The organism is Rhodococcus sp. 14-2470-1a (assembly GCF_002259425.1).
GTDB classification, from domain to species: Bacteria; Actinomycetota; Actinomycetes; order Mycobacteriales; family Mycobacteriaceae; genus Rhodococcoides; species Rhodococcoides fascians_E.
In genome coordinates this window covers 115344-173014 of sequence record NZ_NPFZ01000031.1, presented here as the reverse complement: position 1 = coordinate 173014, position 57671 = coordinate 115344, and the positions used below count along the sequence as shown (strand labels likewise).

General features: G+C 65.5%; 56 protein-coding genes (1 of these 56 only partly in view). 19 read left to right on the top strand and 37 right to left on the bottom strand.

Annotated elements, in window-relative coordinates; translation table 11 throughout:
- Positions 1–78: 78 nt before the first annotated feature.
- The 7 genes from CH292_RS20600 to CH292_RS20570 form a co-directional block, all read right to left on the bottom strand.
- Positions 79–1014, bottom strand: a complete 936-nt coding sequence (locus CH292_RS20600) for a TM2 domain-containing protein (protein ID WP_037180699.1) — start codon at positions 1012–1014, stop codon at positions 79–81.
- A gap of 3 nt (positions 1015–1017) precedes the next feature.
- Positions 1018–2052 (bottom strand): prolipoprotein diacylglyceryl transferase, encoded by a 1035-nt coding sequence (gene lgt / locus CH292_RS20595; protein ID WP_094655589.1) that lies wholly within the window; start codon positions 2050–2052, stop codon positions 1018–1020.
- Entirely contained in the window at positions 2052–2855 is an 804-nt protein-coding gene (gene trpA / locus CH292_RS20590) for a tryptophan synthase subunit alpha (RefSeq protein ID WP_094655588.1), read from the bottom strand. The genes lgt and trpA overlap by 1 nt, the downstream gene beginning before the upstream one ends.
- Positions 2852–4165 carry a tryptophan synthase subunit beta gene (gene trpB / locus CH292_RS20585; protein WP_037107692.1) on the bottom strand — a complete coding sequence of 438 codons (1314 nt, stop codon included), beginning with the start codon at positions 4163–4165 and terminating at the stop codon, positions 2852–2854. The genes trpA and trpB overlap by 4 nt, the downstream gene beginning before the upstream one ends.
- A gap of 72 nt (positions 4166–4237) precedes the next feature.
- Positions 4238–5047: an indole-3-glycerol phosphate synthase TrpC gene (gene trpC, locus CH292_RS20580; RefSeq protein ID WP_037107691.1), complete on the bottom strand. Its 810-nt coding sequence runs from the start codon at positions 5045–5047 to the stop codon at positions 4238–4240.
- Positions 5048–5125: 78 nt separating this feature from the next.
- Positions 5126–5824 carry a TIGR02234 family membrane protein gene (locus tag CH292_RS20575; RefSeq protein ID WP_094655587.1) on the bottom strand — a complete coding sequence of 233 codons (699 nt, stop codon included), beginning with the start codon at positions 5822–5824 and terminating at the stop codon, positions 5126–5128.
- Entirely contained in the window at positions 5821–7407 is a 1587-nt protein-coding gene (locus CH292_RS20570; protein WP_019665859.1) for an anthranilate synthase component I, read from the bottom strand. Before CH292_RS20570 ends, CH292_RS20575 begins: the two co-directional genes overlap by 4 nt.
- Positions 7408–7486: 79 nt before the next feature.
- On the opposite strand from CH292_RS20570, the gene CH292_RS20565 reads away from it, so the two are divergent.
- Both CH292_RS20565 and CH292_RS20560 read left to right on the top strand, forming a co-directional pair.
- Positions 7487–7951 carry a peroxiredoxin gene (locus CH292_RS20565; RefSeq protein WP_033188589.1) on the top strand — a complete coding sequence of 155 codons (465 nt, stop codon included), beginning with the start codon at positions 7487–7489 and terminating at the stop codon, positions 7949–7951.
- Between the two features lie 93 nt (positions 7952–8044).
- Positions 8045–8542 (top strand): MarR family winged helix-turn-helix transcriptional regulator, encoded by a 498-nt coding sequence (locus CH292_RS20560; protein WP_019665861.1) that lies wholly within the window; start codon positions 8045–8047, stop codon positions 8540–8542.
- A 5-nt stretch (positions 8543–8547) separates the two neighbouring features.
- On the opposite strand, the gene hisI is transcribed toward CH292_RS20560, so the two are convergent.
- The 11 genes from hisI to CH292_RS20505 all read right to left on the bottom strand — a co-directional run bounded on the left by hisI (position 8548) and on the right by CH292_RS20505 (position 17087).
- Positions 8548–8886 carry a phosphoribosyl-AMP cyclohydrolase gene (gene hisI / locus CH292_RS20555; RefSeq protein WP_019665862.1) on the bottom strand — a complete coding sequence of 113 codons (339 nt, stop codon included), beginning with the start codon at positions 8884–8886 and terminating at the stop codon, positions 8548–8550.
- 58 nt (positions 8887–8944) lie between these two features.
- Positions 8945–9718, bottom strand: a complete 774-nt coding sequence (hisF, locus tag CH292_RS20550; RefSeq protein ID WP_019665863.1) for an imidazole glycerol phosphate synthase subunit HisF — start codon at positions 9716–9718, stop codon at positions 8945–8947.
- Entirely contained in the window at positions 9715–10545 is an 831-nt protein-coding gene (locus CH292_RS20545) for an inositol monophosphatase (protein ID WP_094628901.1), read from the bottom strand. The genes hisF and CH292_RS20545 overlap by 4 nt, the downstream gene beginning before the upstream one ends.
- A 27-nt stretch (positions 10546–10572) precedes the next feature.
- The gene (gene priA, locus CH292_RS20540; protein ID WP_026347902.1) at positions 10573–11307 is read right to left on the bottom strand and encodes a bifunctional 1-(5-phosphoribosyl)-5-((5-phosphoribosylamino)methylideneamino)imidazole-4-carboxamide isomerase/phosphoribosylanthranilate isomerase PriA; all 735 of its coding nucleotides are present in this window, start codon (positions 11305–11307) and stop codon (positions 10573–10575) included.
- 32 nt (positions 11308–11339) lie between these two features.
- Positions 11340–11588, bottom strand: a complete 249-nt coding sequence (locus CH292_RS20535) for a hypothetical protein (protein WP_019665866.1) — start codon at positions 11586–11588, stop codon at positions 11340–11342.
- An 11-nt stretch (positions 11589–11599) separates the two neighbouring features.
- Positions 11600–12229 carry an imidazole glycerol phosphate synthase subunit HisH gene (gene hisH, locus CH292_RS20530; protein ID WP_019665867.1) on the bottom strand — a complete coding sequence of 210 codons (630 nt, stop codon included), beginning with the start codon at positions 12227–12229 and terminating at the stop codon, positions 11600–11602.
- A gap of 9 nt (positions 12230–12238) precedes the next feature.
- Complete coding sequence (locus tag CH292_RS20525) at positions 12239–13351, bottom strand: MFS transporter (RefSeq protein ID WP_094655586.1); 1113 nt, start codon at positions 13349–13351, stop codon at positions 12239–12241.
- A gap of 49 nt (positions 13352–13400) precedes the next feature.
- Positions 13401–14030 (bottom strand): imidazoleglycerol-phosphate dehydratase HisB, encoded by a 630-nt coding sequence (gene hisB / locus CH292_RS20520; RefSeq protein ID WP_019665869.1) that lies wholly within the window; start codon positions 14028–14030, stop codon positions 13401–13403.
- Positions 14027–15142 (bottom strand): histidinol-phosphate transaminase, encoded by a 1116-nt coding sequence (locus tag CH292_RS20515; protein WP_371828303.1) that lies wholly within the window; start codon positions 15140–15142, stop codon positions 14027–14029. The genes hisB and CH292_RS20515 overlap by 4 nt, the downstream gene beginning before the upstream one ends.
- 26 nt (positions 15143–15168) lie before the next feature.
- Positions 15169–16509 carry a histidinol dehydrogenase gene (gene hisD, locus CH292_RS20510; RefSeq protein WP_019665871.1) on the bottom strand — a complete coding sequence of 447 codons (1341 nt, stop codon included), beginning with the start codon at positions 16507–16509 and terminating at the stop codon, positions 15169–15171.
- A gap of 110 nt (positions 16510–16619) precedes the next feature.
- Positions 16620–17087, bottom strand: a complete 468-nt coding sequence (locus CH292_RS20505) for an SRPBCC family protein (protein WP_037180714.1) — start codon at positions 17085–17087, stop codon at positions 16620–16622.
- Between the two features lie 52 nt (positions 17088–17139).
- On the opposite strand from CH292_RS20505, the gene CH292_RS20500 reads away from it, so the two are divergent.
- From CH292_RS20500 to CH292_RS20495, 3 genes are read left to right on the top strand one after another with little or no spacing between them, the layout of a single operon-like run.
- Positions 17140–17769, top strand: coding sequence for a LysE family transporter (locus tag CH292_RS20500; protein ID WP_037180716.1), 630 nt, complete (start codon positions 17140–17142; stop codon positions 17767–17769).
- A 17-nt stretch (positions 17770–17786) separates the two neighbouring features.
- Entirely contained in the window at positions 17787–17948 is a 162-nt protein-coding gene (locus CH292_RS28985) for a hypothetical protein (RefSeq protein WP_020112006.1), read from the top strand.
- Complete coding sequence (locus tag CH292_RS20495) at positions 17945–18328, top strand: YchJ family protein (RefSeq protein ID WP_033188582.1); 384 nt, start codon at positions 17945–17947, stop codon at positions 18326–18328. The genes CH292_RS28985 and CH292_RS20495 overlap by 4 nt, the downstream gene beginning before the upstream one ends.
- A 77-nt stretch (positions 18329–18405) precedes the next feature.
- On the opposite strand, the gene CH292_RS20490 is transcribed toward CH292_RS20495, so the two are convergent.
- The gene (locus CH292_RS20490; RefSeq protein ID WP_019665876.1) at positions 18406–18816 is read right to left on the bottom strand and encodes a DUF5997 family protein; all 411 of its coding nucleotides are present in this window, start codon (positions 18814–18816) and stop codon (positions 18406–18408) included.
- Positions 18817–18894: 78 nt separating this feature from the next.
- Here CH292_RS20490 and CH292_RS20485 point away from each other — a divergent pair, with 78 nt between their 5' ends.
- Positions 18895–19893 carry a LysR family transcriptional regulator gene (locus tag CH292_RS20485; RefSeq protein ID WP_020112004.1) on the top strand — a complete coding sequence of 333 codons (999 nt, stop codon included), beginning with the start codon at positions 18895–18897 and terminating at the stop codon, positions 19891–19893.
- 5 nt (positions 19894–19898) lie between these two features.
- On the opposite strand, the gene CH292_RS20480 is transcribed toward CH292_RS20485, so the two are convergent.
- Genes CH292_RS20480 through nadA form a run of 4 tightly spaced genes read right to left on the bottom strand, consistent with a single transcriptional unit; the run spans position 19899 to position 23921 of the window.
- A complete protein-coding gene (locus tag CH292_RS20480) occupies positions 19899–20306 on the bottom strand; it encodes an RNA-binding S4 domain-containing protein (RefSeq protein ID WP_094655585.1) in 408 nt (135 codons plus the stop codon).
- Between the two features lie 29 nt (positions 20307–20335).
- Complete coding sequence (nadC, locus tag CH292_RS20475) at positions 20336–21202, bottom strand: carboxylating nicotinate-nucleotide diphosphorylase (protein WP_020112002.1); 867 nt, start codon at positions 21200–21202, stop codon at positions 20336–20338.
- 2 nt (positions 21203–21204) lie between these two features.
- The gene (locus tag CH292_RS20470; protein ID WP_094655603.1) at positions 21205–22839 is read right to left on the bottom strand and encodes an L-aspartate oxidase; all 1635 of its coding nucleotides are present in this window, start codon (positions 22837–22839) and stop codon (positions 21205–21207) included.
- A 38-nt stretch (positions 22840–22877) separates the two neighbouring features.
- Positions 22878–23921 carry a quinolinate synthase NadA gene (nadA, locus tag CH292_RS20465; RefSeq protein WP_027498857.1) on the bottom strand — a complete coding sequence of 348 codons (1044 nt, stop codon included), beginning with the start codon at positions 23919–23921 and terminating at the stop codon, positions 22878–22880.
- 183 nt (positions 23922–24104) lie between these two features.
- On the opposite strand from nadA, the gene CH292_RS20460 reads away from it, so the two are divergent.
- Positions 24105–24800 (top strand): NUDIX domain-containing protein, encoded by a 696-nt coding sequence (locus CH292_RS20460; RefSeq protein ID WP_020111999.1) that lies wholly within the window; start codon positions 24105–24107, stop codon positions 24798–24800.
- Between the two features lie 2 nt (positions 24801–24802).
- On the opposite strand, the gene CH292_RS20455 is transcribed toward CH292_RS20460, so the two are convergent.
- Together CH292_RS20455 and bioB are read right to left on the bottom strand one after the other, a co-directional pair.
- Entirely contained in the window at positions 24803–25477 is a 675-nt protein-coding gene (locus tag CH292_RS20455; RefSeq protein WP_033188580.1) for a DUF2567 domain-containing protein, read from the bottom strand.
- 165 nt (positions 25478–25642) lie between these two features.
- The gene (bioB, locus tag CH292_RS20445) at positions 25643–26635 is read right to left on the bottom strand and encodes a biotin synthase BioB (RefSeq protein ID WP_373454691.1); all 993 of its coding nucleotides are present in this window, start codon (positions 26633–26635) and stop codon (positions 25643–25645) included.
- A 182-nt stretch (positions 26636–26817) separates the two neighbouring features.
- Here bioB and CH292_RS20440 point away from each other — a divergent pair, with 182 nt between their 5' ends.
- The gene (locus CH292_RS20440) at positions 26818–27408 is read left to right on the top strand and encodes a TetR/AcrR family transcriptional regulator C-terminal domain-containing protein (protein WP_019665885.1); all 591 of its coding nucleotides are present in this window, start codon (positions 26818–26820) and stop codon (positions 27406–27408) included.
- Here CH292_RS20440 and secA2 read toward each other — a convergent pair.
- A complete protein-coding gene (gene secA2, locus CH292_RS20435) occupies positions 27405–29711 on the bottom strand; it encodes an accessory Sec system translocase SecA2 (protein ID WP_037141933.1) in 2307 nt (768 codons plus the stop codon). The genes CH292_RS20440 and secA2 overlap by 4 nt on opposite strands.
- Positions 29712–29874: 163 nt before the next feature.
- Between secA2 and msrB the strand changes: the two genes are divergently transcribed.
- Together msrB and msrA are read left to right on the top strand one after the other, a co-directional pair.
- Positions 29875–30399, top strand: coding sequence for a peptide-methionine (R)-S-oxide reductase MsrB (gene msrB / locus CH292_RS20430; protein ID WP_033188578.1), 525 nt, complete (start codon positions 29875–29877; stop codon positions 30397–30399).
- Positions 30396–30914 (top strand): peptide-methionine (S)-S-oxide reductase MsrA, encoded by a 519-nt coding sequence (gene msrA, locus CH292_RS20425; RefSeq protein WP_037141930.1) that lies wholly within the window; start codon positions 30396–30398, stop codon positions 30912–30914. Before msrB ends, msrA begins: the two co-directional genes overlap by 4 nt.
- A gap of 170 nt (positions 30915–31084) precedes the next feature.
- Here the strand turns inward: msrA and CH292_RS20420 are convergent, their stop codons facing one another.
- On the bottom strand, positions 31085–32248 hold the full coding sequence (locus CH292_RS20420; protein ID WP_094655583.1) for an MFS transporter: 1164 nt from the start codon (positions 32246–32248) through the stop codon (positions 31085–31087).
- Positions 32249–32392: 144 nt separating this feature from the next.
- Here CH292_RS20420 and CH292_RS20415 point away from each other — a divergent pair, with 144 nt between their 5' ends.
- The 5 genes from CH292_RS20415 to treZ all read left to right on the top strand — a co-directional run bounded on the left by CH292_RS20415 (position 32393) and on the right by treZ (position 41536).
- On the top strand, positions 32393–32845 hold the full coding sequence (locus CH292_RS20415; RefSeq protein WP_094655582.1) for a MarR family winged helix-turn-helix transcriptional regulator: 453 nt from the start codon (positions 32393–32395) through the stop codon (positions 32843–32845).
- A 91-nt stretch (positions 32846–32936) separates the two neighbouring features.
- Positions 32937–35048 (top strand): acyltransferase family protein, encoded by a 2112-nt coding sequence (locus tag CH292_RS20410; protein ID WP_020111990.1) that lies wholly within the window; start codon positions 32937–32939, stop codon positions 35046–35048.
- Positions 35049–35082: 34 nt separating this feature from the next.
- The gene (gene glgX, locus CH292_RS20405) at positions 35083–37341 is read left to right on the top strand and encodes a glycogen debranching protein GlgX (protein WP_094628925.1); all 2259 of its coding nucleotides are present in this window, start codon (positions 35083–35085) and stop codon (positions 37339–37341) included.
- A 5-nt stretch (positions 37342–37346) separates the two neighbouring features.
- A complete protein-coding gene (gene treY, locus CH292_RS20400; protein WP_094655581.1) occupies positions 37347–39806 on the top strand; it encodes a malto-oligosyltrehalose synthase in 2460 nt (819 codons plus the stop codon).
- Entirely contained in the window at positions 39803–41536 is a 1734-nt protein-coding gene (gene treZ, locus CH292_RS20395; protein ID WP_094655580.1) for a malto-oligosyltrehalose trehalohydrolase, read from the top strand. Before treY ends, treZ begins: the two co-directional genes overlap by 4 nt.
- Positions 41537–41613: 77 nt before the next feature.
- Here the strand turns inward: treZ and CH292_RS20390 are convergent, their stop codons facing one another.
- The gene (locus CH292_RS20390; protein ID WP_019665895.1) at positions 41614–43137 is read right to left on the bottom strand and encodes an MFS transporter; all 1524 of its coding nucleotides are present in this window, start codon (positions 43135–43137) and stop codon (positions 41614–41616) included.
- Between the two features lie 112 nt (positions 43138–43249).
- Between CH292_RS20390 and CH292_RS20385 the strand changes: the two genes are divergently transcribed.
- Positions 43250–43786 (top strand): TetR/AcrR family transcriptional regulator, encoded by a 537-nt coding sequence (locus CH292_RS20385; RefSeq protein ID WP_019665896.1) that lies wholly within the window; start codon positions 43250–43252, stop codon positions 43784–43786.
- Here CH292_RS20385 and ilvA read toward each other — a convergent pair.
- The 3 genes from ilvA to CH292_RS20370 are packed head-to-tail and all read right to left on the bottom strand — an operon-like array spanning position 43774 to position 47405.
- Complete coding sequence (gene ilvA / locus CH292_RS20380; protein WP_019665897.1) at positions 43774–45135, bottom strand: threonine ammonia-lyase IlvA; 1362 nt, start codon at positions 45133–45135, stop codon at positions 43774–43776. The two genes, CH292_RS20385 and ilvA, sit on opposite strands and share 13 nt — an antisense overlap.
- 43 nt (positions 45136–45178) lie before the next feature.
- Positions 45179–46954 (bottom strand): pyruvate dehydrogenase, encoded by a 1776-nt coding sequence (locus CH292_RS20375; protein ID WP_094655579.1) that lies wholly within the window; start codon positions 46952–46954, stop codon positions 45179–45181.
- A 16-nt stretch (positions 46955–46970) separates the two neighbouring features.
- Positions 46971–47405 (bottom strand): nitroreductase family deazaflavin-dependent oxidoreductase, encoded by a 435-nt coding sequence (locus CH292_RS20370; RefSeq protein ID WP_019665899.1) that lies wholly within the window; start codon positions 47403–47405, stop codon positions 46971–46973.
- Positions 47406–47544: 139 nt separating this feature from the next.
- Here CH292_RS20370 and CH292_RS20365 point away from each other — a divergent pair, with 139 nt between their 5' ends.
- Positions 47545–47787 carry a hypothetical protein gene (locus tag CH292_RS20365; RefSeq protein ID WP_037180741.1) on the top strand — a complete coding sequence of 81 codons (243 nt, stop codon included), beginning with the start codon at positions 47545–47547 and terminating at the stop codon, positions 47785–47787.
- A 92-nt stretch (positions 47788–47879) separates the two neighbouring features.
- On the opposite strand, the gene dnaE is transcribed toward CH292_RS20365, so the two are convergent.
- The 4 genes from dnaE to lspA form a co-directional block, all read right to left on the bottom strand.
- Positions 47880–51416, bottom strand: coding sequence for a DNA polymerase III subunit alpha (dnaE, locus tag CH292_RS20360; protein WP_019665901.1), 3537 nt, complete (start codon positions 51414–51416; stop codon positions 47880–47882).
- A gap of 203 nt (positions 51417–51619) precedes the next feature.
- Complete coding sequence (locus CH292_RS20355; RefSeq protein ID WP_019665902.1) at positions 51620–52306, bottom strand: hypothetical protein; 687 nt, start codon at positions 52304–52306, stop codon at positions 51620–51622.
- Positions 52303–53229, bottom strand: a complete 927-nt coding sequence (locus CH292_RS20350; protein ID WP_020111985.1) for an RluA family pseudouridine synthase — start codon at positions 53227–53229, stop codon at positions 52303–52305. The genes CH292_RS20355 and CH292_RS20350 overlap by 4 nt, the downstream gene beginning before the upstream one ends.
- Positions 53226–53744, bottom strand: a complete 519-nt coding sequence (gene lspA, locus CH292_RS20345; protein WP_230594098.1) for a signal peptidase II — start codon at positions 53742–53744, stop codon at positions 53226–53228. The genes CH292_RS20350 and lspA overlap by 4 nt, the downstream gene beginning before the upstream one ends.
- Before the next feature lie 322 nt (positions 53745–54066).
- On the opposite strand from lspA, the gene CH292_RS20340 reads away from it, so the two are divergent.
- Positions 54067–54951 (top strand): hypothetical protein, encoded by an 885-nt coding sequence (locus CH292_RS20340; RefSeq protein ID WP_094628933.1) that lies wholly within the window; start codon positions 54067–54069, stop codon positions 54949–54951.
- A complete protein-coding gene (locus tag CH292_RS20335; protein WP_230620891.1) occupies positions 54948–55730 on the top strand; it encodes a hypothetical protein in 783 nt (260 codons plus the stop codon). Before CH292_RS20340 ends, CH292_RS20335 begins: the two co-directional genes overlap by 4 nt.
- 86 nt (positions 55731–55816) lie before the next feature.
- On the opposite strand, the gene CH292_RS20330 is transcribed toward CH292_RS20335, so the two are convergent.
- Both CH292_RS20330 and CH292_RS20325 read right to left on the bottom strand, forming a co-directional pair.
- Positions 55817–56332, bottom strand: a complete 516-nt coding sequence (locus CH292_RS20330) for a hypothetical protein (RefSeq protein WP_019665908.1) — start codon at positions 56330–56332, stop codon at positions 55817–55819.
- A 154-nt stretch (positions 56333–56486) separates the two neighbouring features.
- Positions 56487–57671, bottom strand: the 3' portion of a protein-coding gene (locus CH292_RS20325; RefSeq protein ID WP_033188570.1) for a DNA polymerase IV. The gene runs 126 nt beyond the window's last position; 1185 of the gene's 1311 nt are visible here — the last part of the coding sequence; its start codon lies off the right edge, out of view; its stop codon occupies positions 56487–56489.

Below are 57671 nucleotides of genomic sequence, written 5' to 3'. Positions count from 1 at the left end.
GCTCTTGACAAACACCGAAACCACCAGACCGGCTTACCTCCACCGGCAGGCAGCCACCAGCGAACGATGCCGGCGGATTCAGTCCCGCAGCGGGCGTCCGTTTTGATCGCGCACGTTCCCGGTGAGCATCATGATCCCGTCGATCAACGGCCAGATTCCGCCGATACCGCACGTCAACCACGTCACCGCAATCTGTGCAACGGCCATCCCTGGCTGATTCAGGTAGAACCGTCCGGCACCGAACGGACCGAGGAGTATTCCGAGCACCCCGCCGGTCACCTTCGACTTGTCGGACAACGGCTCGCCCGTCACCGGATGACGGCCGTAGGGAGCGACGGGATCCACACCGTACGGTCCCACGGCATACGCGGGTGGCACGGGATACCCGGGCGGCGGACCGTAGCCATCCGGAGCACCGTAGCCCGGTTGCGGACCGTAACCCTGTGGACCGAAACCCTGCGGAGCACCGAAACCCTGCGGAGCACCGAAACCCTGCTGGGGACCGTAGCCCTGGGATCCGCCATAGCCCTGCTGCGGACCGTAACCCTGTCCGTCGTACGGGCCCGGTTGCGGATAGTTCGGATCCGGCGGGCCGTACACGGGGCCGCCCGGTGCGCCGAATGCAGTCGTCGGTGAATCCGCTTGGTAAGGCGGGTAACCCTGAGAATCAGGGGCGTGAGCGGCCGTCGGATCACCGGCCGCGGACGCGCGCTTGCCCAGATCGACCGTCGGCTGCGGTGTGGTGTCCGGAGTGCTGGGCGGCGGGTAGCTGGGACTTTCACCCCAACCCGGACCGTTCCCGACCCCGGAGTGGACGTCCCAGCCTGGGCCGGACCCGGAACCGGAGCCGACGGCTCCCGTCACCGGGCCTGCCTCCGAGGTGGCAGGCGGCTCGGACAGCGACGCCTCGGCGGTTGCGTCGTAGTCGAACGACGAGGCGAACTCGGGCCGCGACTCGGTGCCGTCGGATGCGCTACCGGAACCGGATTCCTGATTCTTGTCGGACTCGCTCACCGGTCACTCCTTGTTCGAGGTGGACTGCGCATCGGTCCCCGGCGCCGCGTTGTCGCCGGACGGAACCTCGGCAGCATCGTCGCCGTCGGATGGTTCGTCCCCGGACCCGTCCTCGCCTTCGGACCTGTCGCCGGCCGCGAACCGGTCGTCGTCGAACCTGTCGTCGTCGGACCGGAGCGATGCCGGGTCCTCGCGGCCCTTGGTGGCGAGGACGAAGTACAGCACGGCAACCACGAACACGATGGCCGACGTGAAGCTGTTGATGCGGATGCCTGCGATGTGGGTGGCGTAGTCGTCGCGCATGAGCTCGACCCAGAACCGACCTGCGCAGTACCCCGCAACATAGAGTGCGAACAGACGACCGTGGCCGATCGAGAACCTGCGGTCCACGACGACCAACAGCGCCACGACGGCGAGACTCCACAGCAGTTCGTACAGGAACGTCGGATGGACGATCTTCTCCACGACGCCCGTCGACACTCCGGTGAGTTGATCGATGCGGCCCGAGTCGTTCACGCGCTCGTAGATCTCGAGTCCCCACGGCACCGTCGTGTCACGGCCGTACAGTTCCTGGTTGAAATAGTTACCGATGCGGCCGATGGCCTGAGCCAGCAGAATCGGAGGACCCACGGCGTCGCCGAACGCGGGCAACGGAATTCCTCGTCGCCTGCACGCGATCCAGGCGCCGACACCACCGAGAAGCACCGCGCCCCAGATTCCGAGGCCGCCCTCCCACACCTTGAGTGCCCGCACGGGATCGCCACCTGGACCGAAGTACGTGCTCCAGTCGGTCGCCACGTGATAGAGCCGCCCGCCCAGCAGACCGAACGGGACCGCCCACACGGCGACGTCGAGAACCGTGCCCTTCGTGCCTCCACGAGCAACCCACCGCCGATCGCCCCACACGATGGCAACGACGATCCCGACGATGATGAACAGTGCGTACGCACGCAGAGCCAGAGGCCCGACGTACCAGACTCCCTGAGGAGGACTGGGAATGTACGCGAGTACTGCGGACGACGCGGAGCTGCCGGACATCACGACGCCACGTTAGCGGATCGGACGCCTTCGGCGAGTTCCGACGTGAGCTCGGCGACCGCATTTAGGCCGCGGTCCACGGCACTGACGAGCGCTGATCCGACGATGACCGCGTCGGCGAACTGCGCGATCTCGGCAGCTTGCGCACCCGACCGGACACCGAGGCCGACGCCCACCGGAATGTCCGAGTGGCGACGAATACGGGCCGTCAGTTCGGGCGCCGCCGAGGACACGGCATCGCGGGCGCCGGTGACACCCATCGTCGACGCGGCGTAGACGAACCCGCGGCTCGCCGCGACCGTGCTGGCGATACGCTCCTCCGTCGACGACGGCGCGACGAGGAAGATGCGGTCGAGGTCATGTCTGTCCGACGCTTCGATCCACTCCCCTGCCTCGTCGGGGATGAGATCGGGCGTGATGATGCCGAGCCCTCCTGCGGCCGCGAGATCACGAGCGAACGCGTCGATCCCGTAGCGCATGACCAAGTTCCAGTACGTCATCACCACGGCCTTGCCACCCGCCGCGGAAACCTTTTCCACGACGGTGAACACGTCGCGCACCCGTGCACCCGCGCGCAGCGCCGTGTCGGCTGCGGCCTGGATCGTCGGTCCGTCCATCACCGGATCCGAGTACGGGATTCCGACCTCGACGATGTCACAGCCGGCCGAGACCATCGTCTCGAAGACCTCGATCGACTTGGGAACCGTCGGGAATCCTGCAGGCAGATACCCGACGAGGGCAGCACGATTCTCCGATCGGCACTGCGCAAACGTGTCCGCGAGCCTCGAACGTCGTTCGGTCATGCTTTCTCGCCCTTCTCGCCGTCTACTTCTGCATCCCCGTCACCGTCGACGAGGCCGAACCACTCCGCCGCGGTGTCGACATCCTTGTCGCCCCGACCGGACAGGTTGACCAGGACGATGGCGCCCTCGCCGAGTTCCTTGCCCAGCTTCAACGCTCCGGCCACCGCGTGCGCGGACTCGATGGCAGGGATGATTCCTTCGGTACGACTCAGGAGCCGGAACGCATTCATCGCCTCGGTATCGGTGATGCCGCGGTACTCGGCACGGCCGATGTCGTTGAGGTACGAATGCTCCGGACCGACACCCGGATAGTCCAGACCGGCCGAGATGGAGTGCGACTCGATGGTCTGGCCGTCCTCGTCCTGCAACAGGTACGAGTAGGTGCCGTGCAACGTGCCGGGCGAACCACCACTGATCGTTGCGGCGTGCCTGCCCGTCTCCACACCGTCGCCCGCCGCTTCGAATCCGATCAGCCGCACCGACGGATCGTCGATGAAGGCATGGAAGATGCCGATGGCGTTCGATCCGCCACCGACGCAGGCCGCGATGGCGTCGGGCAGCCGCCCGGTGGACGCTTGAACCTGCTGCCGCGCTTCGAGTCCGATGATGCGCTGGAAATCGCGCACCATCGCCGGGAAGGGATGCGGTCCGGCGACGGTGCCGAAGCAGTAGTACGTGTTGTCCGCGTGGGCAACCCAGTCCCGCAGCGCCTCGTTGATCGCGTCCTTCAGCGTGCGAGACCCTGACTTGACCGCGACGACCGAGGATCCGAGCAACCGCATGCGGGCGACGTTCAGCGCCTGACGCTCGGTGTCGACCTCGCCCATGTACACGACGCATTCGAGACCGAGCAGAGCGCACGCGGTTGCCGTTGCGACACCGTGTTGTCCCGCACCGGTTTCCGCGATGACCCGCGTCTTACCCATGCGCTTGGCCAGGAGAACCTGACCGAGCACATTGTTGATCTTGTGAGATCCGGTGTGGTTGAGGTCCTCTCGCTTGAGGAGGATGCGTGCGCCGCCTGCGTGCTCGGACAGACGGGTCGCCTCGAAGACAGGTGACGGACGCCCCGTGTAATCACGCTGGAGTCGATCGAGCTCGCCGAGAAACTCGTTGTCCGAGCGAACCTTGTCGTACTCGGCCGTGACCTCTTCGATGACACCCATGAGCGCCTCGGGCACGAACCGGCCACCATAGACGCCGAAGTGCCCACCTACGTCGGGATCGTGTTGGCTACGGTCGGTCAGCCCCAGACTGCTCTGAGGTAGATCGCCGCCCTTGAAACCGGGGTTCGTCTGCGCGCTGCTCACCCGAACAGTCTGCCCCAGCGGTCGACAGCAGCGACCATCGGGGCAGGATCGATCGGAAGCCGGACGGGCCTGTCAGCGAGCGGGGCGAGGGCAGGACGGGTGTGTGCCCGCGGTGACGAGATCCGACACGGCCGTACGGGGATCGCCGCTGGTGACCAGACCTTCTCCGACCAGAACGGCGTCCGCTCCTGCGCCTGCATAGGCCAGAAGGTCAGCAGTTCCACGCACTCCGGACTCCGCGACACGGATTACCTCACTGGGCAGCCCAGGAGCGATGCGACCGAAGCTGTCACGGTCGATTTCCAGCGTCTTCAAGTTGCGGGCGTTGATCCCGATCACGCGGGCACCCGCCTCGAGCGCTCTGTCGGCTTCGGCTTCGGTGTGAACCTCGACGAGCGCGGTCATTCCAAGCGACTCCGTGCGATCGAGCAACGACACGAGTGCGTCCTGCTCCAGCGCCGCGACGATCAGCAGAATTACGTCGGCACCGTGCGCCCGCGCCTCGTGAATCTGGTACGGACCGACGATGAAGTCCTTGCGCAACACCGGGATACTCACGGCCTTGCGTACTGCGTCCAAGTCCGCGAGCGAACCGTGGAACCGTCGTTCCTCCGTGAGCACGCTGATGATGCGTGCTCCACCCTGCTCGTAGGCCTGGGCGAGTGTGGCGGGATCACCGATCTCGGCAAGCGCGCCCTTCGACGGACTTGCCCGCTTGACCTCGGCGATGACACCGATTCCGTCCTCGTGCAGCGCCGCCGTCGCGTTCAGCGGTGCGGATGCTTTCGCCGCTGCCGCCTTCACCGTCGCGAAGTCGACTACCGACTCCCGGGCAGCGACATCGGCTCGCACACCGTCCAGAATCGAATCGAGAACAGTCATGGTGACCCGAGTCCTTTCCCATCGATGACCTGATGTGAGAAAACTCATTTCAGGCCTGCCCTAGCGTAGTCGGCAGCTTCAGTCTTCTTTTCTCCGGGTGCCCGACGGGTCAGTGGGGTCCTCACCGGCGTCGAGTGCGTCCCACAGCATTCGTTCCGTCAAGTCCTCCCCCTCGTCGTTCGAAGCGGCCCGGTCCGTGGCCGACGATGCTGCCGCTGATGCTCGTCGTGCCACTTCCTCACGACGCGCAGCGGGTGCGTCGTATTTCGAAGACAGTACCTTCCGTGCGGTCGGTTTCCTAAGCAGCATGACCGCGGCGAGCGCTGCGCACAGTGCGCCCACCAGTGCGACGACCGCGGGCAACGTGAACGCCTCCGCGCCGACCACGTCCGCACGCCCAGGGAGTTCGGCCAGATCCGCAGCCCTCGCCTCCGATACGTCCGAGACCAGAGCTTGCACTGCGGGAACCCCTGCCCCGACCGCCACGAGCCCCACGAGAACCGCGAGAACCCGAGAAGCCCACCCGCGCACCGCGAACGACGCGGCAACCGCCGCCACCAACGCCAGAGCCAACGGAGTCGATGCCGCTGCCCACGTGCTTCCGAGAAGATCCGTCGCCCGGTTCTCCCCGAGCCCGTCGGACGAGATCACGTGAACCCACGTCATCCGGGAACTCCCCCACAGGCACAGCGCCCCGATCAGCATCGCGACGACGGGGATCGCCGCGGCTCTCGATTTCGCCGGTCGCCCGGTGCCCGACGCCGGAGCTGCGGTCACTTCTCGTTCCCTCCCGCCGCATCGTTGCCGACGGCTCGGAGGGATTCGGCCGCGGCAACGGCGCCCAGAACCGCCATCGCCTTGTTCCGTGCCTCGGTGTCCTCGTACTCTGCGACCGAGTCGGCGACCACACCCGCTCCGGCCTGTACATAGGCCGTGCCGTCTTTCATCAGAGCCGTGCGAATCGCGATCGCAGTGTCGGCGTCACCGGAAAAGTCCAGGTATCCGACGATCCCGCCGTACACACCACGCCGCGTCGGTTCGAGTTCGTCGATCAACTCCATCGCGCGCACCTTCGGCGCACCGGACAGCGTTCCTGCCGGGAAGCACGCCTTGACTGCATCGAGTGCCTGCTTGTCTTCGGCCAGATGTCCCGAGACGACGGACACCAAATGCATGACGTGGCTGTATCGCTCGATGTGGCGATAGTCGTGCACCCGCACGGTGCCCGGCGTGCACACGCGCCCCAAGTCGTTGCGACCGAGATCGACCAGCATCAGGTGCTCGGCGTTCTCCTTCTCGTCCGCCAGGAGGTCCTTCTCGAGGAGGATGTCCTCCTCCTCGGACTCGCCTCGCCACCTCGTACCGGCGATCGGGTGAGTCGTGGCGACACCGTCGACGACGGTCACGAGAGCTTCGGGGCTGGATCCGACGATCGAGAACGCGGTCTCGCCGTCCTCGCCCGGCACGTGCAGCAGGTACATGTACGGGCTGGGATTCGACGCTCGAAGCATGCGATACACGTCGAGCGGCGTGGCGTCGGTGTCCATTTCGAATCGCTGCGACAGCACCACCTGGAAGGCTTCGCCCGCCTCGATTTCCTTCACGAGCCTGTCGACGTCCCGTCCGAATCCTTCGGACGTGCGCTGACGGCGGTAGTCCGGCTTGGGTCGGCTCACCGTCGACACGGTCGAGGGTGCGGGCGCCGCGAGATCCGCGCACATTCGGTCCAGTCTGCGAACTGCGTCGTCGTACGCCTCGTCGACACGATCGTCCGTGCCGTCCCAGTTCACCGCGTTGGCGATGAGAGTGATCGCGCCTTCGTGGTGATCGACGGCCGCGAGATCGGTTGCCAGCAGCATCACCATCTCCGGCACCTGCAGGTCGTCCTGAGCGTGCTCCGGCAGCTTCTCGATACGCCGAACAGCGTCGTACCCCATGTAGCCGACCATGCCGCCCGTCAACGGCGGCAGATCGGGAAGCCGTTCCGAGCGCAGTAGTTCGAGCGTCCTTCCCAGAACGTCCAGCGGGTTGCCGCCGGTCGGGACGCCCGCGGGGACGTTGCCGCGCCATACCGCCTCACCGTCGGCCGTCGTCAACGCTGCAGGTGTTCCTGCACCGATGAACGACCACCGTGACCAGGACCGGCCGTTCTCGGCGGACTCGAACAGAAACGTGCCCGGCCGGTCGCCACCGAGCTTGCGGTAGGCGGACAGTGGGGTCTCCGAGTCCGCGAGAACCTTGCGCACCACCGGCACCACTCGGTGCTCGGCTGCGAGCGCCCGAAAGACCTCGCGACTGGTTGTCGATTCCGCATCCGGATCGGAGTGGACGCCGGGCAGGGTGGTGGTCTCGCCATGCATGCGTACATCCTCCCAGGTGCCCGACAGAAGGTGTGGTGCGCGGTGGTCTTCGAACTTACCGAGCGGTAGCGTCGCAGGAATGAAACCAGGAGATCGTGTAGAGAACTTCACGTTGCCGGACCAGAGCGGAACCCCGCAATCGCTCGACACTCTGCTGCAGAACGGGCCCGTGGTGCTGTTCTTCTACCCCGGCGCACTCACACCGGGCTGCACCGTCGAAGCCTGCCACTTCCGCGACCTCGCCGCCGAGTTCGCCGAGGCCGGTGCCACTCGCGTGGGAATCAGCACCGATGCAGTTTCCAAGCAGGCCGAGTTCGCCGACGTGAAGTCCTTCGACTATCCGCTGCTGTCGGACGAGTCCGGCGCCGTCGCCACACAGTTCGGAGTGCGACGCGGCCTGCTCGGCAAGCTGTCCCCGGTCAAGCGGGCAACGTTCGTCATCGACACGGACCGGACCGTTCTCGACGTCTTCACCAGCGAATTCAGGTTCGAGGCGCACGCCGACCACGCGCTGGAGTTCGTTCGGAACCGCTCGAAGGCATAGCCACCGCACGGGGCGATAACGTGAACCTTCAATCGAGTGAAACACTGTGTTGACTACAACCAACTGTTCGCTCGAAAGAAGGGTTGCCCCGCGATGGCCGAGTCGGTAGACCACTCCGAACCACGCTGGCTCACCGACAGCCAACAAGAGGCCTGGCGCTCCGTAGTCGCGATCATCACCCGACTCCCCGCGGCTCTGGACACGCAGCTCCAGCGCGACTCCTCGCTGACACACTTCGACTACTTCGTGTTGTCCGTGCTGTCCGAGGACCCGAACCGGCGAATCCAGCTGCGCGACCTCGCCAAATTCGCCAACGCATCGTTGTCGAGGTTGTCCCACGTGGTGACCAAGCTCGAGAAGATCGGCTGGGTACGCCGCGAGAGCATCGAAGGCTCACGTGGCAGCTACGCCGTCCTCACGGACGCAGGAATGGACAAAGTCGTCGAATCGGCACCAGGCCACGTCGCCACCGTCCAAGCCCTGCTGTTCGAAGGACTCGACGACGACCAGGTCACCGCACTCGGCCGACTCAGCTCCACCATCCTCACCCAACTCGACAAGGGCATTGCCGAAGGCACAGGCAAAGCCTGACTGCACTAGCTCAACAGCACGTCGGCATCGAAGCAGGTGTGGTCACCGGTGTGACAGGCGCCGCCTTCTTGATCGACGACGAGGAGAACGGTGTCTCCGTCGCAGTCGAGTCGAACCTCGTGGACGTACTGGGTGTGGCCGGACGTCTCGCCCTTCACCCAGTACTCCTGCCGCGAACGCGAATAGTAGGTTCCCTTGCGCGTTTCCAGCGTCCGAGCCAGGGCTTCGTCGTCCATCCAGGCGACCATCAGAACGTCACCGGACGACTTCTCCTGAGCTACGGCGCTGACGAGACCCGCCTCGTTGCGTTTGAGGCGTGCCGCGATAGCGGGGTCGAGACTCATGACAACCGTTATACCTCTCGAATCGACAGCGACACCCTCGGTACGACCGAGGGGCGCATCACCTGACGACGATGCCGTCGCTGCGCATTGCGTCCTTGACCTGGGAGATCGTGAGATCCCCGAAGTGGAAGACGCTGGCCGCGAGGACTGCGTCCGCGCCTGCCCTCACCGCCGGCGGGAAATGCTCGACCAGTCCTGCTCCGCCGCTGGCGATCACCGGCACGTGCACGGCTCGACGAACCTCTGCGATCATCGGCAGATCGAAACCCGCCTTGGTTCCGTCCGCGTCCATCGAGTTCAGCAGAATTTCGCCGACACCCAGTTCGGCACCACGAACCGCCCACTCGACAGCATCGATGCCCGTACCGCGCTTTCCACCGTGCGTCGTCACTTCCCAACCCGACGGTGTGTCCTGCCCGCCGGTCGGCACGGTCCTCGCGTCCACCGACAGCACGATGCACTGTGATCCGAACCGTTCGCTCAGTTCGCGGAGAAGCTCCGGGCGCGCGATGGCGGCGGTGTTCACGCTCACCTTGTCCGCGCCTGCACGCAGCAGCCTGTCGACGTCCGCGACGGTGCGCACTCCCCCGCCGACGGTCAGCGGAATGAACACCTGCTCAGCAGTTCGGCTGACGACGTCGAGCATCGTTGCGCGGTCCGAAGTGGACGCGGTGACGTCCAGGAACGTCAATTCGTCGGCACCTTGGGCGTCGTAGGCCGCCGCGAGTTCCACGGGATCGCCTGCGTCCCGCAGGTTCTCGAAGTTCACGCCTTTCACGACGCGGCCTGCGTCGACATCGAGGCACGGGATGACACGTACGGCGACGCTCATCGCACTCGTCCTTCCAGGAAATCGGCGGGATCACCGAGGTCGGTGATGACCTTCAGCAGTTCGTCGTGTGCTCCGGGAGAGGCAGCGAGCACCGACGTCGAATCGACGGTCCACGGCTCACCCGCCAGGTCGGTGACCACGCCGCCTGCTGCCTGCACCAGCAGCGCGCCCGCCGCGTTGTCCCACGCACGGTGACCGAACACGACGCATCCGCCGAGCACTCCGCTCGCCGTGTAGGCGAGGTCGACGCCGGTGGCACCGTGCATACGCAAGCGGGAGGACACCTTCGACAGCTCTTCGAGGATTCGCACCCGGTACAGGCCTGGCGTGCGGCCTCGGCTGGCGATGTTGAACGCACCGAACCCGATCATCGAATCCGACAGTGCGCGACTGCCCAGTCTCGGCAATGCCTCACCGTTCAGGTGCACCTGCCCACCGGCTGCCGCCGTGAACCGGTGCCCGACGAGCGGGAGCCAGGTCAACCCGAGCACCGGCACGCCGTCGTGCAGCAACGCCAACAACGTTCCGGCCGAGGGCAATCCGGCCGAGTAGTTGAACGTCCCGTCGATGGGGTCGAGGACCCACACCGTGCCCGTACTCAGATCCGGCCCGCCGAACTCTTCACCGTGAACCGCAATCCCGGTGTGCTCGACCAGTTCTGCGGACAACCGCTTCTCCAGTTCGAGATCGACCGCGGTCGCGAAGTCGTCCGGCCCCTTCTGCACCGCGCTCGGAGCACCGACGCCCGCGACGAAGCGGTCGTGGGTACCGTCGAGCAATCGACCGGCGATCTCCAGCAACCGTTGCGGGTCCTCGGGCAGGCTCATCGATGAAATGTCTCTCGTCTTCCGGTACTAGCGGGACACGGCCGCGAGGGCGTCGGGCAATGTGAATCGGCCCGCGTACAGCGCTTTACCGACGATCGAGCCTTCGACTCCCTCGGGTACCAGCGACGCGATCGCGCGGAGGTCCTCGATCGTGGAGACGCCTCCGGACGCGATGACCGGCTTGTCGGTCTTCTCGCACATCTGGCGAAGCAGGTCGAGATTCGGTCCGGTGAGTGTGCCGTCCTTCGTCACGTCGGTGACGACGTACCGGGAGCAACCGTCGCGCTCGAGCCGCTCGAGAACCTCCCACAGATCACCGCCGTCGCTGACCCACCCGCGGCCACGCAGACGGTTCTGCCCCTCGACGATCAGCACGTCCAGCCCGACGGCGACCCTGTCGCCGAACTCGCCGATCGCCCGCGAGCACCACTCCGGGTCCTCCAACGCAGCGGTTCCGAGATTGACACGCGCACAACCCGTCGCGAGCGCCGCACGAAGCGACTCGTCGTCGCGAATTCCGCCGGACAGTTCCACCTTCACGTCGAGTTCGCCGACGACCTCGGCCAGCAACTCACGGTTGGATCCACGACCGAACGCGGCGTCGAGGTCCACGAGATGGACCCATTCGGCACCGTCGTTCTGCCATGCGAGGGCGGCGTCACGAGGCGATCCGTACTTGGTTTCGCTCCCCGCCTCTCCCTGAACGAGACGGACAGCTTCGCCGCCTGCGACATCGACAGCAGGCAATAAGACCAGGCTCACGTGCGATTATGCTACTGCCATCGACGACGCCGTCAGCGCTCAGGGTCTCCGCTGCCGTCCTCGACCGAACCCTCTGCGCCCAGACCGCGGCGAGTCATGCGTGTGGACACCACACCCATCGCGGTGATCGCCGCAGCGATTCCGATGGCAACGATCAAGAGCCCGACTCCTGGCCCCGGTCGCACGACGGCGACGATCGCGGTGGTGACGACGAGAACCAGCGTCGCGCTCCCGAGGGAGGCGACGGCCAGACGCCCGAACGAGAACTCCCGGTCGCTCACCTAGGCCGTGCTCACAGCGAGTCGATCCAGTTCTTCAGCAGCGCGGCCCCCGCGTCACCGGACTTCTCCGGATGGAACTGCGTAGCGGACAACGGACCGTTCTCGACGGCGGCGAGGAAATCACCGCCGTGATCGGCCCACGTCAGCAGAGGTGCGGCAATGGTGTCGCCGACGTCCATCTCCCACTTCTGGGTTGCGTACGAGTGCACGAAGTAGAACCGCGTATCGGCGTCGATACCGTCGAACAGAACGCTCTTCTCCGGTGCTCGGACGGTGTTCCAGCCCATGTGCGGCAGCACGTCCGCCTGCAGTCGTTCGACGGTCCCCGGCCACTCACCGCAACCAGCGGCCGACGTTCCGAATTCCACGCCACGGTCGAACATGATCTGCATTCCGACGCAGATGCCGAGGACCGGTCGACCACCGGCAAGACGTTGCCCGATGATCCGGTCTCCCTTGACTCCCAGGAGGCCCTCCATGCACGCAGCGAACGCGCCGACACCGGGCACCACCAACCCGTCGGCCGCGAGCGCGATCTTGGGATCGGCGGTGACAGTGACGTCTGCGCCCACCCGGTCGAGGGCCCTTTTCGCGGAATGCAGATTGCCCGAGCCGTAATCGAGCAGCGCGACAGACTTCATGCCGCCAGTCTATCCAGGCCTCCGCCACGAGTAGACCGCGACCACCGCGGCCATCACGAGCGCCACCGACGCCGCCGTCGCGAATCCTGTGGCGTAGCCGACCGTCCCGACGATCACCCCGAGGGCCATGGCGCCTGCCCCGGTCCCCGCGTCGAACCCGATGTTCCAGGCGGCACTGGCCTGGCTGAATCTGTCCGGGCCGGCCGCACGGAACGTCATCACCAGGCTGTCGTTCTGGGTCGCTCCGTACCCGAGGCCGAACAGTACGGCCGCGGCGACGAACACAGCCGCGGGGTTGCGTTGTGCGACGGCGACAGCGAACAACGATCCCCCACTGAACACCAGCAGCAGCGCTGGTGCGAGAGAGCGCCCGATGCCGAGACGATCCGCCACTGCGCCCGCGCCGTAGCGTCCGATCAGCATCGAACCGCTGATCACGGCGAGGGAGACACCGATCATCGACTCCCGGCCGGGCTCGGCGATCGGCAGCAGACTGGACAACCCACCGAACGACGCAGATGCCGCCGCGACGGCGAGACACGGAATCACCAGCGCGCGTGCGGACGATCGTCCGTCGGACTTGTCCCGACGCGGCGGAGCCATCGGCCGTACCGGCGGCAGAAAAACGGTCGCGAACAGCCCGCTCACCGAGACCAGCGCCCCGACGACGAACACTGCCGTCGGGGACACGGAGAACAGCACGAGGCCGAGCGGCAGCGTCACCATCTGCGACAGCGCCACCGCGATGCCCTGTGCTCCAGTGGCCCGCCCCAGCAGAGCGGGCGGGGCCAACTCCGCCACCAATGCCGCACCGGCGACGGTCAACAGCCCGAAACCCACTCCGCGTACAGCGGATACAGCCAGCGCGGGCACCACAGCGGCCGACGCCACCAGGACGAGCGCAGGCACTCCGAGGAGGGTGCATCCCGCCGCGAGCACCGGCCGGTGACCGAAGCGAACTAGTAGCCGGGGAACGAAGAGCTGGGTGAGAACCGTCGTTGTCATGAACAAGGCCGTGGTTGCCCCGGCCACGGCCGCGGATCCGCCTCCGACCGACACTGCCAACGGAACGACGGGCAGGAGCAGTCCCCACCCACCGAACGCAGCCGCCCCCATGACCATCGCCGCGGGCAGCCCCTCGATCTTCAGGAGCCGAGAAGTCAAGCCGACGTCACAGACTGCCCTTGGTGGACGGAATTCCGGTGACCCGCGGGTCGTACTCGACCGCCTGCCGAAGTGCCCGGGCAACGGCCTTGAACTCGGCCTCGGTGATGTGATGCTGATCGCGTCCGTACAGGACCCGCACGTGCAGAGCGATTCTCGCGTTCATCGCCAGAGACTCGAACACATGGCGGTTGATGACCGCGTGATACGGCACGCCCGGATAGCCACCGATGACCGAATGCACCATGTAGTCCGGCTCGCCGGTGTGCACGCAGTAAGGCCGGCCGGACACGTCGACCGACGCGTGGACCTGAGTCTCGTCCATCGGGATGAAGGCGTCACCGAAGCGAGTGATGCCGGACTTGTCCCCCAGTGCCTGACCGAGAGCTTGACCCAACACGATCGCGGTGTCCTCGACGGTGTGATGAGCATCGATCTCCACGTCACCTTTGGCGTGCACCGTCAGATCGAATCGGCCGTGCGTGCCGAGCGCGGTCAACATGTGGTCGTAGAACGGCACACCGGTGGAGATGTCCACGATGCCCGTGCCGTCGAGGTCGATCTCGACGGTGATGTCCGATTCCTTCGTCGTGCGCTCGATGCGCGCGATCCTCGGTGCTCGCTCTGCTGCGGTCATCGGTGTGCCTCTGCTCGGTCGGTGTTGTCCAGTTGTTCGTGCGCGAGAGCCGCGCTGACGTCGAGGAATCGATCGTTCTCGGCGTCGAGGCCGATCGTGGTACGTAGGTACCCGGCGATGCCGACGTCGCGAATCAACACTCCGTCGTCGAGATACCGCTTCCACGTCGCGCCCGCGTCGGAGAACCGGCCGAACAGAACGAAGTTCGCGTCGCTGGGAACGACGTCGAACCCGAGCTCGGTCAGCCGTGCCATCACCCGATCCCGCTCGGCGGACAACTGCGCCACACTCGCAAGGGTTTCCGGTGCATGCCGCAGCGCCGCCAGCGCGGCGGCCTGCGTGACGACCGACAAGTGGTACGGCAAGCGCACCAGGAACATCGCGTCGACGATGGCGGGTGCGGCTACGAGGTAACCGAGCCGCCCACCGGCGAATGCGAAGGCCTTGCTCATCGTTCGGCTCACGACGAGCTTGGACGGATACTCGTCGATCAGACCGATTCCGCTGGGCTGTGCGGAAAATTCCGCGTACGCCTCGTCGAGAATCACGATTCCGCGTGCCGCGTCGAGAATCCGACGCAGGTCCGCGGACGCGATACTGTGCCCGGTCGGGTTGTTGGGGCTGGTCACGAACACGACGTCCGGATCACGCTGGGCGATGGCGTCGACGGCACGATCGATGTCGAGCGAGAAGTCCTCGCTCCTGTTCATCTCGAGCCATTCCGTCTGGGTCCCGGACGAGATGATCGGATGCATGGAGTACGACGGCACGAACCCCAGCGATGTCCGGCCGGGTCCACCGAACGCCTGAAGAAGCTGCTGCAGAATCTCGTTGGAGCCGTTGGCGGCCCAGACGTTGCTGACGTCGACCTCGAAGCCGGTCCGACCGGTCAGGTAGGTGGCCAGTGCCGCGCGGAGTTCGACGGCATCGCGATCGGGATACCGATGCAGTTCGGCCGCGGCCACCCGGACGGACTCCGCGACGTCGTCGACGAGCGCCTGTGTCGGAGGGTGCGGATTCTCGTTCGTGTTGAGCTGCACCGGAACCGACAGTTGCGGCGCTCCGTATGCCGTCTTGCCTCGCAGGCTCTCCCGCAACGGCAACTCGTCCATCGAGACGCTCGATCCGACGACGCCGCTCACTTCGACAACCCTTCGAATCGCAACCGGACCGCCTCGCCGTGTGCCGGGAGATCCTCGGCGTTCGCGAGGGCGATCACGTGGCCTGCAACATCCTTCAATGCAGCCTCCGAGTAGTCGACGACGTGAATTCCGCGCAGGAACGTCTGCACGCTCAGACCCGACGAGTGACGCGCACAACCCGCGGTGGGCAGAACGTGATTGGACCCGGCGCAGTAGTCACCGAGACTGACCGGCGACCAGGCGCCGACGAACACTGCGCCTGCGCTGCGCACACGAGCGGCCACGGCCCGGCTGTCCGCTGTCTGGATCTCGAGGTGCTCGGCCGCGTACGTGTTCACCACGGCCAGCCCCTGATCGATGTCGTCGACGAGCACGATGCCGGATTGCTTACCGGACAGCGCCGTGGCGACGCGCTCTGCGTGCGTGGTGAACTCCAGCTGGGCGTCAAGCGCACGATCCACCGCATCGGCGAGTTCGGTGCTGGTGGTCACCAGCACGCTGGCCGCCATGACGTCGTGCTCGGCTTGGCTGATCATGTCCGCCGCGACGTGCACCGGATCGGCCGTGGAATCGGCCAGCACGGCGATTTCCGTGGGACCTGCCTCGGAATCGATGCCGATCAGAGAACGGCACAGGCGCTTGGCTGCCGTGACGTAGATGTTGCCGGGACCGGTGATCAGGTCGACCGGTTCCAGTGCGGTGCCGTCCACGTCCGTGCCGCCGTACGTGAGCAAGGCGATTCCCTGGCCGCCGCCCACTGCCCACACCTCTTCGACACCGAGTAGTTGCGCGGCAGCGAGGATCGTGGGGTGCGGTAACCCACCGAACTCTTTCTGCGGCGGGGACGCGACCACCAGCGAACCGACACCCGCGGTCTGAGCCGGAACGACGTTCATCACCACAGACGAGGGGTAGACCGCGTTTCCGCCGGGCACGTAGAGACCGACGCGCTCGACCGGGACCCACCGTTCGGTGACCGTTCCGCCTGGAACGACCTCGGTGACCGTGTCGGTGCGACGCTGATCCGCGTGCACGATCCGAGTGCGCTCGATGGCCACTTCCAGCGCTGCGCGAACCGCAGGGTCGAGCTCGGTCAGTGCCTTCTCCAGAGCCGCGGCGGGAACGCGCACACGCTCCGGACGAACACCGTCGAACTGTTCGGAGTACTCGAGCGCCGCCTCGACGCCGCGCTCCCGCACCGCCTCGACGACGGGACGAACCTGATGCAACACCGCATCGACATCCACTCCACCTCGTGGAAGCGCGCCGCGTAGTTCGGCGGTGGATGGAGTTCGGCCGCGTAGATCCACGCGGGCGAGCTCGATGCGGGCAGGCATAAGGACTCCTTGCGAAACGACGAGAAGTGACGGTTGTCGATCCTCAAGGATAGTGCCGGTGCCAATCGGTTATCCCCGCACGTCCTGCAGACGGTGACGAGGTGCTCGCGTCAGGTGTACTTGCGGGCAAGCTGTGCAAGCGTCGAACTGATGCCTTGCGCATTCTTCTGCGGCATCTTGAACACCTCGAGCAGCTTCGGAGCCTTCGCCGTGCTGTAGTCGAAGGACTCGGTCACGGCGGAACGACCCGGCTCGGTCTCCTCGAACTGCCAACGCCACGTGTGCCCCATCGGATGCTGCCACTCGATGACTTTCACGTCCGCATCGTCTCGAAAATCCGTGACGGTGCTGGTGATCCGATACGGAACTCCGAACTGCTTCATGCTTACGGAGAACTTGGCTCCGCGCGTCAGCCGGTTCGGCCCGCGGACCGTGTCCTTCACGGTGCCGGACCCGTCCAACTCGCCGTGCCGATGCGGATCCGCGACGAGAGCGAGCAACTCGGACGCAGGAGCATTCACGACGGTGCGACGAGCCACGACGCGGTCACCTTGATCGATCGTTTCGATGGAAGCCATACCGGTCCAGTACCCACGATCGCCCCAACCACTCCTGATGTTCAATAGTCCCATGAGCATGCATGTCTGGTTTGCGTTCCTCGGCGCGGCAGTGGTGATCAGCCTCTCGCCCGGCGCGGGCGCCATCGCCTCGATGTCCACCGGCCTCCGCTACGGACTGGGACGCGGTTACTGGAACATCGTCGGTCTGCAGATCGGGCTGCTGCTGCAGATCGGCATCGTCGCGGTCGGCCTCGGCGCCGTCCTCGCCGGGTCGGCGGTGGCGTTCTCGGCGATCAAGTGGTTCGGCGTCGCCTACCTCGTCTACCTCGGAATCCGGCAGTGGCGGGCAGGTCCGACCGACATCGACACCGCCCCCGGCGTCGCCGACCGGGGAGTCGCCATGCTCGGACGAGGCTTCCTCGTCAACGCCTCGAACCCCAAGGCAGTGGTGTTCATGCTGGCCGTTCTCCCACAATTCCTCGACCCGGCACATCCACTTCTGCCGCAGTACCTGATCATCGCTGCCACGATGGTTGCCGTGGACATGCTCGTGATGACCGGCTACACCTCACTCGCCTCGCGAGTGCTGAAGCTGATGCGCTCGCACCGTCAGCAGGTCGCTATGAACAGGACGTTCGCGGGCCTGTTCTTCGTCGCAGCCACGTTCCTGGCCACCATCCGCAGGGCAAACCCGATCTGAAGGCAGGAGTCAGCACCATGAGGAAGTATCAAGTGCTCATGAAATCGCCCGACGGCGACACCGTCACGGCGCTCGGGACCTTCGACACCCTTCTCGAAGCCAACACCTGGATTCGAGACGAAGGTCACCGCGACGAACACGAACTCGGCACCTACGACGTCGCCGTGGTCGGCGAGTGAGCCCCACCTGCACCTGCCTCAGCGGCGACCTGTTCGACGCCTGCTGCGGACCGTTTCTCGCAGGAACCACGCACGCACCCACCGCAGAACGACTGATGCGGTCGCGGTACACCGCATTCGCAGTCCGCGACCCCGAGTACCTGCTCCGAACGTGGCACCCGACGACCAGGCCCGACGAGCTCACCCTGGACGACGAGCAGCGCTGGTACCGGCTGGACATCGACGACACCAGCTCCGGTGGGCTGCTCGACTCCGACGGCGTCGTCGCGTTCAGTGCCTTCTACCGGCACCCCGACGGAAACGGAGTTCTACACGAGCGCAGCCGATTCGTTCGCGAACACGGACACTGGCTCTATCTCGACGGCGTCCTCAGCCCGTAATCAGGTCAGCGGAGCTTCCATACCTCTGGTCAGCGGAGCTTCTGTGCCTCTGGTCAGCGGAGCTTCTGTGCCTCTGGTCAGCGGAGCTTCTGCGGCCGATTGGAGGCCGCACGGCGCGCTTCTTCCTTCGCCTTGACGCGTTCGGCTTCGGCTCGCACTTCCTTCTGCAGCCGCTGTTCCTTCACGAGCCAGTCCGGCTTGTCGGCGAGCAACGTCTCGATCTGTTCCGACGTCAGCGCTTCGGTCACGCCCGACCTGCCGAGTCCCGCGATGGAAATCCCGAGCTTGCGCGCGATGACGTCCTTCGGGAACGGGCCGTGCTGCTGCAGGTCCGCCAACCACTGCGGCGGATTCTGCCTCAGTGCGTCGAGTTCGGAGCGGCTCACGGGAGTCGACTGAAACTCCTGCGGGGCCGCAGGAAGGTAGATGCCGAGCTTGTTCGCCGCGGTCAGGGGCTTCATGTTCTGCTGATTCTTCTCCGGGCTCACCCGCACAGCCTATCTTCCCCACGCAGTGCTCGATGCCACCGTCCGGGCTCTCGCCGGTTCTCGCATAGTGTTGACCACGTGAATTTCGACGTGCAGGTGCTCCGCTGGTACATCGCCGTGGCCGAGGAACTGCACTTCGCACGCGCGGCGAAGAAGCTGAACATCGCCAGGACGAAACTCAGCGCGGCTGTCATCGACATGGAAGCAGAACTCGGTTACCCACTGTTTCGTCCCGGCGTGAGCCCGACCCAGTTGTCCGCCGAAGGCCGGGAGTTTCTCGTGACCGCCCGGGCTCGCGTCGCCGAGGACGACACAAGACTCCGCGCCGAGGCCGCGCGCAAGGCCGCCGAAGTCGCCACCCTCACTGTCGGGTTCACCGAGGGCGTGACCCCGACGAAGTGGAGCCGGATCTGGGCCGAGCGATTCGAGGACATCACCCTCGAGCTGGTCCCCACCACAGTCGACACCCAGCTCGACTTGCTCAGAAGCGGTGCCGTCGACGCCGGCTTCGTTCGGCTGCCGGTCGATCGGAACGGGCTGAGTGTCGTTGCGCTGTACGAAGAAGTCCCCGTGGTCGTCGTGCCGAAGGATCACGCGGTAGCCGCGTTCGACCGGGTCGCGGTGACCGATCTCGCCGACGAGCACCTCCTGCAGTCACCCGAGGAGATACCGGAGTGGGCGGCAGTCGCCACCGAGATCGCCGACGGTACGGCCCTCCCGATCCCGGACATCGGGTCCAATTCGGAACTTGTCGAATACGTCGCTGCCGGTCTGGGTCTCGCCATCGTCCCTCAGTCCATCGCGCGGCTGCACGCTCGGAAGGATCTCGTGTATCGGCCGGTGGACGGGGTGGCCGGATCCACGGTCGCGCTCGCCTGGCCGAGCGACAAGAACACCGAGAACGTCGAGGAATTCTTCGGTATCGTCCGCGGCAGATCGGCGCGCAGCTCTCGAGGCAAGACAGCGGACCAGACCCGAAAGCCGAATCAGGTCAAGAAGCCCGCAGCGCCGAAAGGGAAGACGCAGAGCGGGAAAGCACCACGCAAGGCGGGGCCGCGTAAGCGTCCCAAGCGCTGACTCGGTCAGGCTCCGTGGTGGCGCTCGAGGTCCCGAATGCGATCGAGATCGCGCAGCTTGTCGAGGTCGCGACGGTCCCGCTTGGTCGGCCTTCCAGCGCCCCGGTCACGTCGAGGCTGTGAGGCCAGAATTTCCTTCGCCGGCGGGGGCGGACTGCGGTCGATCATGCATTCCGCGGCCACCGGCGCTCCGACGCGTTTGGCGATCAGGCGGGTCACCACCACGATCTTCTCCAGTCCCTCCACGCGCAGTCTGACCTCGTCGTCGACGCCGATACGCAGACCGGGTTTCGCCGGGGTGCCGTTCACCCGAACATGACCCGCACGGCACGCGGCGGCCGCTGCCGAGCGGGTCTTGAACAGCCGGACCGCCCAGATCCAGCTGTCGAGGCGGACGCTCTGTATCTCTGACATCGGATTCGAATCTACAAGACGGCCACCGTCTACATGTCGAGCCCGAGATCCAGCACCGTCACCGAGTGCGTCAACCCCCCGACCGCGAGGAAATCCACTCCGGTCTTCGCGTAGTCGCGGGCGACGTCGATCGTCAGACCACCGGAGGACTCCAACTTGGTCTGCGGAGAAAGTGCGGCTCGGCGCTGGACGGCCATCTGCGTCTGCCACAGAGCGAAGTTGTCCAGCAGGACCAGCTCGACGTTCTCGGCCAGTACCTGATCCAGTTGCTCCAGGCTGTCCACCTCCACCTCGCATTCGATGTCGGGTGCCGCGTCGCGGACGGCCTGCAACGCCGCGACGACCGATCCCGCTGCTGCGACGTGGTTGTCCTTGATCAACGCCGCGTCACCCAACCCCATTCGGTGATTCACTCCACCGCCTGCGCGCACCGCGTACTTCTGCAGCGTCCGTAAGCCGGGCAACGTCTTTCGGCTGTCTCTGATCTTCGCGTCGGTGTCGGCGACCTGGTCGACCCAGGCCGCAGTCGCGGTCGCGATTCCGGACAGGTGACACACCAGGTTCAACATCGTGCGCTCGGCGGTCAGCAAACCTCTCGTCGGCGCTGTGACGGTCAGAACCGACTGTCCGGGAACAACTTCGGTGCCGTCGACGACTCGATCCTCGACCGTGTACCCGTCCACGCCCAACACCTCGTCGAGAACGAGAAGACCCACGTCGATTCCCGCGACGGTGCCCGCTTGCCGAGACACCACTGTCGCCGTTGCGCGCGCCTCCGCAGGAACCGTTGCCGTCGTGGTCACATCGGGCCCGTACCTGAGGTCCTCCGCCAACGCGGTGCGGACGATCGACCGGATCTCGTCGGGATCGAGTCCCTGTTCGATCAGCGCGTTCACTGTCAGCTCACCCCTGTCGTCACGTGCGAAAGGCAGGCCTCGAACGTCGATTCGAGCACACCCTCCTCGCTCCTGGAAATTCTGAAACTGCCCAGCAGATCGTCCCGGACTTCGGGATGGTCAGCCCGGGTGTGGCATCCCCGACTCTCGGCGCGCTGGCTCGCCGCGAGAACGAGAGCCGACGCCGCCGCTGTCAGCGCCGAATCCTCGAGCGCCGTCCCGTCGACCACGTCGCGGGTGGTGGATTCTCGGAGAACCTCCGCGGCGACGCGGAGACCACCCTCGTCACGCACCACACCGGCGCACTCGGTCATCGTCTTCTGCAATCGTTCTCGCGGAACCGCGGCGGCGGTGGGCACGGACACGTCGACCTCGGGGGTCGGCGATCCGAGTCGTTCCACCGCTGCTTGCCCGACGCGCTCACCGACGACGAGACCTTCGAGCAGGCTGTTCGACGCGAGCCGATTGGCTCCGTGCAGCCCCGTCCGCGCCACCTCCCCGGCCGCGTACAAACCGGTCACCGACGTGCGCCCCCACACATCGGTGACAAGCCCTCCGCACGAGTAATGAGCTGCCGGTGCGACCGGAACGAGGTCGTGGGCCGGGTCGATTCCCGCGGCGAGGCACGAGGCGGTGACCGTCGGAAAACGAGTACGGAAGTCCCGAATCATCCTGGCGTCCAACAGAACATGGTCGGTACCGGTTGCGCGCAGCCGCTCGGCGATCGCACGCGACACGACGTCACGCGGCGCGAGATCGGCCATCGGGTGACTTCCGGCCATGAAGCGCACACCGTCCTGATCCACCAGAACAGCACCCTCGCCTCGCACGGCTTCGCTGACGAGCGGCCTGCGCCCGGTACTGCCCGCGGCGAACAGCACCGTCGGATGGAACTGAACGAACTCGAGATCCGCCGTGTCCGCGCCTGCATCGAGACCGAGCGCTATTCCGTCGGCCGTCGCCCCTGCCGGATTGGTGCTGCACGAGAACAGCTGCCCCAGACCGCCCGTCGCGAGCAGAACCGCAGGCGCATGGACGACTCCGTAACCTCGACCGGACAGCACGAGCGCCCCGACGACGTGCCGCGACACCGTCAGAACCTCGACCACTCGTCCGGCCATCACGACGTGCCCGTCGGCTCGGCGACTCGACACCGTCAACGCTCGCTGGACCTCGGCTCCCGTCGCATCCCCCCCGGCGTGCACGATCCGCCGAACCGAGTGCCCACCCTCGCGCGTACGCGCAGGCAGACCGTCGGCACCGAGGTCGAACACGGCACCCCACTCCTGCAGCGTCGCGAGGGCATCACGACCGCTCGCGACGATCGACCTGACGGCCTCGACGTCACACAGTCGGCCGCCGGCCCCGCACGTGTCTCGCACGTGCGAGTCGATCGCGGCCTGCCCGCCCGATCCGGGAACAGCGATGCCGCCCTGCGCGTACTGAGTCGCGGTCCCGGGCGGTCCGTCCTTGGCGATCGTGAGCACGCGAAGCCCGCGTCTGCTCGCCGACAGTGCCGCACTCAGACCCGCGACGCCGCCTCCCACGACGACGAGGTCCGCCGACACCTCCCAGGACCCGATGTCGGCCGAGGCCTCCCGGGACCCGATGTCGGCCGAGGCCTCCCGGGACCCGATGTCGGCCGAGGCCTCCCGTGCAGCCCCCGAGGGTGTCGTCACTCGCCGCCGCCCGGCGTGCCGATCTCGATCATCCGCTGGACGGACTTGCTCGCCACGTGCGCCGTGTCGAGGTCGACGTGCACCTCGTCCTTTCCTTCGACGAGGCAGCGCAGCAACGCGGCAGGAGTGATCATCTTCATGTAACCGCACGATGCCCGGTCGTTGACGGCCTGGAAGTCGACTTCCGGTGCGGCACGGCGCAGCTGATGCAGCATGCCGATCTCGGTGGCCACCAGAACCTGCTTGGCTCCCGTCGCACGGGCGGCATCCAGCATCCCTCCCGTGGACAGGATCTTGACCTTGTCCTCCGTGACGAAGCCCTCACCCGCGAGGTACAGAGCCGACGTGGCACAACCGCACTCGGGGTGAACGTACAACTCGGCGTCGGGGTGAGCCCTCGACTTCTCCGCCAGTTCGTCACCGTTGATGCCCGCGTGCACGTGGCACTCGCCTGCCCAGATGTGCAGGTTCTCGCGCTTGGTGACCCGCTTGACGTGGGCTCCGAGGAACTGATCGGGAAGGAACAGAATCTCGCGACTCGGATCGATGGACTCGACCACCTCGACAGCGTTCGACGACGTGCAGCAGATGTCGGTGAGGGCCTTGATCTCGGCCGTGGTGTTGACGTAGGACACGACGACGGCGTGCGGGTAATCGGCTTTCCACTCGCGGAGTTGGTCCGCGGTGATCGAGTCGGCCAGCGAGCATCCGGCACGCTGATCGGGAATGAGGACCGTCTTCGACGGGCTGAGAATCTTCGCGGTCTCGGCCATGAAGTGGACACCGCAGAAGATGATCTCCTCTTCGGGAACCTCGGCGGCCATCCGCGACAGCGCCAGGGAGTCACCGACGTGGTCCGCGACATCCTGGATGGCGGGAAGCTGGTAGTTGTGCGCAAGGATCGTCGCACCGCGACGGCGCGCCAGACGCTTCACCTCGGCCGCCCACTCCTCGGTCGGTTCCACCCCGCTGTAGCCGCCGGGGCCGTCGACTATGCCGGCCGCGCCCGCCCACAGAGCCGCAGTCGCGGCGGAATCCATCACGGCAGAATTGATCACTGCCGAACCACTGGCCCCGAGCCCGTTCGTCCTGCTCGCCATGGCGGTACTCCTTCATCGATCGTCCGGCCGAGGTAGTGCCGCCGGCGTTTCCGGCGAACGTGTCGGTCCGGCGTACTTCGTCCGGATTTACTTCCTTCAGGTTTTCGACTTACAATCGAAAACATGCAACATCGTAGCACCGTCCACGAAGTTCTCATCGCGGTATTCCAGGTTCGCAGCTTCGCCGCAGGCCAGGCGCCGGAACTGGCCGTGCTGCTGTGGCAACGTGCGCTCGATCCCCAGAAGGGTTCGTGGTCGCTTCCAGGCGGTGTACTGAGCGACGACGAAGACCTCCCCACCTCGGCGCGGCGACAACTCGCCGAGAAGGTCGACGTGCGCACGGTGGCGCACCTCGAACAGTTGTCGGTGTTCAGCGACCCCGAGCGCGTACCGGGCGACAGACGAATCGCATCCAACTTCCTCGGACTTGTCCCGATAGTGTCCGACCCCCGACTGCCACCCGACACAGCGTGGCACCCCGTGGCCCGCCTACCGGAGACGTCGTTCGACCACGGAACCGTAGTGCGACACGCGCGCAACCGTCTTGTCGCCAAGTTGTCCTACACGAACATCGGCTTCGCGCTGGCACCCGTCGAATTCGCGATGTCCACGCTGCGGGAAATCTACACCGCAGCACTCGGATACAGCGTGGACGCGACCAACCTCCAACGCGTGCTCGGCCGGCGCAAAGTGATCGAACCGACCGGTCGAACCTCGCCGTCGGGCCGGACCGGAGGTCGACCTCCCGCACTCTTCCGCTTTGCGGAATCGTCGATCAGAGTCACGGACGAATTCGCGGCCCTGCGGCCTCCGACCTGACCTCAGGCTCGGTCGCGCTCGAGAAAGAACTCGCCCTCCGGCGCGCCGGCGGGGTCGCCGCCGCCCTCGCCGCCGTCGGGGTCGCCGTCGTGATCCAGCGGAGTGAACCGCAGATTGTCGTGCGGGTTCATCGCAACCAACAGGAGCACCACCAGCGACGCCACGAGGGGCTGCACCACCAGCAGCAACGGCGATTCGAATCCCGGCGCGACTGCAACGACGGAGCCCGTCGCCGGATCGTCGGGCCTGGGATGAACCCACCGTGCGGCAGCGATACCGACGCCGAGCATCGCCCCGGATCCGAGTATCGAACCGATGAGGATACCCGCGAATTGCAGCGGACCCCGAACTGCCGTCCACGCCCAGACCGCAACGGGCAGAACAATTCCCGCAACAATCGCCGCACAGGCCGCCATCGCCAGCGCATCGAATCGATGCAGGCTCTCACCGGTCAGAGCGGCTCCACGCCCGGGGGCAACCACGACGAACCTCTCGGCCGGAGCGAGCAACGCCCAGACGATCCCGGCGAGAACACCGACGAGGACCGACACCGCGATCGGAACACCGAGCACCCGCCACCTCGCGGTCGTCGGCACGTCGAACTGCCCCGTCACGATCAACGCCTGCCCAGCAACGTCGAATCGGTGACTCCATGCCGGGAGCATTCCGCGGTCCATCCGTCGGGCACCACCTGGACCACCATTCGGCGGCCGCACTCCACACAGAATCGAGGAGGCTCGAGGCCCAGGGCAACCGCAGGCGAGAGCACCGGTGCGACACCTGGCACCACAGGCCGACCGGTGTAAGCGTCGAATAGCGCGGCACTGATCACCCCGTCCACCTTAGATGGTCGAGTTCAGTGCCTTGATCGGCATCTGCAGCGAACCGAGCAGGTCGAGGTCCTGTTCGGCCGGTCGACCGAGAGTGGTCAGGTAATTGCCCACGATGACCGCATTGATACCGCCGAGAATTCCCTGCTGTGCCCCCAGGTCGCCCAGAGTGATCTCGCGACCGCCGGCGAACCGCAGAATCGTCCTCGGCAGCGCCAGACGGAACGCGGCAACGGCACGCAGCGCCTCGGACGCAGGAAGCACATCGAGATGCCCGAACGGGGTGCCCGGACGCGGATTGAGGAAATTCAACGGCACCTCGTCGGGCTCCAACGCCGCGAGATCCGCAGTGAACTCCGCCCGCTGTTCCAGCGACTCCCCCATCCCGAGAATCCCGCCGCAGCAGACCTCCATCCCCGCGTCGCGCACCATTCGCAGTGTCTCCCAGCGCTCCTCCCACGTGTGCGTCGTCACCACGCTGGGGAAATACGACCGCGACGTCTCGAGATTGTGGTTGTAGCGGTGAACACCCATGCCTGCCAATCGATCGACCTGCTCCTGAGTGAGCATGCCGAGCGAACACGCGATGTCGATGTCGACCTCGTTCCTGATGGCCTCGATCCCCGCGGCAACCTGGGCAAGCAGCCTGTCGTCCGGCCCGCGGACCGCTGCGACGATGCAGAACTCGGTCGCGCCCGTCTTCGCGGTCTGCTTCGCCGCCTCGACCAGGCTCGGGATGTCCAGCCGTGCCGCGCGAACCGGAGACTCGAACAACCCGCTCTGCGAACAGAAGTGACAGTCCTCGGGGCAACCACCCGTCTTCAGGCTGATGATCCCCTCGACCTCGACCTCCGGCCCGCACCACTTCATGCGGACGTCGTGCGCAAGAGCGAGAAGGTCCTCCAACCGCGATTCCGGCAGCCGCAGGACCTCGAGCACCTGAGCTTGCCCCAACCCGATACCGTCCGCCAGCACCTGCACCCGTGCGGTCTCCAGAACGTCCATCCTACCGGACGGCTCCTGCAGGCTCGACCCCGTGCCTACCGATCCGTGCGTCATGAGCAACTCCTGAGGTTCGCCGACTGCGGCTCGAATTTAGCCTTGAACACTGTTCAAGTTGAACGGCGTTCAAGCTATACTCGGCGTCGATTACTGTCAAAGTCGAGCGGACCGACAAGGAGTGAAGAGTGCAACTGCGCAGAGCCGACGTCCTCGACGGTGCCATTGCGATCCTCGACGAATACGGCCTGGGCGATCTCACGATGCGCCGCCTCGCGACATCACTTCACGTGCAGCCGGGCGCGCTGTACTGGCACTTCAAGGACAAGCAGACTCTGCTCGGCGCCATCGCCGACACCCTGCTCGCCGACGTCGACGCCGCGACGGACGCCGGCGACTGGGACGACCAACTCCGAGAACTGGCCCATCGCCTACGCAATGCGCTGCTCTCACACCGCGACGGTGCGGAGTTGGTCGCCGCGACGTACGCGTCACGGTTGGTCACCAACCGCATCCGGGAACGTATTGCAGCGGTGTGCATACGGGCCGGATTGCGTCGGGCTGAATCCGAACTGGCCGCGGACACAGTGCTCTACTACGTGCTCGGCCAGACCGTCGACGAACAGGCACGCATGCAGATGGACTCGGCCGGAGCGCTCACCGAATCCGCATCGCCTCTGTTCGAAAGCCCGGACCCGACAAGCCGTTTCGATTTCGGACTGACCCTGTTCGTCGACGGCGTCCGAGCACGCCTGGGAGACCGAGCGCGACTGTCCTAACCGCCGAAGATCGGGCCGAGTCCCGCGCTGTTCGCAGTGTTGCCGGCGAACGGGTTGTCGTGAACCATGTAGGTCCACGTCGAGGACGGTCGGGCAAGTCCACTCTTGCCGAGATCGATGCCGTTCTCGGTGATCTCGGCCGACTCGAACGTCGCACGAGCATGCTCGATCGCCTTGTCGGACACCTCTCTGAACGCATCCACTGCGATCCGGTGATACTCGTCGAGCGGATTCTCGCGCCCGAGCGCGCGCAGATGGATGCTTTCGCGCACGTCGGCGAGATGAGCAAGGTACTCGGACCACGACCGATCGAGATGGAAGAGCACGATGCGGCGTGCTGCAACCGTCAACACGTCCTCCGACACCGTCTCGCGTAGTTCGGCCGCTCGATCCGGCGCTGCGGATTCGAGAAGTTCGAGCGCCTCGCCGGTGGTCAGCAACGACGCTCGCCGACGATCCAGAATGTCGCGGTGCTGCGCCGTCAACTGGTTGTAACGCCATGTCCGAGAGTGCACTTCGAGCATGGCCCCCTCGGCGATGCGTTGCGCATGATCGATCTTCGCCGCCACACCGTTCGCCGTGACGAGTCCGGTGTCGTCGGTCTTCTTCGGCTGATCCTTCGGACCGAGGTTCGCCGTCACGACCTCGTCCTCCCAACTGGAGAAGAACACCGAGCGGCCGGGATCGCCTTGCCGCCCGGCTCGGCCCCGCAACTGGTTGTCGAGCCGTTCGGTCGTGTGTCGGCCGGTGCCGACCACCAGCAGACCACCGAGTTCGGCGACCTCGTCCTTGTCCTTCCCCCCGCCGGAGGGACCACCGAGCTTGATATCGGTTCCGCGCCCGGCGATCTGAGTGGACACCGTCACTGCCGACCGCTCACCGGCCCGCGCGACGACGGCCGCCTCCTCGGCGTCGTTCTTGGCGTTGAGCACGACGTGGGGTACACCCGCCCTGTCCAGCAGATCGGAGAAGACCTCGGACTCGGCGACGTCGTGCGTACCGATCAGAATCGGTTGGCCTGTCTCGTGGGCTTGTTCGACGAACGCGACGACGGCGGCATTGCGGTTCTCGGACGTGTCGTACACACGATCGGCTTCGTCGACACGAACGTTGGGTTCATTCGGCGGAACGACGGACACGCCGAGCGAATAGAACTTCTTGAGCTGCTCGCCCGCAGCAAGCGCGGTGCCGGTCATTCCGCACACCGTGGCGTATCGACCGATCAGGGCCTGGACGGTGATGGTGTCCAGAATCTCGCCGGTCTCGGTCGGTGTCAGGCCTTCCTTGATCTCCACGGCCGCCTGCAGACCGTCGGGCCACCGCTGCAACTCCGCGACACGTCCGCGAGATGCGTTGATCAGCTGCACCCGTCCGTCGCGCACGATGTAGTGCACGTCGCGCTTGACGAGAACCTGGGCATGAAGAGCAACGTTGACCGCGACGAGGGTGGATCCGACGTGGTTCTCCGCGTACAGGTCGATGTCGCCGAGTTCCTTCTCCAGTTTCTCCGCACCGGCATCGGTGAGGAAGACGTTGCGACCGTCGGCATCGGTGTCGAAGTCGGTTCGACTCTGCAGAAGCTTCACGGCGTCGAAAACACGATCCGACGGAACGTCGCCCTTCACCGAACCGGCGAGCACGAGTGGAACCAGCGCCTCGTCGACCAACACCGAATCCGCCTCGTCGATCAGCGCGACGTCGGGTGCGGGCGTGACCAGATCGGCGGCGTCGTCCACGAGATGATCGCGAAGAACGTCGAAGCCGATCTCGTTGACCGACGCGTACGTGACGTCGCACGCGTATGCAGCTCGTCGCTCGGCCGCGGACGAGCCCTCGGAGATCCAACCGACGGTGAAGCCCAGTAATTCGTACAGCGGCCCCATCCACTCGGCGTCGCGTCGAGCCAGAAAATCGTTGATGGTCACGACGTGGACGCGGCGCCCGGCCATCACGTAGCCGATCGCAGCGAGGGCCCCGGACAAGGTCTTGCCTTCGCCCGTCGACATCTCCACCACATCGCCTGCGAGCATGCGCACCGCAGCCAGGAGTTGAACGTCGAACGGTTGCAGCTCCAGCGCGCGCGACGATGCCTCACGGACCAGTGCGAGGTAGCGCGGAACGTCGAGCTTGGCTGCGTCCGACACAGTTGCGTCGGCAGCCGCGGCCTTCAGATCTTCGTCCGACAGGCCCTTCGCCCACTCGGCGTGTCCGGCTGCGTTGTCGACGCTGGACCGTGACCGGGCCTGGCCCTTCTGCGCGGAGCGCCCCAGAACCTTCCAGAACCGATCAGTACCCGATGCCATCTTCGTTTCGTCCCTACTGCCGGATGCCGGTGGGCGTGAGCCCTTGCCGCGGCCAGCCTACTGAACACCCGACGTGGATACGGGCACCGGAATATCGACAGGTGAGCGTTGTTGACTCATGGTGTGGCCGTGACGGCCGACGGTGACAGCAGGAAGGACACCGATGACACGTTCTTATGCCAAGGATTCCGAGCAGTTGAAGAATCTGACGGCCGAGCAATACCGAGTGACACAGCAGGAAGGCACCGAGCGAGCTTTCGACAACGAGTACTGGGACAACCACGAGCCGGGCCTCTACGTCGACGTCGTGACCGGGCAACCGTTGTTCTCCTCACTCGACAAGTTCGAGAGCCACTCGGGATGGCCGAGTTTCACCAAACCCGTCGACGCGACATCGGTAGTGCAGAAGCGCGACTTCAGCCATCTGATGGTCCGCACGGAAGTTCGTTCCTCCGGTGGCGACTCGCACCTTGGCCACCTGTTCAAGGACGGCCCGAAGGACCAGGGCGGCCTTCGCTACTGCATGAACTCCGCTGCCCTCCGGTTCGTGCCGGTGGATCGCCTCGAAGCCGAGGGCTACGGTGAATACCGCGCACAGTTCGACACGACGACACAGTCGGACAACACACAGTCGGACGACGCACAGTCGGACACAGTATCGACGCCAGACGAAGGAGCGCAGCAGTGAGTACAACCACCGAGACCGCCATTCTCGCCGGAGGCTGCTTCTGGGGAGCCCAGGAACTTATCAGGCACCGACCGGGCGTTCTGTCGACTCGGGTCGGTTACTCCGGCGGCGACGTGGACAACGCGACGTACCGTAATCACGGCACGCACGCCGAAGCCGTCGAGATCGTGTTCGATCCGAGTCTGATCTCGTACCGCGACCTGCTGGAGTTCTTCTTCCAGATACACGATCCGTCGACGAAGAACCGCCAGGGCAACGACGTCGGACTGAGCTACCGCTCGGCGATCTACTACACGTCCGACGAGCAGAAGCGAGTCGCGTTGGACACCATTGCGGACGTCGACGCTTCCGGCTTGTGGCCGGGCAAGGTCGTCACCGAGGTCGAGCCGGCAGGCCCGTTCTGGGAAGCAGAACCCGAGCACCAGGACTACCTGCAGAACTACCCGACGGGCTACACCTGCCACTTCGTTCGCCCGGGCTGGAAACTGCCGCATCGAGCGGACGCCGTCAGCTGAACGAAGGCCGAACGAACTGACCGTGGTCCCGAACGGCAGTGTTCTTGAACGGCAATGTTCCTGAACGTCAATGTTCCTGAACGTCAATGTTCCTGAACGGCAATGTTCCTGAACGGCAATGGTCCCGAGCGTTATGCTCGGGACCATTGCCGTCAGGGTGGGGCGTCGAATCAGATCCGAACCATCGAGCGCTGATGCTGCAGTCGGGTGGCCACCACGAGCACGACCACAGCGGCCACGGTGATGACCGCGCCCGCCCAGATCGGCGAGGTGTATCCCAGCCCTGCAGTGATCGTCACTCCGCCGATCCATGCACCGAGAGCATTCCCGAGATTGAAGGCCGCGATGTTGGCTCCCGACGCCATGGTCGGTGCGTCGTCGGCGAAGGCCATCACGCGCATCTGTAGGCCGGGGACCGTGGCGAAGCCCAACACGCCCATCAGGAACAGGGACACCACGGTTGCGATCTGGCTTTCCGCGGAGAACGCGAAGAACACCAGCACAGCGGTCAGCGCTGCGAGCAACGTCAGCAACGTCGCGGTGAGGTTACGATCCGCGGCCCTGCCACCGAGGTAGTTGCCGATGAACAGTCCGACGCCGAACAGAATCAGCAACCACGGCACCGAGCCGGAGGTGAACCCGCTGACCTCGGTGAGTGTGAAGGCAATGTACGTGAATGCCCCGAACATACCGCCGTAACCGAGGATCGTGATCGCGATCGAGAGCCACACCTGTAGGCGTCCGAACGCACGCAGCTCGGACCGCAGATGCCCTGGAGTCTCGGAGTCCGTCTTCGCCGGGACGAGAGTGATGGTGCCGACCAACGCCACAACCCCGATGACGGTGATGGCCCAGAATGTCGAACGCCAGCCGTAGGTCTGACCCAGCAGGGTTCCGAACGGTACTCCCAGAACGTTGGCTGCGGTCAGACCGGCGAACATCATCGCGATCGCGCCTGCCTTCTTCGCGGGCTCGACGAGACTTGCTGCGACCACGGCTCCGATTCCGAAGAATGCACCGTGACACAGTGCTGCCACGACACGGCCGAGCATCATGGCCTCGTACGATCCGGCGATCGCGGACAGAAGGTTGCCCGCGATGAACAGTCCCATCAATGCGACCAGAACGTTCTTGCGCGGAAACCGGGTGACGAGTGCCGTCACCACGAGGGCCCCCACGACGACGCTGAGCGCGTAGCCGGTGATGAGCCAGCCCGCCACGGCCTCGGTGACTCCGAAGTCCGCGGCGACTTCCGGCAGTAGCCCCATGATCACGAACTCGGTGAGTCCGATACCGAACCCTCCGATGGCGAGTGCGAGCAGTCCGAGCGGCATGCAGTTTCTCCTAGATCGATGCGTTCGCCGATAGCCAGCGCGTGCACTCAGTTGCAGACGCGTCATAAATAGTTGCACACGCCTTATAACTGCGCAAGCTGCTAAGCTCCGACTGAACTTTCGACAGGCTTCGAGGAGGACACAGTGGGAATCGCCGACGATTCATCCCTCATCCGCGCCCAGGGATGGCGAACACTCGCAGCGCTCCACGCGCACATCGAGGCCGAACTCGAACGCGCACTGCAGGCCGAGCACACACTCTCGGTGGTCGAGTACGCAGTCCTCGACGCGCTCGGTCGGCAAGACGGGTGGCATATGCGGATGCAGCAACTGGCACGTGCAACGGCTTTGAGCAGCAGCGCCACCACTCGATTGGTCAATCGACTCGAAGATCGAGGCATCCTCACACGAGTGCTGTGCAAGGACGACCGTCGAGGCATCTACACGGAACTGACCACCGACGGCCGAGCGCTGTTGGAACGAGCACGCCCCACGCACGACGAGGTTCTGGAAAGCTCACTGTCGTCGGCCGAGCAGATTCCCGAGTTGGCATCACTCGTCGACGCGATCCACCGATTGCCCGCAGCCGCTGGCTGATTGTTCACCCGGGGTTCAGGCACAGTATCGTTTGCCTCGAGAACTGCACTGCGTCCCCGTACTCGTCGACCGTCGGAGCTTTCACCCTCTTATGCACGCCCAGTACCAACCTGCCGGCACTTCCGTGCCCGCTGCTCCCCCGGTTCGGGCGGCCGACGCACGACCGGCAGTGCGGCAGGATCTCAACGGTCTACGCGGCGTCGCGATCGCTCTGGTCGTCGTCTTCCACATCTGGATGGGACGCGTCTCCGGCGGTGTCGACGTCTTCCTGACCTTGACGGGCTTCTTCTTCACGGCCTCGCTGATTCGCACCGCCCGCGCGGGTGGATCGATCGATCCGTTCCGTCGAGTCGCCCGCATCCTGCGCAGGCTCGGCCCCCCGCTCGTGCTCGTCCTGACCGGTGTGGCCGTCGCAACGATCGTTCTGCTCCCGCGCACGCGATGGGTCGACATCGGAAATCAGCTGGTCTCGGGCGTCTTCTTCTTCGCCAACTGGGAGTTGGCGTGGACCTCACAGGACTACTTGGCGGCGGACCCGACGGTCAGCCCGGTCCAACACCTGTGGTCCGTTGCGGTCCAATTCCAGTTCTATCTGATCGCCATCGCCGTCGTCTTCGGGCTCTCCTGGATTCTTCGCAAGTCACGCGGAGCATCGCGACCCAGCCCCGATCCTCGTGTCTACCTGGTGCTGTTCGTCGGCGCGGCACTGCTGTCCTTCGTCTACGCCGCAGACGGTACGTCGCGGCTCCAATCCTGGAATTACTACGACACCGGCGCTCGACTGTGGGAGATCCTGCTGGGGGCGGCCGTCGCAGCGATGTACGCCGCGAAACCACCCGTGCACGACGGGGCCGATGCATCGTGGCCGTCGAAGACAGCCCGCACGGCACTGGCGGCGGCCGGGTTGACCGCGATCGTCGCGTGCGGATTCATCTTCGACGGTGTGCAGGAGTTCCCGGGCCCCTGGGCACTGTTTCCCGTACTCGCGACACTCGCGTTGGTGCTCGCGGGACCCGACACGCCTGTCGCAGCGCTGCTCAGCACGCGATTCGGGCTGTGGCTCGGCTCGATAGCCTTTCCTCTGTATCTCTGGCACTGGCCGATTCTGATCTTCACCCTCGCGTACACGGGCGAACAGACCGCGGACCTGCTCACCGGCGCGTGCATCATCGGAGCGTCCGTGCTTCTGGCGATGCTGACCGTTCGCCTCGTCGAGAAGCCGGTGCAGGCGCCCGCCCGATCCATTCCACGCCTCGCGGTGACGGGCACCGCTGCGGTCCTTGCCCTCGCACTCGTGGCCGGTTCCGCCGGATGGAACTACTACATCCAGAGATCGGTCGCGGACCTGCAGGCCAACGACACCGTCGACCCGATCACTCATCCGGGCGCTCTCGAACTCACCGACGGCATCGTCGCCGAGGACGCACCGGTCAGTCCCGCGCTGTTCTCGGCACCGGAAGATCTGCCGATCACCACCGTCGAAGGCTGCATCGCGGACTTCGAGACGCGTGATGCGATCAGCTGCGAGTACGGCGACACGACCGCGAACCGGACCATCGCACTTGCCGGTAGCTCCCACGCGGAGCACTGGATCACCGCACTGGATCTACTCGGCCGCGAACACGGGTTCCGCGTCGTGACCTATCTCAAGATGGGCTGCCCACTCACCCTCGGCACGATGCCCATGCTCGGCGACAGCGAATACCCCGACTGCCTGGACTGGACCGAGACGGTACTGTCCGATCTCGCGCAGATACGACCCGATTACGTGTTCACCACCGCGACGCGGCCGAGGGACGACGGCCCGGGCGACGTCACCCCCGACTGGTACGTGCAGGTATGGAACGAGCTGTCGGCCTACGGCATCCCCGTCCTCGGTATCCGCGACAATCCGTGGCTCGAACGTGACGGCATCGCGTACCGGGCCATCGATTGCCTGGCCGACGGCGGCAACGCGACATCGTGTGGCATGGAGCGAGGCAACGCACTCGGGCCGATCAACCCAGCTCTCGCGGCATCCTTCCGGCTTCCGACGGTGTACCCCCTGGATCTCTCGAACGCTCTGTGCGACGGTCCGGTCTGCCGTGTCATCGAGGGCAACGTACTGATCTACCGCGACGAACATCACCTCACCGCTACCTACGTACGCACTCTGACCAGCGAGTTGGGGCGGCAGATGGCGTCGGCGACGGGTTGGTGGTGAGCCGGTTCGATCCGGCCACAGTAGGGTTTCCTTCATGTCTGTCGAAGCACCCAACGAATCACCCGCGATCGAAGTCTGGCCCGGGTCCGCGTATCCGCTGGGAGCCACCTACGACGGTGTCGGTACCAATTTCGCGCTGTTCTCCGAGGTTGCCGAAGCCGTGGATCTGTGCCTCATCGCCGACGACGGCACCGAGACTCGTATCCGTTTCGAGGAGTCGGACGGCTACGTCTGGCACGCGTACCTTCCGTCGGTGATCCCCGGCCAGAAGTACGGTTACCGAGTACACGGTCCGTGGGATCCGGCGTCGGGTCATCGTTGTGATCCGAGCAAGCTGCTTCTGGACCCGTACGGCAAAGCGTTCGAGGGTGACTTCGACGGTGACCGTTCGCTGTTCTCCTACAGCCTCGACGTTCCCGAGACCGAGGAGGCCGCGGCTCCGGACGAGAAGCCGTACGAGGACGACGAGGATCTGGCGGATCCGGACCTCGAGGTCGTCGAGCCGGATCCCATCGCGCACGACGAGGCACCACGCGACGATTTTCCGCAGCACGATTCCCTCGGCCACACGATGACCACGGTGGTCATCAATCCGTTCTTCGACTGGCAGAACGACCGCGCACCGCGTCGGCCGTATCACGAGACGGTGATCTACGAGGCGCACGTCAAAGGCATGACGATCACGCACCCCGACGTTCCGGAATCGTTGCGCGGAACCTACGCAGGGCTCGCCCACCCGGCGATCATCGACCACCTGCTGAATCTGGGCATCACCGCGATCGAACTGATGCCCGTGCACCAGTTCATGCAGGATCAGACACTGCTGGACAAGGGACTGCGGAACTACTGGGGATACAACACGTTCGGCTTCCTCGCGCCCCATGCCGACTACTCGTCGAACCCGACGGCGGGCGCGGCCGTGACCGAGTTCAAGGCGATGGTCCGTGCGTTCCACGCGGCCGGTATCGAAGTGATTCTCGATGTGGTCTACAACCACACCGCCGAGGGCAATCACATGGGCCCGACCATCAGCTTCCGGGGAATCGACAACGCTGCGTACTACCGCCTCGTCGACGGCGATTCGGCCCACTACATGGACTACACCGGCACGGGTAACAGTCTCAACGCCCGCCATCCGCACACGTTGCAACTCATCATGGACTCGCTGCGCTACTGGGTCACCGAGATGCACGTCGACGGCTTCCGCTTCGACCTGGCGTCGACGCTGGCTCGTGAACTGCACGACGTGGACCGGCTGAGCGCCTTCTTCGATCTGGTCCAACAGGATCCGGTCGTCAGCCAGGTCAAGCTGATCGCCGAGCCGTGGGACGTCGGCGAGGGCGGCTACCAGGTCGGTAACTTCCCCGGTCTGTGGACGGAGTGGAACGGCAAGTACCGCGACACCGTCCGTGACTACTGGCGCGGCGAGCCCGCCACACTCGGCGAGTTCGCATCACGACTCACCGGATCCTCCGACCTGTACGAGGCCACCGGTCGTCGCCCCGGTGCGAGTATCAACTTCGTCATCGCGCACGACGGGTTCACGTTGCACGACCTGGTGTCCTACAACGAGAAACACAACGACGCCAACGGCGAGGACAACAACGACGGCGAAAGCCACAATCGTTCGTGGAACTGCGGTGTCGAAGGCCCGACCGACGACCCCGAGATACTCGACCTGCGCGCCCGTCAGATCCGCAACATCATGGCGACTCTGCTGCTGAGTCAGGGCACGCCGATGATCGCGCACGGTGACGAACTAGGTCGAACCCAGCAGGGAAACAACAACGTCTACTGCCAGGATTCGGAACTGGCCTGGATGGATTGGTCGCTCGCCGAGACCAACGCGGACTTGATCGAGTTCACCAAGAACGCGATCGCGCTGCGCAACGACCATCCGGTGTTCCGTCGCCGCAGGTTCTTCGAGGGCCGGCCGATTCGCACCGGCGAGCAGGCCCGCGACATCGCCTGGTTGACCCCGGCCGGTGAGGAGATGACACCCGAGGACTGGGACAGCGGATTCGGCAAGAGCCTGACCGTCTTCCTGAACGGCGAAGGCATTCCCGAGCCGAATCAGCGAGGCGAGCGCGTCGTCGACGACTCGTTCCTGTTGTGCTTCAACGCCCATCACGAAACCATCGAGTTCCTGACCCCCGACGGCGAGTACGCCAAGGAGTGGACGGTCGCACTGAACACGGCAATCCTCACCGGGGTGAGTGAAAATGTCATAGAAGCGGGTACACCGGTCGAGGTGGCCGCCCGGTCACTCCTCGTTCTACGAAAGACGGACTGACACCAGTGTCCCATGCCCCGCGGCCGATCCCCTCGAGTACGTATCGACTTCAACTGCGAGGGGACGGGTTCACCTTCGCCGACGCCCGCCGGATCGTCGACTACCTCGACGATCTCGGCGTGAGCCATGCATACCTGTCGCCGATCCTCGAAGCCACCGACGGCTCGACCCACGGGTACGACGTCATCGACCCCACCTCGGTGTCCGCACCGCTCGGTGGGCGCGAAGGCTTCGAAGCGCTGGTCGCTGAACTGCATTCGCGTGGCATGGGCGTGATCGTCGACATCGTGCCCAATCACGTGGGCGTCGACGATCCGCGGCAGAACGCGTGGTGGTGGGACGTGCTGTCCAAGGGGAAGGCCTCCGAGTACGCCTCGTACTTCGACATCGACTGGGCGTCGGAGAACGGAGCCGACGGAAAGATTGCGTTGCCCGTCCTCGGATCGGCCGACGACACCGCGGCCCTGACGATCGACCGGTCCGGAGACACGCCGTTGCTCGCGTACTACGAGCACCGATTCCCCATCGCCGCCGGAACCCTCTCCGACGGACCCGGCACCATCCCTGACGGAGTCGGCACCATCCCTGACGGAGTCGGCACCGAGGACGCCGAGGCAGTCCATGCCGCGCAGGCGTATCGCCTCGTCGACTGGAAGTCCGTTCTCGTCGGGTACCGGCGTTTCTTCTCCGTCAACGGCCTCGCCGGTCTTCGGCAGGAGGACTTCGACGTGTTCACCGCGTCGCACGTCCAGGTTGCCAGTTGGATCACCGACGAGCTGGTCGACGGTCTCCGCGTGGACCACCCCGACGGATTGGCCGATCCCGCCGGCTACCTCACCGAGCTCCGCGAACTCATCGGCCCCGATCGTTGGCTGGTGATCGAGAAGATATTGGCGCGCGGCGAGCCACTGGATCCCGCGTTGCCGGTGCACGGAACCACCGGATACGACGCTCTGGCCGATCTCGGCGGTGTCTTCGTCGATCCGTCGGGTGCCGAGGCTCTCACCGAGCTGTCTCGTTCGCGGGGCGGAGCGCCGGGGGACGCGCAGTGGTTGCATGCCGCGGAGCGCGACTTGAAAACTGCTGTCGCCGAGGGCGATCTGGCTCCGGAGGTCAGGCGGCTGGCGCGCGCTGTCGTGCGCGAGTCCGGTTCGGACGCACCGTTCGAGTCGATCACCGCGGCGATCGTGGCCGTGGTGGCCCGGATGCCGTACTACCGGTCGGACTACGGGCCGCTGGCCGGGACGGTCGGCCGAGTCGTCGGCGACGTCGGGGCCGCCGAACCCGCCCTGGTCGACGCACTGGATGCGGTGACCGCTGCGCTGATCGCCGACGGCGAATCGGCGGTGCGGTTCGAGCAGGTGTGCGGTGCGGTCACGGCGAAGGGTGTCGAGGACTGCTTGTTCTACCGCGCCGCTCGGTTGATCTCGCTGCAGGAGGTCGGCGGTGACCCGGCGGAGTTCGGGATCTCCCCCGCTCAGTTCCATCTTGCGAATGCGGAGCGAGCGGCTCGGTGGCCCGCGGCGATGACGACACTGTCCACTCACGACACCAAACGCGGCGAGGACGTGCGGGCCCGAATCGGGGTGCTGTCGCAGACACCGGAACTGTGGTCGCGGTGCATTTCGGATTGGGAGGAGGTCGCCCCGAGTCCGGACGGTGCGACCGGACTGTTCCTGTGGCAGAACCTGTTCGGAGTGTGGCCCGCCGACGGCGTCGTCTCCGCCGAACTACGCGAGCGAATCCACGCGTACGCGGAGAAGGCCATGCGTGAAGCCGGCACCCGTACGGGATGGACCGACGTCGACGAGGCGTTCGAGGCATCGGTGCATTCGTGGCTCGACTCCGTGATGAGCGGTTCGGTCGCCGACTCGGTGACCATGCTGGTCGCACGACTCGACCCACACGGACGAAGTGACGCACTCGGCCAGAAACTGCTCCATCTGCTCGGACCGGGAGTGCCCGACGTGTACCAGGGCACCGAGCTCTGGGAGGACTCGCTCGTCGACCCGGACAACCGTCGGTTGATCGACTACGACGTTCGACGTCGGCATCTGTCCGCTCCGTCGTCGACGGTGGTGGACTCGTCCGGATCGGCCAAGTTCGCGGTCGTCCGCGAGTCCCTGCACCTGAGGCGTGAACGCCCGGACAGCTTCGTCGGCGGAACGTACGCGCCGGTGTACGCGCAAGGTTCGTCAGCAGCGCACATCGTGGGATTCGCCCGTGGCCCCGTTGCTGGAGCCGCGGACGTGATCGCCGTCGCCACCCGACATTCCCTCGGGCTCGATTCGGGCAGCTGGGGGTCGACGACGATTGCACTGCCGGCGGGCCGGTGGCGAGATCGTTTGACCGACAACGAGTACCACGGCGTAGTCAAGGCCGACACACTGCTGTCGTCCTTGCCCGTTGCTGTGCTCGTGCGTGAGATCACCGTGAGCGATACGTCAGGAGAACGTGACGCATGACCCATTGTTTCGAAGTTTGGGCTCCGACCCCCACCACGGTGCGCGTGGACGTGAACGGCACCGTCCATGCGATGACCAGAGGTGACGGCGGCTGGTGGCACGCCGAGGTCGACGCCTCCCCCGATGCCCGGTACGGTTTCGTCCTCGACGACGATCCGGCGGTGATTCCCGATCCTCGGTCGCCGCGCCAGCCGGACGGCGTGCACGCGCCGTCTCAGCTGCACACGCTCGATCCGTCGGGCTGGACGGACTCGTCGTGGACCGGTCGTCAACTGCCGGGTGGGGTGATCTACGAACTGCACATCGGAACGTTCACGTCCGAGGGTACGTTCGACGCGGCGATCGAACGCCTCGACCACCTCGTGGACCTCGGCGTGACGTTCGTCGAGGTCATGCCGGTGAACGGATTCAACGGTACCCACAACTGGGGGTACGACGGTGTGCTCTGGTACACCGTTCACGAGGGATACGGCGGCCCCGACGGTCTGCAGCGCTTCGTCGACGCGTGCCATGCTCGCGGCCTCGCGGTGGTGCTGGACGTGGTGTACAACCACCTCGGTCCGTCCGGCAACTACCTGGAACGGTTCGGCCCGTACATGACGCAGGGCGCCAACACCTGGGGGCAATCCATCAACTACGCGGAAGCTCAGTCCGGTGTGGTGCGTCGGTACGCAATCGACAATGCTCTGCGCTGGTTCTCCGAGTTCCACATCGATGGATTACGGCTCGACGCGGTGCACGCCATCGTCGATCACACCGCCGTCCATCTCCTCGAGGAATTGGCCGTCGACACCCGTCGGCTCTCGGCGCACCTCGGCCGACCGCTGACGCTGATCGCGGAGAGCGACCTGAACGATCCCACGCTGGTGACCGCGCGTTCCGGCGGCGGGTACGGGCTCGACGCGCAGTGGGACGACGACATCCACCACGCAATCCACGCTGCTGTCTCCGGTGAACGTCAGGGGTACTACGGCGACTTCGGATCGCTGAAGGGGCTCGCGAACACGTTGCGCCAGGGCTTCTTCCACGCCGGCACGTACTCGACGTTTCGGGGTCGAACCCACGGCAGGCCGCTCGACACGCGCCGAGTCCCGGCCAGCTCGTTCGTCACGTACACCACCACGCACGACCAGGTGGGTAACCGAGCCGTCGGTGACCGGCCCGGTTTCTACCTCAGCCCGGGTCAGCTGGCCGTGAAAGCCGCACTGGTTCTCACCTCTCCGTACACACCCATGTTGTTCATGGGCGAGGAATGGGGCGCGTCGACCCCGTTCCAGTTCTTCACCTCGCATCCGGAACCCGAGCTGGGCGAAGCGACGGCCGAGGGCCGCAAATCCGAGTTCGCCGAGCACGGTTGGGACAAAGAAGACATCCCGGATCCGCAGGACCCGGACACGTTCCTCCGGTCCAAGTTGGAGTGGACAGAACTGGGCACCGGAGATCATGCCCGGCTGTTGACCGTCTACCGGGATCTGTTGTCGCTGCGGCGTGCGCGGCCCGAACTCACCGATCCGTGGCTTCCGAATCTGAAGGTCGACTACGACGAGGACCAGCAGTGGATCGTGCTGCACCGTGGATCGCTTGCCGTCGTGTGCAACCTGTCCGATTCCACGGTGACCGTTCCGGTCGGGGGTCGCACCGTGCTGTCGTGGGAGGAGCCGACGTCGAACGACACCGGCTCCGCCACACGCGTTCCAGGTCACTCGTTCGCGGTGCTCGAAACGTCCTGAGCAACGCGGCCGAGGCTCGGTTGTCACGTCCGGCGGAGCCGAGCTTGTTTCTACTTCCGGCGGAGCCGAGCTTGTTTCTACTTCCGGCGGAGCCGAAGGACGACGTAGACGGCGGTCGCTGCCATGACGGCGGCCGTCGCCACCGACGCCGTGTGCATGCCCTGAACGAACGCTGCATGCGCCGACTCGGTCAGGGCCGTTCCCAGCTCCGCCGGGAGGTCACGCGCGACTGCAGCCGCGCCGCCGAGTGTCTCTTGGGCGGACGCCGCGCGCTCGGAATCGAGGCCGGAGACGTCGAGCCCTCGGCGGAAGTAGGACATGACCACGGTGCCGAGAACGGCCACGCCCAGCGCGATCCCCAACTCGTATGCCGTTTCCGACACGGCGGACGCCGCACCGGCGCGTTCGGGACGGACGGAACTGACGACGAGGTCCGACGTCAACGTCAGTGCCGTGCCCGCGCCCGCGCCGACGAGAACGAAGCCGATGATGAACAGTGCCGGGCCGCTGTCGACGCGTAGCCCGAACAGCACGGCAGCACCGACAGCAGCGGCGGCAAGTCCTGCGCCGAGCACCGTTGCCGGAGACCAGATACGGACGAGGTACGCGGCCACCAGAGACGTCACGATGCTCGACGCCGTGCCTGGCAGCAGTAGCAAGCCCGCTTCCAGTGGGCTGTTGCCCAGCACGAGCTGAAGATACTGGGCGCCGAAGAAGAGCACGCCTGCCAGCGCGAACACCGACAGGAAGTTCGTGAACACCGCCGTCGAGAAGGCGGGGTTGGAGAACAGCCGTAGGTCGATCATCGGGTCGTCGAGCCGCCTCTGCCGCCGGACGAACAGAACGCCTGCACCGACACCGACCAGTGCCGCGCCGACGTTGACGGCGGATATGCCGTGGGCCGCGGTCTCTTTGACCGCGTAGACCAACGGAACCAGAGCGGCCATCGACAATCCCGAGCTGATCAGGTCGAACGTGCCGGGGTTCGGATCCTTCGATTCCGGTATCACGAGAGGACCGAATGCGATCAACGCGAGCATCACCGGGATGTTGATCAGGAACACCGAGCCCCACCAGAAGTGCTCGAGCAACCATCCGCCGACCAGTGGTCCGGCCGCTGCGCCGCCGCCTGCCATTGCGCCCCACACACCGATCGCCATGACACGTTGGCGGGGATCGGTGAAGATCGTCCTGATCAGACCGAGAGTGGCCGGCATCAAAGTCGCGCCCGAGACACCTTGCAGCACGCGAGCGGCAATCAACATTTCCGGGCTGGTGGCAAATGCCGCGACGACGGACGCGATTCCGAATCCGGCAGCACCGATGAGCAGGAGTTTCCGTCGTCCGATCCGGTCCCCGAGAGTGCCCATCGTGATGAGCAGCCCGGCCAGTACGAACGAGTAGACGTCGATGATCCACAGAAGTTGGTTGCTCGACGGTGACAGATCCGAGCTGATGAACGGTAGCGCCAGGTCCAGGACCGTACCGTCGACCGCGATCAAGAGAACCGCGAACGCCAGTACGACGAGACCGAGCCAGTCTTTCGGCGTCGCCCGCTGGGTCTGCGCCTGCGCGGCGGGTCCGACGCTGATGTCTTTCACTTCGTCACTCCTCGATGCTCTCACCCTCGACTGAACCGTCCAGCCGGTACAGCGACCGAGAGTAGCAGTGAACCGTCCAGCCGGTAAAGCGAAATTGGGTAGGGTGACGCACATGGCATCCGACACACGCGATCGCATTCTCGACGCCCTCGAAGAGATGCTCCTCGATCAAGGAGTCACGAAGGTCACCCTGGAAAGCGTCGCAGCCAAGGCAGACGTCTCCAAAGGCGGCCTTCTCTACCATTTCAAGACCAAGGACACGATGATCGCGGCCATGGTTCGACGCCTCGGCGAGCAGGCCGATCTACAACGTGCGGAGGCCGAGCGAGGCGGTACCACCGTCGCGCGGTGGTACCTGCAACCGCCCGAGGGCATCGCCGAGCACGAGGTGGCGCTGTACAGATCGACCCTCGCCGCCCTCCGCAGCGTCGACGGCAACCCCGGCGAGATCCATCAGGCGGTCATCGACATGATGCGACTGTGGGACGAGAGCCTGCGCACCGAGATACCCGACGAGGTGCACGCCGAGATCGTGCGCCTGGTCGGCGACGGAATCTACCTCGGCGCCCTGCTCGAACTTCCGCCCGTCGACGCCGACCTCCACCGGAAAGTGGTCGAGCGCCTGCTCGGGTCGGATCAGGTCAAGTAGCGATACGCGGGCGAACCCGGCTCGAGCTGCTCCACGGTCAACCCGGAGGCCCGCATCCGTTCGAGAAGCGCACTCAGGCCGCTGGCCACGCCCAGCTCGATGCCGACCAACGCAGCGCCCGTCTCCCTGTTGTTCCGCTTCACGTACTCGAACAGAGTGATGTCGTCGTCGGGCCCCAGGACTTCGTCGAGAAAACGGCGCAAGGCACCGGGCTCCTGAGGAAAGTCGACGAGGAAGTAATGCTTCAGACCGAGGTGAACGAGTGACCGTTCGAGGATCTCGCCGTACCGCGAGACGTCGTTGTTGCCGCCCGATATCAGGCAGACGACGGTGCTCCCCGGCTCCACCGCGATCTGCGTCAACGCCGCCACACTGAGCGCCCCCGCCGGCTCGGCGATCACGCCCTCGTTCTGATAGAGCTCGAGCATCGCCGTGCAGATTGCACCCTCGTCGATCTGTGTCATCAGAAATGGGCCTGCGCCCTCGTCGCGCGACGGGAACGTCGGCATCGCCACCAGCGGCAACGACGCGTGTGACACGACCTCGGCGCCGAGCGAACGCAGCGCTTCGAACGGGACGTCACCGATCCGGCGCACGGCAGCGCCGTCGACGAACGGGTCGATGTCGGACAACGTCACCGGACCCCCGGCCACCAACGCCGCCGTCATCGACGCCGCACCCGACGGCTCGACGCCGACGAGCGCCGTACCCGGTGCGCGTTCACGCAGATAGGTCGAGATTCCGGCAATGCATCCCCCGCCGCCGACCGGCATGACGACGGTGTCCGGTGCAGAACCCAGTTGCTCGACGATTTCCGCGGCGATCGTGCCCTGCCCGGCCACTGTCCGCTCGTCGTCGAAGGGAGGAACCATGGTCGCTCCGGTGCGCACGACATCCTCGGCGGCCGCTGCCGCGGCGGCGTCGAACGTGTCACCGGTGACGATCAACTCGACGAAATCGCCGCCGTGCACTCGAATGCGGTCCCGCTTCTGCTTGGGCGTGTTGGCGGGCACGTAGATTCGGCCGCGCACCTGCATCGCCCGGCATGCGAACGCGACACCCTGCGCGTGGTTGCCTGCACTCGCCGTCACGACACCGACTGCGAGCTCCTCGGGTGTGAGCTGGGCCATCAGGTTGTAGGCACCGCGGATCTTGTAGGACCGGACGATCTGCTGATCCTCGCGCTTGAGGTAGACGACGGCACCGGTCTCCCGGGACAGCCGCTCGCAGTACTGCAACGGCGTCGTGGCCACGACCTTCGCAATACGCTGCGCAGCGATGTCGATGTCATCCGCAGTCACTGCGAACGAACCGGTGCTGGGCGCGAAGACGTCAGGCGAGTTGGACACCCACCTATGCTGCCACCAGCGGCGGGTGCTCGACCAATCGGGACTAGCCTCGCGGCGAGAACTGAGACGGCAACGGCACGTTCCGGAGATTCGACTTCGCCATCTGCACGGCTTCCCCGACGCCTCCGTTCATCACCATCCTCGACATCGCGAGAGCGAACCCCTTGACCTGTTGGCCGGTGATGGTCGGGGGCAGAGACAACGCATTCGGGTCGGTGACGATGTCCACCAGGGCGGGGCCGTCGTGTTCGAGCGCAGCGCGAAGGCCTGCTTCCAGATCACCCGGCTCGACGATCCTCTTGGAGAAGATCCCCAGCGCTGCCGCGACCGCTGCGTAGTCGACCGCAGGCACGTCGACGCCGAAGTCCGGGATACCGTCGACGAGCATCTCGAGCTTCACCATGCCGAGCGTCGAGTTGTCGAACACGACGATCTTGACCGGCAACTTGTACATCGCCACCGTCACCAGTTCGCCCAGCAACATCGACAATCCGCCGTCGCCCGACACCGACACGACCTGGCGCGTCGGGAACGCCACCTGCGCACCGATCGCGTGCGGTAGAGCGTTGGCCATCGATCCGTGCAACGCCGAAGAGATGAAGCGCCGCTGACCGTTCGGGTTCAGGTAGCGGGCGGTCCAGACGTTGCACATGCCGGTGTCGGCGGTGAAGATCGCGTCGGCCGCCGCGAGGTCGTCGAGGATGGACGCCGCGTATTCCGGGTGTATGGGAGTGCGTTGCCCCACCGGCTTGGTGTACGCGCCCACGACCTTCGTCATCAGCTTGCGGTGACGCTCCAGCGTACGGTCCAGGAACCCACGGTCGTCCTTGCGCTGCACCAGCGGAAGCAACGCGGCCAACGTGCTCTTCGCGTCGCCGTGCACGGCCAGATCCACGCTGGTTCGGCGTCCGAGGTTCTCGGCGGCGCTATCGATCTGGGCGGTGCGTACCTCGTCCGGCAGGAACTGGTCGTACGGGAAGTCGGTGCCGATCAGGATCAGCAGATCCGCGTCGTGAATACCGTCGTGAGCAGCCCCGTACCCCAGAAGTCCGGTCATCCCGATGTCGAAGGGGTTGTCGTACTGAACGAACTCCTTACCGCGCAACGAGTGCCCCATCGGAGCACCCACCTTCTCGGCGAGTTCGAGCAACTCGGGCCGCGCGTCCCGGACACCCGCTCCGGCGAAGATCGCGACCGTGTCGGCTTCGTCGATGGCGCCGGCCAGCGCTCGAACATCCTCGTCCGCAGGCACCAGCGCTGGCCTGCCGGTGCGGACGTACGCGGGCGCCGAGCGCGCCGCAGGTTCGTCCGCGATGTCCCCGGGCAACGTCACCACCGCGACGCCCGACCTGCCGACGGCATGCTGCAGCGCCGAGTGGACCACTCGCGGAGCCTGTTCGGGCGTACTGACCAACTCCGCGTACACCGAACACTCCACGAACAACCGGTCCGGATGCGTCTCCTGGAAGAATCCGGAGCCGATCTGCACGCTGGGAATGTGCGACGCGATGGCCAGCACCGGCGCGCCCGATCGGTTCGCGTCGTACAAGCCGTTGATGAGGTGCAGGTTGCCCGGCCCGCACGAACCGGCACAGACTGCGAGCTTGCCGCTCAACTGCGCCTCGGCGGCAGCGGCGAAGGCGGCGGCTTCCTCGTGGCGAACGTGAATCCAGTCGATGCCCCCGGCCTTCGAACCGCCACTGCGTCGTACCGAGTCGACGATCGGGTTGAGACTGTCGCCGACAATTCCGTAGATGCGTTGGACACCGGCTTCGATCAGTTGGCCGACGATCTGATCGGCGACAGTCTCGGTACTCAATTTCTTCGGGCTCCTTCTATGCTCTCGACAGTACGAACACGGGAATCTCGCGGTCGGTCTTCGTCTGGTAATCCGCGTAATCGGGGTACGCCTGGACGGCGCGTTCCCACCACACGGCCTTCTCCTCCCCCGTCACTTCACGGGCGATGTAGTCGGCACGATCGGTTCCGTCCTGCAACTCCACGAGCGGCTCGGCCTTCACGTTGTAGTACCAGACCGGGTTCTTCGGCGCGCCGCCCAGCGAGGCGACGGCCGCGTACTCCCCGTTGTGCTCGACGCGCATCAGCGGCGTCTTTCTCAGCTTGCCGGACTTGTTGCCGCGCGTCGTCAGCAAGATGACTGGCATTCCGTTCATCGTGGTGCCCTCGGTACCGCCGGACCCTTCGAGCAGTTCGGCCTGCTCGCGTGCCCAATCGGATGTGCTGGGTTCGTACTCTCCTGTCAATGGCATGCACTCGAGTCAACACCTGTACCGCCTGGCGCGCCACCGACCGTGCACACGCACATCGAACAGAGAAGTTCGGTGGACCGAATCCTTCTGTGCGTATACCCTGACGTAGGAGAACAGCACTGCCGAAGGAGTCAGCGTCATGACCTACGCACTTCCCAGCACCACCCCGCGTCGGCGCACTCATGTCGATACCGTCGACATCGCTGGGACCGCCTGGCCGGTCTACAAGGTCGAGGCGCTCGTGCTCGGAGCCCTCGTGTTTCTCGGCGCTCTGGCATTCACCACGTCGCTGCAGGTGGCAGTACTGACCAGTGCTGCGGCCACCGTCGTTACGTGGTGGACGCTGCTGTTCGCCGAACGCCGCGCGACCGTCCGCCGATAGCGTTCACGCATCCTTTGCTAGCCGCACCTGCTGTGAACCGGTGATCACGCACGCTCGGTGACCGAATGTGACCCTCGGTCACCGAGCGTGCATCAGCCGGCCAAGCAGCCTGGTCCGAGCAGCGCCTTCAAGTCACCCATCAAAGCCGACGTGGGCGTGACCCGCAGACTGTCGTCCAGCTTCATCGCCGTCACCTTGTCCCCACTGACCAGCCGGAGATGCACGTCGGACGTGCCCGGGTGACTCTTCAGAATCCGCTTCAGTGCTCCGACCTTGTCGGCCGTGCACTGACGGGTCGGGAGGCTGACGGCGAGAGGCTTCGCGACACCGACCGCCGAGAGGTCCGGCACAGCAAGGTCGTTGGCGATGAGGGAGATTCGATCGTCACGTACCGACACGCGCCCCTTGACGAGAACCACCGAATCCTCGGTCACGTCGGCGCCGAACACCGAGTAGGACTGCGGGAAGAACAGAACCTCGATTCCGCCGACGAGGTCCTCGAGTTGAGCCGACGCCCACGTGAGACCGTTCTTGTTGATCCGGCGGTTCACCGACGCGAGGATGCCGCCGATGGTGACCTGCGTACCGTCCTTGACATCGCCTTCGAGAATGGCAGGAATGTTGGTGTCCGACTGGGCCGCGAGCATGTGCTCGACGCCGAGCAGCGGATGGCCGGACACGTACAGGCCGAGCATCTCGCGCTCGAGCGCCAATCGGTGCTTCGATTCCCACTCGTCCTCGGGGACACGAACATTGAACACCGCGGAAATCGACTCGTCGGCGTCCTCTCCGCCGAACAGATCGAACTGTCCGATTGCCTCGGCCTTCTTCGTGCCCATGACCGAATCGATGGCGTCGGCGTGAATGAGCATCAAGCCCTTGCGCGGATGATTCAGCGAATCGAACGCACCCGACTTGATGAGCGACTCGGTGACCTTCTTGCTGCAGGCCGTCGCATCGATCTTGTTCAGGTAGTCCGAGAAGTCGGTGTACTTGCTCTTCTCCTCGCGTGCCCTGATGATCGACGCCACCACGTTGGTGCCGACGTTGCGGACCGCGCCGAGACCGAACCGGATGTCCTTGCCCACGGACGCGAAGTTGAGTTCGGATTCGTTGACGTCCGGGGGCAGGACGGTGATCCCGAGCTTGCGGCAGTCCGCCAGGTAGATGGCGGACTTGTCCTTGTCGTCGGACACGCTGGTGAGCAGACCGGCCATGTATTCGCCGGGGTAGTTGGCCTTGAGATAGCCGGTCCAGTAGGACACCAGACCGTATCCGGCTGCGTGCGACTTGTTGAACGCATATCCGGCGAACGGAAGAATGGTGTCCCACAGGGCCTTGATCGCGGGCTCGGAGAAGTCGTTGGCCAGCATTCCCTCACGGAATCCTGCGTACGCCTCTTCCAGCACCGACAGTTTCTTCTTACCCATGGCGCGACGCAGAATGTCGGCCTGTCCGAGCGAATACCCGGCGACCTTCTGCGCGATCTGCATGATCTGCTCCTGGTACACGATGAGGCCGTACGTGTCCTTCAGGATCTCCGCGAGAGGCTCTTCCAACTCCGGGTGGATGGGCTTGACCTCTTGACGACCGTTCTTGCGGTCGGCGTAGTCGTTGTGGGCGTTCATGCCCATCGGTCCCGGCCGATACAGGGCCAGAACGGCGACGATGTCCTCGAAGCCGGTGGGCTGCATTCGTCGCAGAAGATCACGCATCGCGCTGCCGTCGAGCTGGAACACGCCGAGAGTGTCTCCGCGAGCAAGCAATTCGTACGTCGCGGGGTCATCGAGCCCCAGCGTGTCGAGGTCGAGTTCGATCCCGCGGTTGCTCTTGATGTTGTCGATGGCGTCACCGATGACGGTGAGGTTGCGTAGGCCGAGGAAGTCCATCTTGAGCAGGCCGATGGCCTCGCACGAGGGATAGTCCCAACCGGTGATGATCGCGCCGTCCTGCGCGCGCTTCCACACCGGGATCGCGTCGGTCAGCGGCTCCGAGGACATGATGACCGCGCAGGCATGGACGCCGGCATTACGGATCAGCCCTTCCAGGCCACGCGCGGTCTTGTAGATCGTCGCGACATCGGGATTGGAATCGATGAGCGCACGAACCTCGGTCGCTTCCTTGTACCGCTCGTGCGCCGGATCGGTGATGCCAGCGACCGAGATGTCCTTGGCCATGATCGGCGGCGGCAACGCCTTGGTGATCTGATCGGCGATCGCGAATCCGGGCTGCCCGAACTGAACACGAGCCGAGTCCTTGATGGCGGCCTTGGTCTTGATGGTGCCGAACGTGATGACCTGAGCGACGCGGTCGCTTCCCCACTTCTCCGTCGCGTACCGAACCATCTCACCGCGGCGACGATCGTCGAAGTCGATATCGATATCCGGCATCGACACGCGTTCGGGATTGAGGAACCGCTCGAACAGCAGACCGTGCGGCAGCGGATCGATGTTGGTGATACCCATCGCGTACGCGACGAGAGAACCCGCGGCCGACCCTCGGCCGGGACCGACGCGAATACCCACGTCGCGGGCGTGTGCGATGAGGTCACCGACGACGAGGAAGTACGCCGGGAAGCCCATCTCCAGAATCACGCTGATCTCGTACTTGGCACGATCGCGGTATTCCTGGGGCACACCGCCGGGGAACCGCCATTCCAGACCCTTGTCGACCTCTTTGGCCAACCACGTACCCTGCGTCTCGCCTTCCGGCACAGGGAAGATCGGCATCCTGTCACGGTGGGCCCACACATCGTCGTACGGCTGGACGCGCTCGGCGATGAGCAACGTACTGTCGCACGCACCCGGCACCTGATCGTCCCAGAGGGCCCGCATCTCGGCGGCGGATTTGAGGTAGTAACCGTCGCCGTCGAACTTGAAACGGGTGGGATCGCTGAGCGTCTTACCGGTCTGGATGCACAGCAACGCCTCGTGGTTCTCCGCGGCGTCCTTGGTCACGTAATGGCAGTCGTTGGTGGCGAGCGGCGGAATCTGCAGCTTCTTGCCGATCTCGAGCAAACCCTCACGGACCCGACGCTCGATCGACAGACCGTGATCCATGAGCTCGAGGAAGAAGTTCTCCGGACCCCAGATCTCACGCCACTTCGCTGCCGCTTCGAGCGCCTCACGGTCCTGACCGAGACGCAGACGCGTCTGCACCTCACCCGACGGGCACCCCGTCGTCGCGATGATCCCCTCCGCATGCGCGGCGATGATCTCCTCGTCCATCCGGGCCCACTTGCCCAACTGCCCTTCGATGGACGCCAGAGAGGACAGCTTGAACAGGTTGCGCACACCCGTCGCGTTCTCCGCGACCATCGTCATGTGCGTGTACGCGCCACTACCGGACACATCGTCGGACTTCTGGCTGCGGTCACCCCACAGCACACGCTTCTTGTTGAACCGAGACTCCGGCGCGATGTACGCCTCGATACCGATGATCGGCTTGATGCCGGCCTTCTTCGCCTCGTTGTAGAACTCACTCGCGCCGTACATGTTGCCGTGGTCGGTCATACCGACCGCCGTCATCTCCAACCGACTCGCCTCTGCGAACAACGGCGCAATCTTGGCCGCTCCGTCGAGCATCGAATACTCGGTGTGGTTGTGCAGATGTACGAACGAGTCAGTCACGAAGATGTCTCCTACTGGGTCGAGCTAGATCGAGCCGGGTCGTACGGGCCGAGATGTCCGCGCGCGAAGTGCACCTGATTCTAAGCGCTCGAACCGACAGAGCATTCCTGGCTCTCGGTGTGTCCGGCCCCCGCGCGTGTCGGCCCTGGCCCGTCGTGCCGACGGTGTCGCCGCGCCTGCAACCGCTGCCGAACGGGCGTACGTCACGGAGTAGGAACGGGCCCGTCGTCCGGTAGCGGACCGACGACGTCCGCATAGTCGGGAAGAAGGGCGCGCACGGCGAATCGGCCTGCGATCGCGTCCGCGGGCAAGGCCTCGACCGCCCGAACCCCATCCCCGGCGTCGACGGTTCCGAGTTGCTCCGAAGAGCCGCGGACGATCAGCCCGACGACACATTCGCACCCCTCGAGCAAGCGTGCGGAAGACACTGCATCGATCTGCGATTGGCGATCCCACTGCCCGGTCGAACCATGAAGTCTCGACCCCGCCACGGCCGCCGAGCCCAGCACCGACGCCTCGGTTCCCGGCACTCCGATGGAGATGACCTGGGTCTGGACGCGCTCTATCGGAACTCGGAGCAGAACCTGCGCGATCCGTACGTCCTGCACCGCGTCGTACGCGCGAGCGGGTGCAACCTCGGCGTCGAACGACACCAACGCCCACTGCATCTCGGAATTGCTCCCCGCCGAGTCCGGGTCGGCGAAGTCCTCCGCGAGCGTCTCCTCCGCCCGCGCCAGGTACTCGGACACTGCTTCTCCGGTGTCCGGACCGAGGGTGTCGGTGTTCACCCCTGGCCGGGGCACCGGATTCGCGGTTCCGAGGGCGAACAGCAGAACCACCGCGGCCAGGACCGTCGCCGCGGCCGTTGCCGCACCCGACATCCGAGTCATGCCGCGCGCAGCACCTCGAGTGCGTGCTCGAGGTCGGCTGGATACTTGCTCTCGATCTCGACCCACCGACCGTCCGACGGATGCGCGAATCCGAGTGTCTTGGCGTGCAGCCATTGACGTTCCAGGCCGAGACGGTCAGCGAGCTTCGGGTCGGCGCCGTAGGTGAGGTCTCCGCAACACGGGTGCCGCAATGCGGAGAAGTGAACGCGAATCTGATGAGTCCGACCGGTTTCGAGGTGCACGTCGAGCAGGCTGGCCGCCTGGAACGCCTCGATGGTGTCGTAGTGCGTGATGCTCGCTTTACCGTCGGCCCGCACCGCGAACTTCCAGTCGTTGCTGCCGTGCCTACCGATCGGTGCGTCGATGGTGCCACTGCTCGGATCCGGATGGCCCTGCACGAGCGCGTGATAACGCTTCTCGATCGTGCGCTGCTTGAACGCCCGCTTCAACACCGTGTACGCGCGCTCGCTCGTGGCGACGACCATCACGCCCGACGTCCCGACGTCGAGGCGATGCACGATGCCCTGCCGCTCATGGGCACCGGACGTGGAAATCCGGAACCCCGCTGCAGCAAGCCCACCGATCACCGTCGGTCCCGTCCACCCGACGCTCGCGTGCGCCGCGACCCCGACCGGCTTGTCGACCGCGACGATGTCGTCGTCCGCATAGAGAATCTCCATGCCCTCGACCGGCTCCGCTTCGATGGTCAGCGCGCGAGCAGGTTCGGGAAGCAGCACCTCCAAGTACGCACCCGCCGACAACCGATCCGACTTCCCCAGTGCCGACCCGTCGACGGAGACGGACCCTTCCTCGGCGAGAGTCGCCGCGACCGTCCTGGACAGACCCAGCAGCCGCGAGACGCCCGCATCGACCCGCATGCCGTCCAAGCCGTCGGGAATCGGCATGGAACGCGATTCCCTCATTTCTGTCCCGCCGTTCCCGAGTCGGTGCTCGCTGCGGCATTCTTCTTCGACGTGGTGGCCCGCTCACCGTTCGGTTCGAATCCGAACAGGCTCAGCGCGACGAGGAGTATCGCCCCACAGACGATCGACGAGTCCGCGACGTTGAACACCGGCCACCATCCGATGGACACGAAATCGACCACGTGTCCCTGCAGCGGTCCGGGCGATCGGAAGAACCGGTCGATGAGATTTCCGAGAGCCCCGCCGAGCACGAGTCCGAGGCCGAGAGCCCACCACGGAGAGCGAAGGGTACGGCCGATCCGGATCACCCCGATGACGACGCATACCGCGACGATCGTCAGAAGCCAGGTCATGCCGGTGGCCATCGAGAACGCTGCGCCGGGATTACGCACCATCCGAAGTGTGACGACGTCGCCGATGATCTCCACCGGGTTGCCCGGCTTGATCCAGTGCACGGCCGCGATCTTGGTGATCAGGTCGAACGCGAGGACGACAACGGCGATCAGGACCAGCATCCTGGTACGCAGCGGCTTCGGTGCCACACCGGTGGCAGGGTCTGCGTCGGTGCCGGACACCACGGTGTCGTCGGGTTCGGCCTTCTGATCGCGGTGCGGGTCGGAGCTCGTCGAATCGGTCGGGCGGTCGTCACTCACCCCCCTATCATGTCGCATCGCCCCGGCACAGCCGAATCCCGGATCGACCCCGAGGGGTCCGCGGGCGGACCGCACGCGCACAGCTTCGCCGACGGTGTCCGGTGAAGTGGCCGGAGCGTGTCCGTAGCCTGGTCCCGTGATCTCGCCTTCCCGAAACCCGATTCGACGTATCCGAGTTCTCGCCGTGGCCGTCGCCGCCACCACACTGTTGGCCGGGTGCGGGTCGTCCGACGACGAGGCACCGTCGGAGACGGACACCTCCGCCACGACGTCGAGTGTGTCGCTGCCGGTGACTCCGGTGACGACCACCCTCGTCGACCCCGGCGCCGAGCCCAGGACCGCGGTGACGCGAAACATCTCCGGCGAACAGGCGGTACGGCTGACGACGCGATCGACCGTCACCCAGCAGATCGACGACCAGGCAGTACAGGACTTCTCGACGCCGAATCTGACGGTCCCGCTGACGGCACGTGCGTCGGGGGCCAGCGGTGACGAGGTCGATCTCACGATCGGGGTCGCGACGTCGGCGGATCAGCGTCTGACGGACCAGCTCGCCGCGGCCGACGGTTCCGGCGCCGGGTTGACCGTGACCGACGGCGGGGCCGTCACCGCACTGTCCATCACGCCTGCGGACGCGGCACAGGACGCAGCACGTGCGGCAATAGAACAAGCGTTGAACCAAGCGGTGTACCGGTCGATTTCCTTTCCCGAGGAAGATCTGGGAATCGGCGCGGTCTGGACGGCTCAACAGCAAGTCATCAGCGGTCTGACGCTCAATCAGACGACCACCGCAACTCTGCGCGCGCGGGAGGGTGACGTGCTGACGATCGACCTGCGAATCGATCAGACGCCGGAATCCACGACCCTGGAACTGCCCGACGACGCCGGCCAACTCGCGATCGACAACTACACGATGTCCGGCACCGGAACTCTGCGCATCGACCTGACGAAACCACTTCCGGTATTGGGAGAGGTGACCGTCGGTGGCAGTCAGCAATACAGCGACACCGACGGCACGACGGTTCTGCGTCAGGACATCAGTGACACCCTGGAATGGGCGTCGGAGTGAGGTCCGCAGCTGGATCGGTACGTACTGCCGCAGTGTGCGCGGGGGCTCTTCTGGTCCTCGGCGCCTGCGGTGGGACGGACGACGCGGGTGCCGCCGGTGCCGACACCGACACTTCCCCGGCTGCTCCGGTCACGGTCGTCGACGCCCCTGACGTTCTCTCCGGGTCCGTCGTCACCGACTCCGTAGATCTGCAATCCCGCATGCTGACGCCCAGCGACCTTCCCGACGGGTATGCGGTGGTTCCGGATCCGGTGCGTGATCTCGGGCTGGACCCGGCTCCGGAGTACGACTCGCCTGATCGGTCCGGCACCGAGCCGCAGGAGTGCGCCGACGTTCTCGCGGCTGTGGGGACGCAGTCGGCGGGCGCATCGGCGGTGGCGGACGTCAGGTACTCGGGACCGAATTTCTCGTCCATCGACGAAGACGCCGCCAGTTACGCAGGCGGCGAGGACGGTGCCGGAGGCGCTGGAGAGGCGTTCCGCACCGTGCAGGACACGCTCGTCGGCTGCGCCGAGTACACGGGCACGGACGCCGACGGGATCGACGTCGACTTCTCGCTGTCGGCTCGGGACCAGTCCCCGGTAGGTGACGCGTCGACGTCGTTTCGGCTCGCGACCACCAGCGAAGGGTTCACGCTGGTGTCCGACGTAGTGATCGCAGTAGTCGACCACACCGTGTTCCAGCTGTCCGTCACCAGTCAGGAAGGCGTCGACGCGGCATCGTTCACCGCACTCGCCGATGCAGCAGCCGAGCGTATACGTGGTGACCTCGGGTCCTGACCGAGACGAAGGCACACGAAAGCCGGTGCCGCACTCCGAACGAGGAGTACGGCACCGTCTTCGAGGTACCGCGAAAAGCTAGGTGACTACGCGCACGCAGGCGAGGTCAGCTGCGCCAGCTGGACGAGACCACATGCGTTCTCCTTGGACAGCTTCCATGCGCCGTCCTCGGCAACGAAGATGAAGTTGCCCGGGTTCGCCTGACCGTTGATGGTCAAGGTCGCGCCCGTGTTCAGGGTGCCGTCGCCGAGGTCGTCGACACTGGTGATCTCGACGGTGGCGCCGTTCTGCACAGCAGCGGCCGCGACCTGCTCGATGAGGCCCGGATCTTCCTCGGCGCCCTGGATGAGGGCCGCCTTCTCCTCGACCGGGACAGCCGGGTCGAGACCGCGAGCGAGTTCGGCGTTGAGCTCTTCAGCCGTGGGCACAGGTGGGTAATCGCCCGATGCCTCCGGTGCCGCCGACGCCGAGGACGTCGTGGAAGCTGCCGACGTCGTGGTCGTCGTGTCGCCACCGTCGTCCGAGCTACATGCGGTCATCGTCAGCGCAGCAGCGATCGCCACGCCGGCGACTACGGCCTTTCGGGTGTTACGGAGCTTCAAGTGCTTATCCCTTCGGTTGTACTGCTCAGTCGTTCACGTGAACCGGACATAGAGGCCGGTCTCGGCTGTTCCACTATGCCATTGGAGGCCTCGGGCGGAAAGAAGCGTCGCTACTCGCCGGTAGCCGAGAGCGTCATTTCAGGACGAGTCACTGTCATTTCAAACTGTCCAGTGGATCCGCCACAACGAGCTGCTCGTCCCCCTCTGCGAAAGTACGGGCTCGACCCGGTCCGGTGGACCGTGTCTCGAACCGAACCGTCACCACGGAGTGGCCTGCCCCTTGCACCCATCCGTGTCCGTGTTCAGGATGCCTCACGTCCATGCCCGGATGCCACCTCTGCTGCGGTTCTCTTACCGAAGGCACAATTTCGCCCGTGGTCGTGGGCGACGTGGACGTGTCCTCCGGTTCGTGATCGAGTTCGGGAAACAGCGACCCTTGCTGCACGGTGGACAGCCCGGCGAGGCCGACACCGACCAGCCGGATCGGACCGAGTTCCACCGGGTCCAGCACCTGACGCTGTGCCGTCGCGACGATGGTCTGCTTGTCCACGGTCGCGTACGGCAACGTCGCCGACCGAGTCACGATGCTCATGTCCGATTTCCGCAGCTTCAGCACCACCGTGCGTGCGCCGCGCCCGTCCTTCACCAGGCGTCGGTGCGCGGCTTCCGCGCTCCGTTCCACCGCAGACCTCAACTGCGCCAAGGTCACCAGATCGTGCGCGAACGTCGTCTCGGCGCTGACCTGCTTCGCTTCGGCGCGCTCGGCGACGGCTCGATCGTCGATCCCACGCGCCAGCCTGTGCAGCCCCGGACCCACCGTCGCACCGAGGATCGACGCCACTTCCGACTCCGGCGTCGCGACGAACTTACCGATCGTGTCGATGCCGAGCTTTCGAAGTTTCTCGTCGGCGACCGGCCCGATTCCCCACAACTTCCGCACCGGCAACGCAGCCATGAGAGCACTTTGTTCGGCCGGCGCGACCACAGTCACGCCGTCCGGCTTCGCCAGACCGGACGCGATCTTCGCGATCTGTTTACCGGAACCGGCGCCCAACGACGCCACGAGGCCCGTCCGTTCCATGACGAGTGCCCGCAGCATCTCGCAGAACTCCGCCACCTCGGCCGCGGTGGCGCCGACGAGTTCGACTGGCTCGCCGAACGCCTCGTCCATCGACAGCTGCTCGAGAACAGGCATCCTCGTGCGCAGACCGTCGAACACCGTCCGACTGACGCTCTGGTACAGCGCGCCGCGCGGCGGCAGCACGATCGCGCCGCCGCCCACCAATCTGCGAGCCTGATGCATCGGCATGGCGGAGCGCGCGCCGAAGACACGCGCCTC

Coding starts and splice junctions, on each gene's coding strand:
- CH292_RS20545 (WP_094628901.1), bottom strand. CDS start 10,545: ATGAGCCTGCCCGAGGACCCGCAACGGTTGCTGGAGATCGCCGGTCGA.
- treZ (WP_094655580.1), top strand. CDS start 39,803: ATGACCCATTGTTTCGAAGTTTGGGCTCCGACCCCCACCACGGTGCGC.
- CH292_RS20570 (WP_019665859.1), bottom strand. CDS start 7,407: ATGCATGGCGAGACCACCACCCTGCCCGGCGTCCACTCCGATCCGGAT.
- CH292_RS20420 (WP_094655583.1), bottom strand. CDS start 32,248: ATGCCGCTCGGACTGCTCGCACTCGCCATCGGAGGGTTCGGTATCGGA.
- bioB (WP_373454691.1), bottom strand. CDS start 26,635: ATGGACGTTCTGGAGACCGCACGGGTGCAGGTGCTGGCGGACGGTATC.
- nadA (WP_027498857.1), bottom strand. CDS start 23,921: ATGGATTCCGCCGCGACTGCGGCTCTGTGGGCGGGCGCGGCCGGCATA.
- hisH (WP_019665867.1), bottom strand. CDS start 12,229: ATGAAGTCTGTCGCGCTGCTCGATTACGGCTCGGGCAATCTGCATTCC.
- CH292_RS20460 (WP_020111999.1), top strand. CDS start 24,105: ATGCAACATCGTAGCACCGTCCACGAAGTTCTCATCGCGGTATTCCAG.
- hisF (WP_019665863.1), bottom strand. CDS start 9,718: ATGAGCGTCGCCGTACGTGTCATCCCGTGCCTCGATGTCGACGCAGGC.
- CH292_RS20525 (WP_094655586.1), bottom strand. CDS start 13,351: ATGGTCATGGGGGCGGCTGCGTTCGGTGGGTGGGGACTGCTCCTGCCC.
- CH292_RS20355 (WP_019665902.1), bottom strand. CDS start 52,306: ATGACTCGGATGTCGGGTGCGGCAACGGCCGCGGCGACGGTCCTGGCC.
- CH292_RS20560 (WP_019665861.1), top strand. CDS start 8,045: ATGGCCGAGTCGGTAGACCACTCCGAACCACGCTGGCTCACCGACAGC.
- glgX (WP_094628925.1), top strand. CDS start 35,083: ATGTCTGTCGAAGCACCCAACGAATCACCCGCGATCGAAGTCTGGCCC.
- trpA (WP_094655588.1), bottom strand. CDS start 2,855: ATGACCGAACGACGTTCGAGGCTCGCGGACACGTTTGCGCAGTGCCGA.
- hisB (WP_019665869.1), bottom strand. CDS start 14,030: ATGACCGCAGCAGAGCGAGCACCGAGGATCGCGCGCATCGAGCGCACG.
- trpC (WP_037107691.1), bottom strand. CDS start 5,047: ATGACTGTTCTCGATTCGATTCTGGACGGTGTGCGAGCCGATGTCGCT.
- CH292_RS20385 (WP_019665896.1), top strand. CDS start 43,250: ATGGCATCCGACACACGCGATCGCATTCTCGACGCCCTCGAAGAGATG.
- lspA (WP_230594098.1), bottom strand. CDS start 53,744: ATGCTGGTCCTGATCGCCGTTGTCGTCCTCGCGTTCGACCTGATCACC.
- CH292_RS20565 (WP_033188589.1), top strand. CDS start 7,487: ATGAAACCAGGAGATCGTGTAGAGAACTTCACGTTGCCGGACCAGAGC.
- secA2 (WP_037141933.1), bottom strand. CDS start 29,711: ATGGCATCGGGTACTGATCGGTTCTGGAAGGTTCTGGGGCGCTCCGCG.
- CH292_RS20500 (WP_037180716.1), top strand. CDS start 17,140: ATGAGCATGCATGTCTGGTTTGCGTTCCTCGGCGCGGCAGTGGTGATC.
- hisD (WP_019665871.1), bottom strand. CDS start 16,509: ATGCCTGCCCGCATCGAGCTCGCCCGCGTGGATCTACGCGGCCGAACT.
- CH292_RS20350 (WP_020111985.1), bottom strand. CDS start 53,229: ATGAGGGAATCGCGTTCCATGCCGATTCCCGACGGCTTGGACGGCATG.
- CH292_RS20455 (WP_033188580.1), bottom strand. CDS start 25,477: ATGGACCGCGGAATGCTCCCGGCATGGAGTCACCGATTCGACGTTGCT.
- CH292_RS20505 (WP_037180714.1), bottom strand. CDS start 17,087: ATGGCTTCCATCGAAACGATCGATCAAGGTGACCGCGTCGTGGCTCGT.
- hisI (WP_019665862.1), bottom strand. CDS start 8,886: ATGAGTCTCGACCCCGCTATCGCGGCACGCCTCAAACGCAACGAGGCG.
- CH292_RS20480 (WP_094655585.1), bottom strand. CDS start 20,306: ATGTCAGAGATACAGAGCGTCCGCCTCGACAGCTGGATCTGGGCGGTC.
- CH292_RS20370 (WP_019665899.1), bottom strand. CDS start 47,405: ATGCCATTGACAGGAGAGTACGAACCCAGCACATCCGATTGGGCACGC.
- CH292_RS20365 (WP_037180741.1), top strand. CDS start 47,545: ATGACCTACGCACTTCCCAGCACCACCCCGCGTCGGCGCACTCATGTC.
- CH292_RS20410 (WP_020111990.1), top strand. CDS start 32,937: ATGCACGCCCAGTACCAACCTGCCGGCACTTCCGTGCCCGCTGCTCCC.
- lgt (WP_094655589.1), bottom strand. CDS start 2,052: ATGTCCGGCAGCTCCGCGTCGTCCGCAGTACTCGCGTACATTCCCAGT.
- CH292_RS28985 (WP_020112006.1), top strand. CDS start 17,787: ATGAGGAAGTATCAAGTGCTCATGAAATCGCCCGACGGCGACACCGTC.
- CH292_RS20515 (WP_371828303.1), bottom strand. CDS start 15,142: ATGGACGAGTTGCCGTTGCGGGAGAGCCTGCGAGGCAAGACGGCATAC.
- msrB (WP_033188578.1), top strand. CDS start 29,875: ATGACACGTTCTTATGCCAAGGATTCCGAGCAGTTGAAGAATCTGACG.